Raw genomic sequence first — 55,433 nt, 5'->3', positions numbered from 1 at the left:
GGTCCGCTTCTGCTCCAGGATGTGCGCGGCCCAGCCCGCGGTACGGGCCGAGCTGAACATCGCGGGCATCATGTGCGGCGGCACCTTGGCGAAGTCCAGGATGACCGCGGCCCAGAACTCGACGTTGGTCTCGATCGGGTGATCCGGGCGCCGGTCGCGCAGCTCGGCGAGCGCGGCCTGCTCCAGCGCCGCGGCGACCTCGTACCGTTCGGCGCCCAGCTCCTGGCAGGTGCGCCGCAGCACGCGGGCACGCGGGTCCTCCGCGCGGTACACGCGGTGCCCGAAGCCCATCAGGCGCTCCTTGCGGTCGAGGATGCCCTTGACCAGGCCCGCCGGGTCACCGGACTTCTCGACCTCCGCGATCATCGGCAGCACCCGCGCCGGCGCGCCGCCGTGCAGCGGGCCCGACATCGCGCCGATCGCGCCGGACATCGACGCCGCCACGTCGGCGCCGGTGGAGGCGATGACGCGGGCGGTGAACGTCGAGGCGTTCAGGCCGTGCTCGGCGGCCGAGACCCAGTAGGCGTCCAGCGCCTTGACGTGCGCGGGGTCCGGCTCGCCGCGCCAGCGGATCAGGAACCGCTCGGTGATCGACTTCGCCTCGTCGACCCGGTCCTGCGGGACGGCGGGCTGCCCGATGCCGCGCGCGGACTGCGCGACGTAGGACAGCGCCATGACCGACGCGCGGGCGAGCTGGTCGCGGGCCTGCTCGTCGGTGATGTCCAGCAGCGGCTGGTAGCCCCAGATCGGGGCGAGCATGGCGAGCGCGGCCTGGACGTCGACGCGGACGTCACCGGTGTGCACCGGGAGGGGGAACGGCTCGGCGGGCGGGAGGCCGTGGCCGAACCGGCCGTCGACGAGCAGTCCCCATACGTCGCCGAAGGTCACCTTGCCCGCGAGGTCCTCGATGTCGACGCCGCGGTAGCGCAGCGCGCCGCCGTCCCGGTCGGGCTCGGCGATCTCGGTGTGGAAGGCGACGACGCCTTCCAGACCGGGACGGAAGCCGTCGTCGGGTTCTCCGGACGGCTGTGGCTTGCTGATCGTGGAGGTAGTCACTGCTAGCGAAACCCTTCGGTGCGCATTTCCCCGGCTTTGGTCTCACGCGCGGATCGGGATACACGCAACGAACGCGCGCCTCATCGCACGGATGGACAAACTTTCCTCCTCCTGCCGCCGCTGGGCAATCGAAAGAAGTGGTGGTTTCGGTCACGATTACGAGAACGATTCAGTCCTGGTAGGGCCGCTGCCCGAAAAACTTTCACTTCGGGGTGTGACATCGCCGTGCACGGGCGGTGGCCGACAGGCGGACCGACACGTAAATCCTGTGTTGCCGAAACCGGCGCGCGGGGGTGCCCGGTGATAGACCTGAGGGCATGCATCTGAGCCCGCAGGAGCGCGACAAGCTCCTGATCCACGTAGCGGCGGACGTAGCTCGCAAACGTTTGCAACGTGGTGTTTTGCTCAATTACCCCGAATCGGTCGCGTTGATCACCGAGCACGTGCTGGAGGGCGCCCGCGACGGCCGCACGGTCAGCGAGCTGGTCGCCAGCGGGCGGACCGTGCTCTCGCGGGCGCAGGTCCTCGACGGGGTGCCCGAAATGGTCGACTCCGTTCAGGTCGAGGCCACCTTCCCGGACGGGACGAAGCTCGTCACCGTGCACGATCCGATCATCTGAAACACCCGATCGTCTGAAAGGGACAGTGGTGCGTCCAGGCGAGATCATCCCCGGCGACGAGCCGGTCGAGCTGAATCCGGGCCGGGCCAGGGTCCGGCTGGTCGTGCGCAACGTCGGCGACCGGCCGATCCAGGTCGGTTCGCACTACCACTTCGCGGCGGTGAACCCCGGGCTCGAGTTCGACCGCGACGCCGCGCGCGGGCACCGGCTCGACGTCCCGGCCGGCACGTCCGTCCGCTTCGAGCCGGGGGTCGAGCGCGAGGTCGGCCTCGTCCCGCTCGCCGGGAACCGCCGCGTGCCGGGCCTGCGGTCCGAATTCGCCGGGGAGTTCTGATGACGTCGATCGATCGTGAGCGCTACGCCGAGCTGTTCGGCCCGACCGTCGGCGACCGGGTCCGGCTGGCCGACACCGACCTGCTGATCGAGGTCACCGAGGACCGCAGCCGCGGCGCGGGCAGCGGGGACGAGGTGCTCTTCGGCGGCGGCAAGGTGATCCGCGAGTCGATGGGCCAGGGCATGGCCACGCGCGCGGAGGGCGCGCCGGATCTCGTCATCACCGGCGCGGTGATCCTGGACCACTGGGGCGTGGTCAAGGCGGACGTCGGGGTGCGGGACGGCCGGATCGTCGGGATCGGCAAGGCGGGCAACCCGGACACCATGGACGGGGTGGACCCGGCGCTGGTGATCGGCCCGTCCACCGAGGTGCTCTCGGGCAACGGGAAGATCCTCACCGCGGGCGGGATCGACTGCCACGTCCACTTCATCTGCCCGCAGCTGGTGGACACCGCGCTCGCCGCCGGACTGACCACTTTGGTCGGTGGCGGTACCGGGCCCGCGGAGGGCAGCAAGGCCACCACGGTCACGCCCGGCGCGTGGAACCTGGGCCGGATGCTGTCCGCCATGGACGGTCATCCGGTCAACGTTCTCCTGCTGGGCAAGGGGAACACCGTGCGGCGCGAAGCGCTACGGGAACAGCTCGCCGCCGGGGCGGGCGGGTTCAAGCTGCACGAGGACTGGGGATCGACGCCCGCCGCGATCGACGCGTGCCTGAGTGTGGCGGACGAGTCCGGCGTCCAGGTCGCGATCCACACCGACACGCTCAACGAGGCCGGGTTCCTGGAGTCCACTGTGGACGCCATTGGCGGCCGCTCGATCAACGCCTACCACACCGAGGGGGCGGGCGGCGGGCACGCGCCGGACATCATCCGGGTGGTCGGCCTGCCGCACATCCTGCCGTCCTCGACCAATCCGACCCGCCCACACACCGCGAACACCCTCGACGAGCATCTCGACATGCTCATGGTGTGCCATCACCTCAACCCGTCGGTGCCCGAGGACCTGGCGTTCGCCGAAAGCCGCATCCGGCCGTCGACGATCGCGGCCGAGGACGTCCTCCACGACCTTGGCGCGATCTCGATGATGAGCTCGGACGCCCAGGCGATGGGCCGGATCGGCGAGGTGATCATCCGGACCTGGCAGACCGCGCACGTGATGAAGGGACGTCGAGGCGCGCTGCCCGGCGACGGTGCTGCGGACAATCTGCGGGCCCGTCGCTACGTCGCGAAGTACACCATCAACCCGGCGATCGCGCACGGCATGGACGCGGAGATCGGGTCGGTGGAGGTGGGCAAGCTCGCCGATCTGGTGCTGTGGGAACCGAAGTTCTTCGGCGTCCGCCCGCACGTGGTGCTCAAGGGCGGGTTTGTCGCGTGGGCCGCGATGGGCGACGCGAACGCGTCCATCCCGACGCCCCAGCCGGTGTTCGCGCGGCCCATGTTCGGCGCGGCGCACTCGGTGGCGGCGGCGAGCAGTCTCCACTTCGTCGCGCCTGAGGCGTTGGAAAGCGCTGTCGCGGAACGGTTCGGGATCGCCAGGCGGCTCGTGCCGGTGGCGAACACGCGGCGGCGGGGCAAGGCGGACATGGTGCTCAACGACGCGACGCCGGACGTCCGGGTCGATCCGGACAGCTTCGCGGTGCATGTGGACGGTGAGCTGATCGAACCACATCCGGCGACGGAGCTGCCGATGGCACAACGATACTTCTTGTTCTGATGGATCTCTCCGCACTCATTCTCGCCGACTCGCGCTTCCCCGGCGGCGGCCACGTCCACTCTGGAGGGTTGGAGGAGGTCATTGCGCGCAAGCTGGTCACGCACGAGCGGGATCTCCCCGGATTCCTGAGCGGACGGTTGCGCACGGCCGGTCTCCTCGCCGCGGTGTTCGCGGCCTCGTCGGCACACGCCGCTGCCCGCGGTGTCCACAAGGGACATTGGTCGCGCCTGGACGCCGAGCTGGACGCGCGGACGCCGTCGCTCGCGCAGCGGGAGGCGTCCCGGGCGCAGGGGCGGGGGACGGCGCGTGCCGGGCGGGTCGCGTGGCCCTCCCCGGTGTTGTCGGCGTTGCTCGCCGAGACACCGAGGCCGCATCATCCCGTGGTGCTCGGCGCGCTCGTCGGTGTCGCGGGTGGCGCGCCGCTCGACGCCGCGACGGCGGTGGCGTACCTGGCGATCAGCGGCCCGGCGAGCGCGGCGGTGCGGCTGCTGGGGCTGGATCCGTTCGCGGTCAACGCCGTCGTCGCGCGGCTGGCGCCTGAGCTGCGGGAGGTGTCCGCGCGGGCGGACGCCGTCGCGGGGGACGACCCCGCCGAGCTTCCCGCGCCGGGGTCCCCGGCGCTGGACCTGTTCGCCGAGGCACACGCCCGGCATCACGAGGAAGAGGTGCGTCTCTTTGCCAGCTGAGCACGAGCACGAGCACGAGCACGGTCATGGGCACGGGCATGTGCATCCGGTGAACTTCGATCCGACGGCCGCGGAACCGGATCGCTACGACGCCGCACCGACGGCCGGGCGGGCGTACCGGATCGGGATCGGCGGCCCGGTCGGCAGCGGCAAGACGGCGCTGACCGCCGCGTTGTGCCGCGCGCTCGGCGGGGAACTGAACCTCGCGGTGGTCACGAACGACATCTACACGACCGAGGACGCCGACTTCCTGCGCCGGGCCGGGGTGCTCGACCCGGCGCGGATCGAAGCGGTGCAGACCGGCGCGTGCCCGCACACCGCGATCCGGGACGACATCACCGCGAACCTCGACGCCGTGGAACGGCTGGAGGAGAAGTTCCCCGGGCTGGACCTGGTGATCATCGAAAGCGGCGGGGACAACCTGACGGCGGTGTTCAGCCGGGGGCTCGCGGACAGTCAGGTGTTCGTCGTCGACGTCGCGGGCGGGGACAAGGTGCCCCGCAAGGGCGGGCCCGGCGTCACGACCGCCGACCTGCTGGTGATCAACAAGATCGACATCGCGCATCTGGTCGGCGCGGACATGGCCGTGATGACCTCCGACGCGCACCGCATGCGTGGCGAGCTGCCGGTGATCACCCAGTCCCTTGTGGACACTCCGGACGCGCCGGCGGTCGCCGACTGGGTCCGCTCGCTCGTGCCGGTCCGCGCGGGGTGAAAGCGCATGCCCGGCTGGTCGCCCGCCGCGACGGGGAGCGCACGGTGCTGCGTGAGCTGCGGTCGATGTCGCCGCTCACGCTGGTTCCCCGGCGCGGGCGTGGTGCCGGCGCGGTCGTCCACCTGGTCAGTTCGGCGACGTTCCCGCTGGGCGGTGACGAGCTGACGCTCACCGTGCGCGTCGGTCCCGGCGCGGTCCTGCGGCTGTCCGGGGTCGCCGCGACGCTGGCGCTGCCCGGCCCGCACGGTGCGCGTAGCAGGTCCATTGTGGACGTCGAGGTGGCGGAGGGTGGTTCGCTGGAGTACCTGCCCGAGCCGACCGTCGTCACCGCGCGGGCCCGGCACATCGCGGTGCTGCGGGCGTCGGTCGCGCCCGGCGCGTACTTCCACACGCGCGAGGTGCTGGTGCTGGGTCGTGCGGGCGAGCGACCCGGCGAGCTGACGACGTCGCAGCACGTGACGCGGGGTTCGGTGCCGGTGTTGCGGCAGACGCTGACCGTCGGTGATTCCACTTTGGACGGCAGCATGGCGCATCTGGCGGGGAACCGGGTGCTCGCCTCGGATCTGGTCGTCGGCGGCCCCGAGCTCCCCGCCGCGTCGGGCGAGTGGTGGTCCCGCAGCCCCCTCGCCGCGGGTGGCACCCTCACCACGTCGCTGGCTCCCGACGCCGTCACCGCCCTCCGTCCGTTCTCGTGAAGGTCCGTGGGGGCCTCCTGGAGGGACTCTAGGTCCCTCCAGGAGGCCCCCACGGAACGTCAGAACTTGGTGCCGAGCCAGGTCATCGCGACGGGGCCGCCCACGGAAACGCCGCCGATGTGTTCCAGCAGCGGGAATTCCTGCCAGGTGACGTCCGCGCCGAGTGCCTGGTAGCGGTCCCGCAGGCCGGTGCCGATCGCAAGCGGGATCAGCTCGTCGGCCGAGGCGTGGTACAGGAACACCGGGGCCTTCGGCTTGACGCGGCCGAGGTAGTTCTGGTCGAGCCGGGCCTGCCAGCGCGGGTCGGCGGCGGGGTCGGGCACCGTGGTGTAGTCGGACAGGTGCCCGAACGGCGCGGCGAGGGCGAGCTGGACGGTGCACATCTGCTTGACCTTCGGCACGAGTGCCTTGCCGCGGGCGTTGAGGATGTCGTTGAACGGCAGTTCCGGGTAGGCCGCGGCGAAACCGGTCGCGGCGCCGAGTACGAGGCTGAAGCCGGCGTTGCCGTCGTTGAACTTCATGACCTGTTTGAGGTCCGCGGGCACGCCGCCCTCGGCGACGCCGACGAGGTTCAGTTCCGGCGCGTACGTCGGTTGCAGTTCCCCGGCGGAGGCGGCGGCCTGCCCGCCCTGCGAGTAGCCGAAGACGCCGACCGGTCCGGACGGGGACAGCCCGGCGTCCGGCACCCGCGCGGCGGCGCGGGCGGCGTCGAGCACGGCCCGGCCCTCGGACTGCCCGACGGCGTAGGTGTGATCGCCCGGGGTACCGAGGCCTTCGTAATCGGTCAGGACCACGGCCCAGCCCCGCGAAAGCGCCTGTCCGATGAGGGCGATCTCGTTCTCGGTGCCGTTGGCCAGCAGGTTCGACGGCGCGCACTGGTCGCCGAGCCCGTGGGTCCCGACGGCGTAGCTGACCAGCGGGCGCGGACCCTTCGTCCAGGGGATCGGCGGGACGAGCAGGGTGCCGGAGACGGCGTTGGCGGCGCCGGTGGCCGAGGTCGAACGGTAAAGCAGGTGCCAGGCCCGCACCGGCGCGGGGAAGACGGCGACCTTGACCGTGGTCGGCTGGGATTCGAGGAGGTCGCCGGGCGCGGCCGGGGTCGTGGCGTGCGCGGTGGGCGCGGCGACCAGCACGGCGGCGAGGGCGATACCGAGTACGGAAACCAGGGTCCGGCGAAGCATCGTTGCCTCCGGAAATTTGGTAATTAGGATTTTCACAAGGTAGGCCCGTGGCTACGATCTGGCAATACCGGCGTGGCGGGAGGGGGAGCGATGGCCAGGACCTACGGCGGCGTGGCACCGGAGCGGCGGCGCGCCGAGCGGCGGGAGCGGTTGCTGGCCGCGGCGCTGGAGTTGTTCACCTCGACCGGGTTCCGGCAGGCGAAGATCACCGATCTGTGTACGCGGGCGGGGGTGTCGACCCGCAACTTCTACGAGGAGTTCGGCGGTAAGGAGGAGGTGCTCCGCACGCTGCACGACCACATCAACACCCTCGCGATGGAGCACGTGACCGCGGCGCTCGGCCGGGTCGAGGGAGCGGACGCGGTCGAGCGGATCTCGACGCTGCTCGACGTCTTCGTGGCGACCGTGACGTCGGATCCGCGGATGCCGCGGCTGAACTACGTCGAGGCGGTCGGGGTGAGCGCCGAGCTGGAGGCGCAGCACCAGGTGTGGGTCAACCGGTGGGCGGCCTTCATCGAACAGGAGGCGTTACGCGCCGCCGAGGACGGCGCCGCACCGCGTCGCGACTACCGGCTGACCGCGATCGCGCTGGTCGGCGCCGCGACCGGGTTGCTCCGCGAGTGGCAGGCGCACGATCCGCCGCTGCCGGCGGCCGAGGTGTCGGCGGAACTGCGCGCGGTGATGCTCGCGGCCATCCTGCGCGGTACTTGATCACGGTCGGAACTCGCCGCGCGCGACTCGTGACCGGTACACGTTGTCGGGTTCGGGGCCGTACCTGTTCACCCCGTAGTCGCTGGGGAGGCACAGGAAGACCACCAGCACGATCGAACCGAAGGGGACCCAGGTGATGAACCACCAGCCGCCGCTCCTGCCGGTGTCGTGCAACCTGCGGATCATCGCCGCCAGCATCGGCTCGGTGCCTTCGCTGGGTGGTGTGGGTGAGCAGGTTAGGGCGACGGCGTCCGGACCCCTCCCGACTGCGGGCGGCCGGGTTCCTTGATCGATCAGGGAAGGTTCGGTGAACCCGGGGTTACGGTTTGCCGCCCTACGGTTACGGTGCGGTAATGCCCGCCGGGGTGGCAGGAGTCACCGTTCAGTGGGTTTCGCCGCAGCTCGCCAGGCAATAACGTCGGCGGATAGCCGAAGTGACAGGTGCCCCGATCGGGTGTGGAGGTTTGGCGATGACGCCGGAGATCGACGACGTTGAGGTGTCGGACGCCGTTGTGCGGCTGCCCGGGATGCGGGTCGCCTACGACGGGCGCCCGTTCGACGAGACCGCGCTGGCGGGCACCTGGACCGAACAGTTGCAGTCCTGGTTGAACGAGGCCGACTCGGCGGGGGTCCCCGAACCCAACGCGATGGTGCTGGCGACCGCGGACAGTGACGGCCGGCCGTCCTCCCGCACGGTCCTGTGCAAGGGGCTGGACGAACGCGGGGTGGTGTTCTACACGAACTACACCTCGAACAAGAGTCACGACCTGATCGCGACGCGCTACGCCTCGGTCACCTTCCCCTGGTACGGCCTGCACCGGCAGGTGTCGGTGCGCGGCGAGGTCGAGAAGGTCGGGCCGAAGGAGACCGCGGAGTACTGGGCGCAGCGGCCGCGTGGTTCGCAGCTGGGTGCCTGGGCCTCGCCGCAGTCCCGCGTCGTCGACGGCCGTCGCGCGCTCGACAACGCCCTGCACACCATCGAGCGCCGCTTCGCCGACGTCGAGAACATCCCGGCGCCGCCGCACTGGGGTGGCTGGCGGATCCGCCCCGACTTCGTCGAGTTCTGGCAGGGCCGGGCCGACCGGATGCACGACCGCCTGCGGTACGTCCGCACCGACGACGGCTGGCACGTCGAACGCGTCGCCCCGTAGCCCTCGTTCATTTCGTTGGTGGTCCGTGGGGGCCTCCTTGAGGGACCTGGAGTCCCTCAAGGAGGCCCCCACGGACTTTCGGCGTCGCGAGCTGGGCCGGTCATCGGGGCGTTCGGGCCCCGGAAACCGGAAGGCGAGGAAAATCACGGGCGCGTGGATAGTTAGCGCAGCTAACCTGGTCGGTTGTGAGTGGTGATACGGGGACGCTGCCGCCCCGCTCCGGGGTCCGCGGGTTGCTCGGCCGCATCGTCGTCGACACCCGTCCGCTGAAGATCCCGGCCTTCCGCCGGTTGTGGTCGTCCACTGTGGTCACCGCGATCGGTACGCAGCTGACCGCGGTCGCGGTGCCCAAGCAGGTGTTCGACCTGACCGGTTCGTCCGGGTATGTCGGGCTCACCGGTGCGGTCGCGCTGGTGCCGCTGCTGGTGTTCGGGCTGTGGGGCGGGGCCGTCGCGGACGCCGTCGACCGCCGCAAGCTCCTGCTCGTCACCAACTTCGGCGTCGCCGTGACCTCGGCGCTGCTGTGGCTGCAGGCGTTCGCGGGCTTCGGCTCGGTGTGGCTGGTGCTCGTGCTGCTCGCGGTGAACCAGGCGTTCTTCGCGATCAACATGCCCACCCGTGGCGCCGTCATCGCCCGCCTCGTCCCGCCCGAACTGCTGCCGTCGGCGAACGCGCTCAGCGCCACGATGTCCACCTTCGGCGCGGTGTTCGGGCCGCTGCTGGCCGGTGCGCTGATCCCGGTCATCGGACTGTCCACTTTGTACCTGATCGACGTCGTCGCGCTGACCGTGACGCTGCTCGCGGTCTGGCGGCTGCCCGCGCTCCCGCCGCTGGACGGCCAGACGCGGCGGGCCGGGCTCAGCGACGTCATCGACGGTTTCCGTTATCTGGCGACGCAGAAGGTGCTGCTCGCGTCGTTCGTGGTCGACATCATCGCGATGGTCGCCGGGATGCCCCGCGCGCTGATCCCCGAGATGGCCGAACGCACCTTCGGCGATCCGCCCGGCGGCGGTCCCGCGCTCGGCTGGCTCTACGCGGCGATCCCGGCGGGGGCGATGCTGATCGGCCTGTTCTCTGGCTGGCTGACGCGGGTGCGGCGGCAGGGCGTGGCGGTCGTCGTCTCGATCTGCGCGTGGGGCGCGGCGGTGGCCGCGTTCGGGATCGCGCAGTCGCTGTGGCTCGGTGTGCTGTTCATGGCGCTCGCGGGCGCGGCGGACATGGTCAGCGCGATCTACCGCATGGCGATCCTGCAGGTCGCGACCACCGACGAGATGCGCGGACGGCTCCAGGGCGTGTTCACGGTCGTGGTCGCGGGCGGGCCACGCATCGCCGACGTCACGCACGGGTGGGCGGCCGCCGGGTTCGGCACCGCGGTCGCGGCCTCGGGCGGTGGCCTGCTGGTGATCGTGCTGGTGCTGGCCTCGATGCTGCTGCTTCCGGCGTTCTGGCGGTATCGCGCGCCGACGGCTTGATCCGTTCGGCGTGGGTACAGTGTCTGGTATGCGAACTTTCCGCGTCTTCTCCGTCCTCGCCGTGACCGGCGGGCTCGCCGCCGTCACCGTCGCCTGTTCCTCCCCACAGCCCGCCCCGCGCCCGACCCCGTCCGCACCCAACGCGGCGAAGGTCGCGGAGATCAAGGACCCGTGCACGCTGCTGTCCGCCGACGAGGTCGGCAAGGCGATCTCCCGCCAGGGCGTGACCACCAAGGCGAGCCAGGTCGAGAACGAGGCCAACGGCGGCAAGTCGCGGAACTGTGGCTACCTGGTCGAGGGCAAGCCCGCCGGTGAGCTGAAGGTGACGCAGTACGCGAGCAAGGCCAAGCCGTCGGAGATGGTCGCGTCGATCAAGAAGGACAAGGTCGGTTCGCAGGACATCAGCGGCTTCTCCGACGGAGCGGTGTACTACACCGAAGGCCAGAAGACCGCGATCCTCGTCGCCGGGAAGGTGTCGAACGGCGTGCCCACGCTGATCAGCTACTCCGGGCCGACGAAGATGACCGCCGAGATGATGGCCCCGCTGGTGAAGACCGCGCTCGCCGCGAACTGAGCCGTGGTAACAGGCGCTGACGGCGTTCAGCTATCTCGAACCGGTCGGGAAGGACCCGAGGGCGGCGAACGCGGCGCTGGACACGAACCGCGCCTTCTCCGGTTCCGTTCGTGTTCGTCGCCGGGCTGGCGCTGATCAACACGCTGATGGCGGGCCGGTTGCTGTACGGCATGGCGAACGAGGGCATCATTGGTCGCCGGTTCGGCCGGGCGCGTCCCCGGCGGCGGACGCCGTGGGTGGCGATCGTTTTCACCACGCTGATCGCGGTCGGCCTGGTGTCCACTGTGGACATCAGTGCGCTCGGCGGCACGACGGCGTTGGTGCTGCCGGCCGTGTTCGCCGCCGTCAACGTGGCCGTGCTGCTGTGGGCGCTGAACCGGACGTTGATGCGGCGGAGCCGTGAGAAGGTTGCGTGACGGCGCGGATCTTGGCAGGGTCGGCGGCGTGGAGCTGACCGAGGAGTTCGTGTGGCGGGGGCGTCGGGTTCGCTGGGGGCGGGCGGGGTCCGGGCCGGATGTCGTGTTCTGCCACGGGACACCGTGGTCCGCGCGGCTGTGGCTGCCCTATGCCGAAGCGCTGGCCGAAGAGTTCACCGTGCACCTGTGGGACATGCCCGGCTACGGCGAGTCGTCGAAGGACGCCGAGCACCGGGTTTCCCTGGATGTCCAAAGTGAACTCTTTGCGGATCTGCTGGAGCACTGGGGTTTGCGGTCGCCGCACGTGGTGGCGCACGACTACGGCGGCGCGGTCTCGCTCCGCGCACACCTGCTGCACGACCGTGCCTACGCGTCGCTGGCACTGGTCGACGTCGTGGCGCTGGCGCCATGGGGATCGGAGTTCTTTCGCCTGGTCCGGGACAACGCGGACGTGTTCGCCGCGGTCCCGGCGGCGATGCACGAGGGGATGCTGCGGGCCTACATCGACGGCGCCAGCCACCGCGGCCTGACACCGGAACACCGGGAAACGCTGGTCGCACCGTGGCGCGGCGCCGAGGGGCAGGCCGCGTTCTACCGGCAGATCGCGCAGGCCGACCAGGCCTACACCGATGAGGTCGAGAGCCGGTACCCGGAGCTGGACCTGCCGGTTTTTGTGGTGTGGGGCCAAAACGACACCTGGATCCCGGTCGACCGCGCGCATCGGCTGGCCTCGTTGATCCCGGGCGCGCGGCTGCGCCTGATCGAGGACGCCGGGCACCTCATCCAGCTCGACCAGCCGGTCGCGCTGGCCGCGACCCTGCACCAGTGGCTGACCTCGCGCTGAGCCGGTGCCCCCAAGAGGGGCTCTCGCAGTACCTGTACCACGAGGCTCTCCCGGCCGCCGGTGCGACCTGCTTAGTCTGTGGGCGGTTTCCGGCTGGGCACAGGGAAAGCCGTGGCCTGGATGATGTTTGTCAAAGGAGCATCTGTGGTGCAGAAGCGCAAGCTTGGACAACTACTCGAAGTTTCGGCTCTGGGACTCGGCTGTATGGGTATGAGCTTCTTCTACGGTCCGCCCCCGGAGCGAGCCGAGATGACGAAGCTGTTGCGGGCGGCGGTCGACCGCGGCGTGACCTTCTTCGACACCGCCGAAGTCTATGGCCCTTTCACCAATGAAGAGCTGGTCGGTCAGGCGCTGGCACCGGTGCGCGATCAGGTGGTGATCGCCACCAAGTTCGGTATCCGGCACGGCGAACACGGGCCGGCCCCGACGTCGGGGCTCGACAGCCGCCCGGAGCAGATCCGTCGGGTGACCGAGGCATCGCTCACGCGCCTTCGAACCGAGAGCATCGACCTCCTCTACCAACACCGCGTCGATCCCGACGTGCCCATCGAAGACGTGGCCGGCACGGTGAAAGAGCTGATCTCCGAAGGCAAGGTCAAGCACTTCGGTTTGTCGGAGGCGGGCGCGACGACAATCAGCCGCGCCCACGCCGTGCAGCCCGTGACAGCGCTGCAAAGTGAATACTCGTTGTGGACGCGAGAGCTCGAAGCCGAGATCATTCCGACCCTGGAGAAGCTGGACATCGGCCTGGTGTCCTACAGTCCACTCGGCAAAGGCTATCTGACCGGGAAAATCGACGATCGCACGTCTCTGGCCGACAATGATCTTCGCCGCTCCCTGCCGCGCTTCACGCCGGAAGCGCGACATGCCAATCGGGCGCTGGTCGAGTTGCTCCAGCAGATCGCCGACGACAAGAAGGCCACACCGGCACAGATCGCTCTCGCCTGGGTGCTGGCGCAAAAGCCATGGTGCGTGCCGATCCCCGGCACCACCAAGCCGCACCGCCTCGAAGAAAACCTGGGCGCGCTCGACGTCGAGCTGACGTCCGATGACCTGCGGCGCATCGAGGAGGCCGCGGCACGAATTCCGATCCATGGCGAGCGCGTTCCCGAGCGGTTGAGGTCAGCGTTCGGCCGCTGAACCCGCGTGTCACGCCACCGCGTCGGATTTCATCCATGTTCTAGGGCAGGATCGCGGCCACGCCCGGTGATCCGCCGAATGTCTGCTTGACCGCGTCGATCGCGATCTCGTCCTTCAGCCGGGCCAGATACGCCCCGGCCAGCGAGTCCGCCGTGCGCGCCGGTTTTCCAGCGGTCAGGCGAAGGTACTGCTCGTACGCCTGCTCTCCGGCCGCGAACGTTATCTGTTTCACCCCCGGCATCGCGGCGAGCTTCTGGCGGATCATCGCGGCGGTTGCCGGGCTGCCGGTCCTGTTGTCGAGAAAGATCGTGACCTCGGGTTCCGGCAGCGACTCACCTGTCATCGTGCCGCCGCAGCCGGCGAGGGCGAGGACGGCCAGCAGGGCGAGAAGAAGTCGTCGGGCCACCCGGCCGACCGTAGGCGTCGCGCGTCCGCCCGTGGGCGGAGTGGCCGCATCCGGTCATCGGCCCGAAGCGTGAGAATGCCGTGGGAATCAAGGATTCCCACGGCATTCTCACGGTTTGCCCGGTCGTTATTCGCCGGCGCGGACGGGACCGACGTAGCTGCCGGGATGGGTGGCGCCGTCCTGCTTGACCAGGCCGATGGGGTTGACCCAGGGCAGGGTCTGGGTGTTGGTGCTGTTGGGCGGGGTGATCGACACGCTGTCGACGTGCCAGCCGGAGGGGTCGCCGCCGCCCGATCCCGTTTCCGGGTTGAGCGCGACAGCGGTGGCGTAGGTGACGTCGGCGGTGGCGCGCTCACCGGGGCCGAGCCGCACCGGGGCGACGGCGCCGTTGGTGCGGACCAGATCCCAGCCGGTGCCGTCTTCGCCGTTGAGGCGGACGCCGGGGAAGCCACGCACGACACAGGTCGTCTCGGTCTTGTTGGTCAGCACGATCGGGAGCTTCCACTGCGTGCTTTCGCCGTTGAGCGCGGTCGGGTTCAGCCACGCCACGTTCAGGCCCGTGCAGTTGGGGAGGGTGCCCGCGCCGCCCTGGCCGGTGCCGATTCCCTGGGAGCCGGTGGCGCCGCTCTGGGCCCCGGCGTCCCGGACCGCTCCGCCGTTCGGCGCCGCGCCGATCCCGCCCCCGGCGCCACCGGAGCCCTGCGGCGCCGGGGCCGCGTTACCGGACTGACCGGTCGAGCACGCGCCCAGCGCGCCGACCGCCGCCACCGCGGCGATCGCCATCGTGGCCCGCTGAATCGTCTTCTTGGTGATGTTCATAATCAGCCCCTCGAAATGGAGATCGTGTATTTGCGGTGTGTTTGTGTCTTCGCAAACAGAGATGTCCGAGGCTGCGAAAGGGTGCGCGACCGTGATCTGTATCACGGTCGCGCAACGTGGTTATCGGTTGCTGTCGCGGAATTATTTCCGCAGTTCAATGGTGTCGCGTGCTGGTTCGGTTGCCCCTTTTCGGGTGCGCGATTGCGTGAAAAGGCAACCCGCGGAATGGCTACTGGGAGACGCGACGGAGGGCCTGGAGTTCGACGGGACTGTGCGCGGAGAAGATGCTGACCTGGTCCTGGTGCTCGCGCGCCAGTTCCTGGAGTCGCGCGACGTTGTCCAGCCGGGCCCGCCGGTCCATCTGCATCGCGGCCTGGAAGACGGTCAGGCCGCGCGGGCAGTGCGGATGTGCCGGGTCCAGCTGGCCGTGGAAGAAGTAGGAGTCGCCCGCGTGCAGGAGCCAGCCGTCGCCGGAGCGCACCGCGACGCCGGAGTGACCGTGGGTGTGGCCGGCCAGCGGGACGAGCAGGATCTCCGGGGGCAGTCCCTTCAGCGGCCGTACGGCCTGGAAGCCGAACCACTCCTCGCCTGCCTCGTCGTAGGTGCTCCACAGTGGACGGTGCTGGAACTGGATGGCGCGGTAGCGGTTCTTCTCGGCGAGGTTGCCCGGTGAGGTCGCCATGTCGCGCTCCTTGGTGCGCAGGTGCACGACCGCGTTCGGGAAGTCGGCGAGCCCGCCCGCGTGGTCGACGTCCAGGTGGGTGGTGACGATGTGCCGGACGTCGGCGGGGTCGAGGCCGAGTGCCCTGATCTGGGCGACGGCGGTTTCCTCGGCCAGGGTCTGCGGGCTGATCCCCGCGAGGAACGCCCGGCCCAGCCACTCGGCGGGACGGGCGACGCCCTGGGTGCCGAAGCCGGTGTCGACCAGCACCAGGCCCTCGGTGGTCTCGATCAGCAGGCAGTGACACACCAGGGTGGCGCGGCGGAACAGGCCCGGCTGACCGTCCAGCAGCGAACCGCCGCGCGGCAGCATGGTTCCGCAGTTGAGGTGGTGCACCTTCATGTTGTCCTGCTCCTCGCGCTCAGCCGGTCGAACTCCACCGCGTTGTGCGCGGAGAACACCGTGACCTCGTCTCCGTGCTCCCTCACAAGCTGGCGCAACCGCCGCTGGTTGTCCAGTCTGGGCCCTTTCACCGTTTGCATGAATCCCTCGAACAGGGCAAGCCCCGGCGGGCAGTACGGCTCCGGTTCCAGCTCGCCGGGGAAGAAGTAGCTGTCGCCAGCGTTGAGCAGCCAGCCGTGGCCGGTGTCGACGGCGACGCCCGCGTGGCCACGGGTGTGCCCGGCCAGCGGGATCAGCAGGATCTCGGGTGGCAGTCCGTCCAGCTGACGGACGGCGTCGAAACCGAACCACGCCTCGCCGGAGTCCGCATAGGACTTCCACTGTGGACCGTGGGCGAACTGGACCCGGCGGTAGCGGTTGCGTTCCCGCCGGTCGCGGGGTGTGCGCAGGGCACGGAGTTCCTCGGCGTAGACGTGCACGCGAGCGTGCGGGAAGTCGACGAGCCCGCCCGCGTGGTCGAGGTCGAGGTGGGTCAGCACGACGTCGCGGACGTCGGCCGGATCGAAGCCGAGTTCGCGGATCTGGTGCACCGCGGTCAGTTTCGGATCGGGGACGGCGCCGACCAGCTTGACGAACTTCGCGCCGAGCCAGGCCGACGGGTTTTCCGCGGCCGGGGTGCCGGTGCCGGTTTCGACGAGGACGAGCCCGGTGTCCGTTTCGAGCAGCAGGCAGTGGCAGACCATGGTGGCCCGCCGGAACACCCCGGGCGCGCCGTCGATCAGCCTGCCGCCCGGCGGGCGCATGGTGCCGCAGTTCAGATGGTGAACGCGCATCAGGACAGCTCCCGCTCGACGGTGGTGCGCAGATGGCCCGCGATCGTGCGCAGCGGTGTCACGTCGCGCTGGGTTTTGGCGAGGAGCAGCCCGCCTTCGATGGAGGCGAGGACGACGGTGGCGAGATCCTGGGCGCGATGCGCCAGAAGTCCCTGTTCCACCAGGTAGTCGGCGAGCAGGGTGTGCCAGGATCCGTAGCCCTCGACGCAGGCCTCGCGGATGGGTTCGCTCTCCTGCGCCGCGTCCAGCGCGACTGTCGCGAGTGGACAGCCGCGCTGGAATTCCGACGCTTCCAGGATTTCGGCGATCGCGCCGACGACGCGATCGATCGCGGTGGCGGCGTCCGGCGCGTCCTGGACGATGGTTCGGAGCGCCTCCGCCAGGCGTGCGCTGGACAGGCGCAGCGCCTCGGCGGCGAGTTGTTCCTTGCCGCCGGGGAAGTGGAAGTAGAGCGAGCCCTTCGGCGCACCGCCCGAGGTGGTGAGCTGGGTGAGCCCGGTGGCGTGATAGCCCTGGGCGTGGAACAGCTCGGCGGCGCTGTCGAGCATCCGTTGACGCGTATCGGTGCGGCGAACCATACGGTCGACTGTAACCCAAACTATGACGACCGGTCTAGTTATCTGGGGATCTCATCCGTCCAGGAAGCGCGTCAGCTCCGCGGTGACGAACTGGGGGTTCTCCTCGACGAGCCAGTGCCCCGCGCGCGGCACGTCCACCGCGCGCACGATGTCGGTCAGGCGCGGGGCGACGGTGGCCTTGATCGCGTCGGCCTGTCCCTGGGCGCTCATGACCAGGGCGGGGACGCGGACCGGTGCCGCCGCCACGGTGTCGCGTACGTCCTTGTCGAGGGCGCGATAGAGCTCGAAGCCGCCGGACAGCGCTTCGGGCCGTTGGTAGGTCCGCGCGAACTCGTCGATCTCGGCGTCGGTGAACGGCGACCGGTCCGAGGTGCCGCCGAAAGCCGTGCCACCGAAGGAAACCTGGGGATAGAACAGCGCCAGGTACGCGCGGACGTCGTCGTGCACGACCGCCTCGGGGACCTTGCGCTGGGAGTGGAAGGCGATGTGCCAGCTCAGCGTGCGGTAGGTGGCCGCGTCGATCGCCGGTCCGGGCAGCGGGAGGTCGAGGTAGGCCAGGCGGGTGGTGTCGCCGGGGAACTGGCTCGCGTACTGGAATGCCACCGCGGCGCCGAAGTCGTGCCCGACGACGCGGGCGTCGCGGACCCCGAGCCGTTCGGCGATCAGCTTGTGGACGTACCGCGCCAGGGTCGCCTTGTCGTAGCCGGTGGGCGTGCCGGTGCTGTCGCCGAGACCGGGAAGATCGATGGCGTAGACGGTGTGGTTCTTGGCCAGTTCGGGCATGATCGGCCACCAGCCGTACCAGGTCTGCGGCCAGCCGTGGATCAGCACCACCGGGGCGCCGCGGCCACCGGTGACGTAGTGCATGCGGACGCCGTCGACGTCGGCGAACTCGTGCCGGAAGGTGTTCCCGAACCGGGGATCGTGCTGGGTGGCGGCGGCGTAGGGCGCGGCGCCGGCGTCCGTCGGCGTGGCGCAGGCCGTGGTGCCGATCATGAGCGTGAAGGCGAGCGCGGCGGCCGACATCGCGCGCGCGGTGCGGGAGAAGCGGCGTGCTGGCCGCCGTGGTGCGGTGGTCATGGGGTTCCTGTCCTGGACGGGTCAGCGGCCGGTCGCGCCGTCGACGAGTTCGCGGAGGATGTCGGCGTGGCCCGCGTGGCGGCCGGTCTCCTCGATCATGTGGGTGAGCGCCCAGCGGACGCTGGGCGCGGGCTTGCCCGGCCGTGGCCGGGGCACCGGTGCGCCGAGGTCGGCGCAGCCGTCGAGCATCGCGTTGGCGCGCTCTACCGCTTCGCGATAGCGCGTGACGACCTCGGCGACGCTGTCCGACGGCGCGGCCACGAACGTCGCCTGCCAGTCGGTGACCTCGTCGCCGAGGAAGAGTGCGCGTTCGACGTGGGTCAGGTGGTTGAGCAGGCCGAGCAGGTTCGTGCCCGAGGGCACCGCGGCGGTGCGCACCTGGGGTTCGGGCGCGTCCTCGACCTTTGCGGCTATCGAGGTCCGGAGGTAGTCGAGGAATCCGCGCAGGACAGCGGTTTCACTGCTCGCGGTGCGGGGCGGCGGGGTGTCGCGGCGTTTGCGGCGCGTCGTGCTGGGCACTGGTTTTCCTTTCTTCGCCGGGCGCCGGTTCGGCGGCGCGGCTGGTTGCGTGGTGCTCGGCGTGGCCGGAAATCGCTGTGGGACAACCGGTTTGTCGCTCGCGGTCCGGCGGGCTTCCGGTGCGGCCGGAATTCCGGTCAGGCGGCGCGGCGGATGAGCAGCACGTGGTCGATGACCTCGGCGGTACGTCCGTCCGGCCCGTTCGCGATCCGGCGAGGCATGCCGGTGTGCTCGACCGTCCAGGTCGTCGTGTCCAGGTCGAGGTCGGCGGCGACCTCGTGCGGGGCCGGGTACCGGGTGTCCGGGTCCTGGTTCCACGACCACGGCGCGGCCGAGCCGTGGTCGACGATCAGCAGCCGTCCGTCCGGGCGTAGCGCGTGCGCGGCCGTGCGCAGGACGGCCGCGCGGTCCAGGGCGGTCGGGGTGTGCAGGTAGTGGGCGCAGACGAGGTCGAACCGGCCCGCCGGGAACGACTCGTGCAGGTCGTGCCGGAGGGCGCGGACGCGGTCGCCGAAGCCGTGCGCGCGGGCGAGCGCGGCGAGCCGGTCGACCGCCACGGCCGAGACGTCGACGGCGGTGACGTGCCACCCGCGCCGGGCGAGCCACAGCGCGTCGCCGCCGTTGCCGCAGCCGAGGTCGAGCGCGTCGCCCGGCGGCAGGCTCGTGACCGTCTCGGTGAGACGGACGTTCGGCCGCGGGTCGCCGGGCGCGGGGCGGGACGCGTAGACGCCGTCCCAGAACTTGACCGCGTCGGTGGTGGTCATCTGGACTCCTTCGGTCGGTACGTGGCCAGTCTCACCGGGCGCGTACCGAACTGGCACGGAAACTTGCCGTTCCGGCAAGATGGCCGGATGGACCCCCGAACGGAAGACGTCCTCGACGCGGTGGGGCCGCGGCTGCGCTCGTTGCGCCGCGACCGCGGTATCACCCTCGCCGACCTCGCCGCCACGACCGGTATCTCGGAGAGCACGCTGTCCCGGCTGGAGAGCGGGCAGCGCCGGGCGACGCTCGAACTGCTGCTACCGCTGGCCACCACCTACGACGTCCCGCTGGACGACCTCGTCGGCGCTCCCCGCACCGGTGACCCCCGCATCCACCTCAAGCCGATTCACCGGTTCGGGATGACCTTCGTGCCGCTGTCGCGGCGGCCGGGCGGGATCCAGGCGTTCAAGATGATCATTCCCGCCACGCCCGAACCGCTCGAACCGACGCCGCAGACGCACGACGGTTTCGAATGGCTGTACGTGCTCAACGGGCGTCTGCGGCTCGTCGTCGGCGAACGCGACCTGACCCTGCCGGTCGGCGAGGCGGCCGAGTTCGACACCTCGGCGCCGCACTGGCTCGGCAGTGCCGACGGCCGCGCGGTCGAACTGCTCATCCTGTTCGGCCCACACGGGACACGCGCCCACGTCCGCGCCGAAAACCATTGATACACAAGGAAATCGCGCGGTTCGGCCCATGGAAGGTCCGTGAATGCCACATTGAGGGACTCAGAGTCCCTCAATGTGGCATTCACGGACCTTCGCGGTGCCGGGGAGGTGGCGGAAGTGGGCCGCGGCGTCTCGAACGGGGCGTTCGGGGCGTCGAGGTGGGCGGGGCGGGGTGCTGAAGGACGCTTTCAGTGCGTTGGGCGCGCTGAAGGACGCCTTCAGTGCACTGAGCGCACCGAAGGCGTCCTTCAGCACATCCCGGACGTCGGAATTCGCGAGCAGCAGCGGTGAACGTCTCTCGCGACCTCGTCGCCAGTGCGCACCCCTGGGATTCCCAGATTGTCGGTCCCAGGTGGCAGCATGCGGTGATCATTCATGTGCGGGAGGTAGTGGTGACCGCGTTGAACAGCCCTGTCGTGGCGAAGCAACGGCTGGGACGGCGGCTTCGGAGATTGCGCGAGCGAGCACGGATGAGCCTGGATGAGGCCGCGCCGCTGCTCGACACGACCAGGAGCACGCTTCACCGGATGGAGACCGGGGAGCGATATGTCGACGTGCACTTCGTGCGGTCGGCGATGGACGTGTACGACTGTCGTGACGACGAGATGATCGACCTCGCCCGGCAGGCGAAGACCAAGGGCTGGTGGCTCGCCTACGGTATTCCGAACAAGGGATACATTAGTGCTGAAGCTGGCGCCAGCTTGGTGCAATGCTGGCAGTTGGCCAATATTCCCGGATTGTTGCAGACGGAGGAGTATATGCGGGCGGCGCTTGGGAGTGCGGAACTTCGCAGTGCCAAGCGCTTGGAAAATGAGGTGCAGGCGAGGCTGTTCCGACAGCGGCGACTCGAAGACGAGGAAGCTCCTCTGCGGCTGGAGGCTATCGTCGATGAGGCTGTGTTAGTAAGGCCGGTCGGCGGGCGTCAGGTGCTGCGCTCTCAACTGCTGCGCATGATCGAGGCGTCCGCACTCCCCACGGTGTCATTGCAGGTGATGCTTCACGGCGAAAAGGCGAACCCGGGGATGGACGGTGCTTTCACCATCCTTCGATTCGACAGTAACGATCAGCCGGATCTGGTTCATCTGGGGGCGGCTTCTGGGCAAATGGAGTTCGAGGGTGCTACTCAAATGGAACGGGTGACGAGGTGCTTCGCTCGGCTGCGTTCGGAAGCTCTGTCTGTGGACGAATCGGTCGAGTTCATCGAGAAGATCGTCGCGAACCTCTAGCCGAACCAGAGGGACGAATCGCATGTCTACTCATGGACTTCTCGGCGTTGAACCCGCAGCTCATCGGGGTCCGCGACTCCAAAGCACCCGTCGAAAACCTGTCCGTTCCGGCCGCCGCGTGGGTCGCGTTCCTGGAGTCGGCACGCCGGTAGGGTCGTCGGCATGGGCAACCCGACCGGAGAGCAGTTCGAGATCACCCGCGGCAACGCGCGCGCCGTCGTCACCGAGATCGGCGCGGGACTGCGCGCGTTCGAGGTCAGTGGCGTCCCGTACGTCGAGACGTTCCCCGAGGACGAGAAGCCGCCCAAGGCCGCCGGTCAGGTCCTCCTCCCGTGGCCCAACCGCACCAAGGGCGGCAAGTGGACCTTCGAGGGCGAGGAGCAGCAGCTCGAGATCACCGAGGAGAAGCGCGGCAACGCCATCCACGGCCTGACCCGCCGCAAGGAGTGGGAGCTGCTCGAACACGCCGAGTCCTCGATCACCCTCGCGATCGACGTCGAGGTCCAGCCCGGCTGGCCGGTGCCGCTGCGCGCGACGATCACCTACGAGCTCGCGCCGCGCGAACTCACCGTCACCCACGAGATCCGCAACGAGGGTGAGCAGCCGATCGGCGTCGGTGCCGGGACGCACCCGTACTTCCGCATCGGCGACGCGCCGACCGACGAGCTCACGCTCACTCTGCCCGCGAACCGCGTCCGGCCCTACCTCGGTGACGAGCAGCTGCCGTACGCGCCGGAGCAGGACGTCGAGGGCACCGAGTACGACTTCCGCGGCGGGAAGCCGCTGCTCGGCGTCGATCTGGACACCGCGTTCGGCGGGTTGGACCTCGCCGAGGACGGGCGGTACCACCACGTGCTCAGCCACGAGGACAAGCATCTCGTCGTCTGGGCCGGTCGCGACTTCCGCTGGGCGCAGGTGTTCACGCCGGACGACCTGGTCGGGCGCGGCCGGGCGGTGGCGATCGAGCCGATGACCTGTCCGGCCGACGCGCTCAACACCGGCACCGATCTGATCCGGCTCGAACCCGCGTCCTCGTGGACCGGGAGCTGGGGCATCCGGGTCTCGTGACGCCGCTGCGGCTGACCGTCGCCGACGCGGGCGAGGTTCTGACGCTGCAACGCGCCGCCTACCTGGACGAGGTGCGGATTTATCGCGATGTCGACTTGCCGCCGGTGCTCGACACGCTCGCCGACGCCCGCGCGGCGCTGGCGGATCCGGCGTCGGTCACCTGGGGCGCGCGGGACGGCGGGCGGCTGGTCGCGTGCATCCGGGCGGTCGTCGACGGGGCGCAGTGCTGGTTCTACCGGCTCGTCGTCGCACCGGACCGGCAGGGGGAGGGCCTGGGCAGCGCGCTGCTGCTCGCGGCCGAGGCCGCGGCGCCGCCGGAGGTGACGACGTTCCGGTTGAACACCGGGTCGAAGAGCACCGGGCCGCTACGGCTCTACCCGAAACTGGGGTACCGCGAGACACATCGGACACCCGAACACGATCACGAACTGGTCCACTTCGAGAAGTTCCGTGCGTGAGGCCGCCTCGATCGTTAGCGTGTCAAAGTATGTCAGCTAAGGCGATTGTGGGGGGCTACGTCGTCCCCATCGACGGTGCTCCGATCGATGACGGCATCGTGCTCGTGGCGGACGGCCGGATCGTGGCGGTGGGGGCGGAGGCCGACGTCGACGTCCCGGACGAGGCCGAGATCATCGACGCGGCGGGGACCTGGGTGCTGCCCGGGTTCATCGACGCGCACGCGCATCTCGGGGTCCACGAGGACGGCGAGGGCTGGGCCGGTAACGACACCAACGAGATGACCGACCCGAACGGCGCGCGGTTCCGGGCGATCGACGGCATCGATCCCTACGAGCCCGGGTTCGACGACGCGCTGGCGGGCGGCGTCACCAGCGTCGTGATCAAGCCCGGCTCGGGTAACCCGATCGGCGGTCAGACGATCGGCGTCAAGACCTGGGGCCGCAGCATCCTGGACATGACCTTCGCCGAGCACGTCAGCGTCAAGAGCGCGCTCGGCGAGAACCCGAAGCGGGTGTACGGCGACAAGAACCAGACCCCCTCGACGCGGCTGGGTGTCGCGGCGGTCCTGCGCGAGGCGTTCACCAAGGCCCGCAACTACCAGGCACAACGCGACTACGCGCACGACGAGGGCAAGCCGTTCGACGTCGACCTGACCCTGGAAACGCTCGCCAAGGTGCTGGCCGGCGAGCTGTACTGGGACCAGCACGTGCACCGCGCCGACGACATGGTGACCGCGATCCGGCTCGCCGACGAGTTCGGCTACCGGCTGGTGATCAACCACGGCACCGAGGGACACCTCATCGCCGATCTGCTCGCCGAGCGCGAGGTGCCGATCATCCTCGGCCCGCTGTTCACCACGAAGTCCAAAGTGGAGCTTCGCAACCGGACGCTGCGCGGGCCGGGCATCCTCGCCCGCGCCGGGGTGAAGTTCGCGATCACCACGGATCACCCGGTCATCCCGATCAACTTCCTCGTCTACCAGGCGGCGCTGGCCGTCAAGGACGGGCTCGACCCGGTGACGGCGCTGCGGTCGCTGACCGCGCACCCGGCGGAGATCCTCGGCCTCGACGACCAGGTCGGCACGCTGAAGCCGGGGCTGGACGCCGACGTCGTGCTGTGGTCGGGCGACCCGCTCGACGTGATGAACCGCGCGCTGCGGGTGTTCGTGCGGGGCGACGAGGTCTACCACTTCGACGAGGCGCAGGGAGTGGGTGTCGCCAAGGAGCGGCGGTACCGCGAGTGAGCGGGGCGTGGGGACTGCGCGCGGCGCGGCTGTTCGACGGCGCCGCCGCGCACCACGGCTCGCCGCTGGTGGTGATCCGCGACGAAGAGGTCGTCGCGGTGGACGTGTCCGGTGCCCGGCCCGCGCACGACCTCCCGGTGACCGACCTTGGTGACGTGACGCTGCTGCCCGGCCTGGTCGACGCGCACACGCACCTGGGTTTCGAGCCCGGCGCGCTCGATCCCCGGCCGCTGGGCGGCGAGGACGACGAGGCCAGACGGCAGGCCCTACTGGACCGGATGCGCCGCCACGCCGGGCAGGCGCTGCGGGCCGGGGTCACCACCGTGCGGGACCTTGGCGACTGGGACTACCTGGCGCTGGAGGTCCGGGACGGGTTCGCACGCGGCACCGGGCCCGAGATCCTCGCGGCGGGGCCGCCGATCACCAGCACCGGCGGGCACTGCTGGTTCCTCGGCGGCGAGGCCGACCGGCCGGACGAGCTGCGCGCGGCGGTGGCCGAGCGCGTCGCCCGGGGTGTCGACGTGGTCAAGGTGATGGCCACCGGCGGCGGTATCACCCCGGGCAGCGCGCCGTACCAGTCGCAGTACGACGTCGAACGGCTCCGTGTCGTGGTCGAGGCCGCCCACGCCGCGAACCTGATGGTCACCGCGCACGCGCACGGCGCCGACGGGATCGCGGACGCGGTGCGCGCGGGCGTCGACGGGGTCGAGCACGGGACGTTCATGACGGCGGACGGGGTGGCCGCGGACTGGGCGGTCGTCCGCGAGATGGCCGAACGCGGCGTGTACGTCGGGGTGACCGCGGGGCGGGTTCTCGGCGGCGCGCCGTTGTCCCCGCGTGTGCTCGCGGCGCGGGAACTGCTGCCCCGGATGCGTGCCGAGGGCGTGCGCCTGGTGTGTTCCTCCGACGCCGGCGTGGTTGTCGAGAAGCCGCACGACTGCCTGCCGAGCGGGCTGGCCGAGTTTCAGTCCTTTGTGGACATGTCGGCGGTGGAGGTGCTCGCCGCGGTCACCGGCGTCGCGGCGGATTCCTGCGGGGTCGGGCATCGGAAGGGCCGGATCCGCGCCGGATTCGACGCGGACCTGGTGGCCGTGTCCGGTGACCCCGGCGAGGATCTGGGCGCGCTGCGCGAGGTCGTCGCGGTGTTCCGGGCCGGTGAGCGGGTGCCACGCTGACCGTCCGGGCTGCGCGGTGGTCATGCGCCCCAATGTGGCGTTCGGTGCGTCCAACGCACCGAACGCCACATTCGCTGCGTCCAACGCATCCAATGCCACATTGGGGCGCTTGGCCCCGGAGATAGCGGCCCGGTATCGGCGCTAAGCGGGCAGGGCGTTCACGAGTCTTGACACCGTCGGCGAACGCCACGCGGCGGCGATCCGGCGCAGCCAGCGGAGCTCGCTTTCGATGTCGACCCCGCCGTGGTAGACGAGATCGAGGGTTTCCGCCGCGCGGGGGTGGCCCGATTCCTTGGCGCGCAGGGCGACCTTCAGCCAGCACGCCGTGCGCACGGCCTCGGCCCGGTCCTCGGGCACACCCTCGACGGCCGGGCCGATGGCGGCCAGCTGCGCCGGGGTGACCCATTCGCGCATGACCAGCAGGCCGTCCCGGATCTCGATGATCATCCGGTTGAGCCGCAGCCGGGAGTCGGTGAACCGCAGCAGTTCGGCGATCCGGCCGCGCGGCGGTTGCAGCGCGACGTGGGGAATGGCTTCGCACAGGGTTTTCCACAGCGCGTAGAGCCGCTGGCCGTGCCAGATGTTCACGACGGCCCGCCACAGCGGCAGGAGCGCCGCGAGCGAGCAGCCGACGAGGATGCCGATCGTGTGCAGCGACGAGACGTACTTCCCCAGCGTCGGCAGCAGCGGTGTCGTGGTGAACAGGGACGCCACCCGGGTGCCGAGGAAGATCAGGAACGCGGCCGTCGCGACGGCGAGCAGCAGCACGGCGAGCCGCAGCGCGGGGTGGCTGGTCTTCCGCAGGTGCCGCAGCAGCGCCACGCCGGTCCAGGCCGTGACGACCAGCATGTACAGCAGGTAGGTGACCCAGTAGACGGTGTGCGCGGTGAAGGTGCCGGGAATCGGGAGAAACCTTGTCCTGGCCGGGATTTTCAGGGTGTCGACCGCGACGAAGGTGCCGATCATGATCGCGACGGTCGCCCCGCAGCACAGCAGCCGCGGCCTGCGCCATGGCGGGCGGCTCTCCTGCTTTCCCGCGACGTGCAGCGCCAGGCTCAGTAGCAGGGTGGCGACCCCGACCGCCATCAGGCTGGAGAGCAGGCTGTCGAGGTTGGGGACCGCGGTGTGCTCGATCAGCTTCCCCACAGGGTTCTGCAGCATCAGCATTCCGCCGCCGAGCAACAGCAGGATGAACCAGATCAGCCGCTGTTCGGCCGAGCGCAGCGCCGGGATCCGGACGAGGATGACCGTCCAGCAGGCGATCAGCAGGACCAGGCGGAGCGGGTCGAAGCTCACCGGCGGAATCCCAGTGCCGAGCCGAGCCGGAGGTCCTGCGCGGTACGCGGTTCGTTGCCCAGCCGCGCGGACTTTTCGAGCAGGAGAGTCGCCACGAGTTCGGCTTCCTGCTCCTGGGCGGTGCTGTAGTTCGTGCGCAGGAGGATTTGCTGGATCTCCTGCGGATCCGCGGAGTCGTCCAGGATCTGCGCGTCCAGTTCGGCGGGCAGGTCGGCGATGGTGTGCCCGCAGATCATGTGCGCCAGCTCGTGCATGATGATGTGCTCTTGGTGGAACGGCGAGGTGTGCTCCTCGAAGAAGATGTGGTCGGCGGTGTCGGTGGCCAGCCAGACCCCGCACGGGGTGCCCTCGTCGTTCATGTCCGGGGGAAGCGGGTGCACGTAGAGCTTGCGCCCGCGTTGGCGCGCGAGGATCCCGCACAGCGACCTCGCGGTGAACGGCATGGTGACGTCCACGGCGTCGACCAGTGCCCGGCAGCGGTTCCGGATCTGCTTTCCGACCACGTCATCCGCCTCTGTCGCCGTGACGTACTCGGTGCTGAGCGGGCATCGGGAAAACGCGACGACCCGGTGCCGGGGGTTCCGTCGCGCCGCGTTCATGGCCGCGCTCAGCCATCGCCGTCGTGGTCGAGCCGTTCGATTTCCCGCGCGTGTTCGATCATGTCCAGAATCGCCCGCTGGCTTCGTTCGGAGAGGCCGTCGGAACGCAGGGCGATGGTCCGGACGCCCCGCGACCTCAGCGCGGTGGCGAGATCCAGGTCCTCGGACGTGATGTCGTGGTCCAGGAAATAGCCGGGCGGCTTGCCGAAGAACGCGGCCAGTGCCTGGAGCCGGGGGCCGGTGGGGTTCTTCCGTTCCCCGGTACGGAGCATCCACAGGTAGCCGGTGGAGATCGACAGCCCGGTCTTCTCCCGGATGGCCCTGGCGATGGCCGCGTTGCCAGGAGGCTTTGGCAGGTACCGCCATTTTTCCTCGATGAGCGCGTTGATCTTGGCGGCGATCGGCCCGGACTCAGGAGTGCTCACGTGTAGTCGCTCCTTTCCGGAAGGGCGCGGGGAGAAGCGGTTCGGACGCCGCGCCATTATCCGGTGATATGAACAGTCATTTCAACCGCCGTCCGGTTGATCAGCGCGTATCGTGCCCGATTTCTCCGGTTGTTCCGGCGATAGCTGTGACATCGCGTTCCCCGTGGTCGCACGGTTGACACGTCTGATCGGAGCGAGGACGATCAACAGTATTCACCGGTATGAACAAGCCGACCCGGACTCCGTCGGATGTTGCTTTGCCGTGTGTTCCGTGAATGTGGCCGATTCGGTATTCCGCCTGTGCCGGCGGTGCCGGTATCGGGAGTCGCACCGTGTTTTCTGTGGGGTGAACATGGCGTGGTCCCGATGCCCGGTACCGGGCATCGGCGATGTCGGCCCGTGGTCACGCGCGCTTGACCGGCACGAAGACCTGGATGACGCCGTTCGTCTCGCGGACGTCGAAACGAGGTAGCGGCGGGAGTTCGATCGGAAGGTCGTAGCGGACGACGTCCCCGTCGAGCGCGAAGACGGCCGGATGGCACGGGCAGGTCAACTGGCGTTCTCGTGCATCGAGAAGCAGGCGGCAGCCCAGATGCGTGCACGTGGAGGACACCGCGTGCAGTCCTTCCGGGGTGCGGACGAGGTAACCGGTGAGGATGTCCAGGTCGAACTCGCGTACCCCGCCGTCCGGGACCTCGTGACTGGCCATGACGTTCTGCCAGGATCCTGCCGGCTTGGCGGTTTCCGGTGCCGGGCCGCCGCGGACGACGCGGTCGATGGCCACCCCCGCCGCGAGTGAAGCGGCGGCGATGCCCGCGGTCTGGACGACGCGGCGTCGGCTGGCGAGGGTACTCGTCTCGGCGGGCGCGTCGAGCTGCTCGGCGAGCCGGCTTTCGAGGCGTGCGGCGAATTCGGCGCGAGGCGCGGTGTCGGCGGTCAGTGCCGCCTGGAGTTCGACGGCCCCGCGCATCGCCTCGGTTTCTTCGTCGTCCGGGCGGAAGGGTTCGGGTGTGCGCCTGCCGATGAGGCTGTCGACGAAGCGGTTGACGTCGTTCATGCCCGCTCCTCGATCCGTGCCGCGGCCCGCGCGGCGAGCCTGAGCGCCCGATGCTGGATGACCTTGACGTTCGCGAGCGTCACGCCCAGTTCGTCCGCCGTGTCCTGCAAGGAGTATGACTCCAGGAACCGCAGCCGCAAGACTTCGCGGGCCCGTTCGGGGAGTTCGGCCAGGATGGCCTCCAGCCGGTGCCGGGTGGCGGCTCCGGCCGGTCCGTTGCCGTTTTCCCCGGCGCCGACGGGGATCTCGCCGGCTTCGTCGAGGCCGATGGTGGTGATCTCGCGGCCGAACAGGCGCCGCCAGTGCGCGGCGAGCACCGTCCGCGCCGTCGCGACGAGGTACGCGCGGATCTGCTCCGTGGTCGCGTCGACGCGCAGGGGCTTGAGCGCGGCGAGAAAGACCTCCGTGGTGAGGTCCTCCGCGTCCGCTCGGTTTCCCACCTTGGCCAGCAACAGCCGGTGAACCCACCCGACGTTTTCCCGGTACACCGTTTCCCAGCCAGGCTGGGACTTCCCCGCCATCGGGACTTCATCTCCCTCGCTCCGACGCGTACCGAGGATAGGACCGGTGGACAGGCCGCGGTACAGCCATAAGGGCGCGTAGGTGAGCTGTAACTCCGGCACATACCTCTGGTCGAGGGGCCCCTTGTTTTCTCCTCCGCGTCCGGTCGTCGAACGCGGGGATCGCCTGTTCAAGCGAGGAGTGATCATGCAGAGCAAGCGAAAAGCCGTGGCCGCGGTGGCCGCGGTACTGGCTTTCGGGGCGACCACGTCGTTCTCGGGGGCCGCGGGAGCTGTTGCGCCACAAGGACTCTTCACCGATCGTGGCGACGTCAAGTTCCTGCCGCAGCCGCTGAAGGACAGACTCGCGGTGCTGGCCGGGAGGCCGACCACCTTCGAACCGATGACAGCGTTTTCCGAGGCGCCGACACCCAGCCAGTTATTCCAGTACTACCTGCTCGACACGAAGAATTTCCAACCGAATGTGTTCACCACGACGATTCCGGGGATCAACGACGGGGTCGCGCCGACGGCGACCGGGCCCAATCACGACATTCCGACCACCGGCGGCATTCGCGTGGTCGTGGAACCGAAGCCGGGATTGCCGACCGACCCGAATGATCCCGGTTCGTTCGTCGACATGTTCACCGACATTTCGGGCCTGTTCGTCATCAACAACGAATCCGGCTGGTACGAGGGCTGGATGATTCACGACGTGACGGTGCCCGACGTCGCGGCCCCGAGGAAGGACGGCCATGCCGCCTTCGGCAAGATCACCGCCGCGGACGCGGCCGCGCTGGCGAAGATGGGCGACTACCACAACAAACCCGGCGCGGTGTTCACCACCGACGGCAAGGCACCACACGAGCCGTCCGCGAACGACCACTGGCCGGACAAGGTGTCGAACCTCGTGCCGCTGCAACTGTCGCTGGGCGCCTACAACGCCACGCAGCAGAGCGATCTGCACTCGTACTGGGAACTCAACCAGTACACCAACTGGACCCCGCCGACCTACGAACTTCCTTTCACCGGTGGGATTCCCGGCACGTTCGAGAAGGGCAAGATCGGTGCGCTCTCGTCGATCGTGCCCGGTTCGGGCCCGGCGGGCGTCAAGAACAAGCCGCAGGTCGAGGGCGACAACCCGAACATCCCGCGTGACCCGGACCGGCTGCTCAACACCAGTCCGGACGATCCGGACCGGCCCATGCCGAACAACGACGAGCACAAGGAGAAGCGGCTTCGCTTCGTCCCGAGCGGGCTCGGCAACGAGGTGCTGCTGGACGTCTATCTGCGGACCGCGTCGTTCGAACCGTACGTGTACGACCTGAGCCAGCGGATCTTCGACGCCTACGCGGCCGAGGTCGCACGGGTCGACGCCAACCACAACGGCGTCGTCGACGCGGTCGAGGCCGATCTGGAAGGCACGTCCGACGGCGGCCAGTCCAACGACCGCCTGTACCTGCCCGCGACCGCGTACAACCGGGTCGCGGTCACCCGCGAGATCAACGATGGCCTGCTTTCGCCGCGCTTCGCGCCCAGCCAGCGCGCCTGGGTGCTGAGCGGTGACATCAACCGGGTGAGCCCGCCGGTGCCGGCGTCCATCCCGCAGGACGGCGACAACCGATAGCAGCGGGGGAGAAGGCGTTCTTACCGGGCTGGGGCTCTGGTAAGGACGCCTTCCACCCGTCCCGTTCCGGCGAACTCGCGTGTCTGGACGCGCGGCTCGCGTGATTGAGGGCGTAACTCGCGTGATCGGCGGCGTATCTCGCGAGTTACGTGCCCGATCACGCGAGTTCCGTCCGTGGTCACGTGAGTTACGCGGAACGGAGTTCGCGGGCGATGACCATGCGCTGGATCTGGTTGGTGCCCTCGAAGATCTGCGGCACCTTCGCCTCGCGCATGAAACGTTCCACCGGGAAGTCGCGGGTGTATCCGGCGCCGCCGAGGACCTGGACCGCGTCCGTGGTCACCTTCATCGCGCCGTCGGTGGCGACGAGCTTCGCGATCGATGCCTGGCGCTGGAACGGCATCCCTCGGTCGCGGCGGCGCGCGGCGTCGAGGTAGGTCGCGCGGGCGGACTCGACCGTCGCGGCCATGTCGGCGAGCAGGAACTCGACGCCCTGGAAGTCGATGATCGCCTTCCCGAACTGCCGCCGCTCCTTCGCGTAGGAGACCGCCTCGTCGAGCGCGGCCTGGGCGAGGCCCACCGCGCACGCCGCGATCCCCAGCCTGCCCGAGCTGAGCGAGGACAGCGCGATCTTCAGCCCGTGCCCCTCGTCGCCGAGCAGCCGGTCGGTGTCGATCCGGGCGTCTTCGAAGATCAGCTGCGCGGTGGTGGAGCCGGTCAGGCCCATCTTCCGCTCCTTCGGCGCCGCCGAGACGCCGTCGGTCGCGCCGTCGACGAGCAGGCAGGAGACGCCGCGGCCGCCGTCGTCACTCGTACGCACCATCGTGGTGTAGAAGTCGGCTTCACCCGCGTGGGTGATCCAGGCCTTGGTGCCGTTGACGACGTACTGGTCGCCGTCGCGCCGCGCGCGGGTGGTCAGCGCCGCCGCGTCGGAGCCGGCCTGCGTCTCGGAAAGCGCGTAGGCGCCGAGCAGATCGCCTTCGAGCATGGCGGGCAGCCAGTGGTCACGCTGCGTGTCCGTGCCGTAGTGCGCCAGTGCGTAGCAGGACATCGTGTGCACGGAGAGCCCGACGCCGACCGACATCCACGCGGCCGCGATCTCCTCCAGGACCTGCAGGTACACCTCGTACGGCACCTCGCCGCCGCCCCAGCGCTCCGCGTACGGCAGGCCGAGCAGCCCGGACTTGCCGAGCAGCCGGAACTGCTCGCGGGGGAAGCGCTCGGCCTCCTCGTACTCCGCGGCGCGCGGCGCGAGTTCGGCACGGGCGATTTCGGTGGCCAGCGCGACGAGGTCTTCGGCCTCCGGGCTGGGCAGCAGGCGTTCCGCGGGCATGTCCCCTCCAGACAGCTGTACTGAAAACAGTACTCTAGGGCAATTTAGAGTACAGTAGCGGTGAGCTGGGGCACACCGGCCGATGAGGGATAGTGGTCCGATGTCCGAAAGCGACGCGCCGAGGGCGCAGGCCTCCGTCCGCGAGGCCCGGCGCCCGACCGCCCGGCAGCGCGCACTGCTCACCCAGCTCGAGACCCTGTTCCTCGCCGAGGGGTTCGCCCAGTTCACGCTCGACGACCTCGCCGCCCGCCTCCGCTGCTCGAAGTCGACGCTCTACACGCTCGCGCCGAGCAAGGAGCAGCTCGCGGTCAAGGTCGTCACGCACTTCTTCAAGGGCGCGGCGGAACGGATCGAGGAGCGCATCTCCGGGATCGACGACGCGCGCAAGCTGATCGGGGAGTACCTCAGCGGGGTCTCGGAGCACCTCGAACGCGCTTCGGCGGCGTTCATGACCGACATCGGCGGCTTCGGACCGGCCCGCGACACCTATCAGCTCAACAGCCGCGTGGCCGCGCGTCGCATCAGGACATTTATTGACAAGGGCGTGGCCGACGGCGTTTTCCGCGACGTCCACGCGCGGCTTGTCGCGGAAATGACCGGGCTGATCATCGAGGGTATCCAGACCGGGGTGCTCGGCGAGCGGACCGCGGTGTCCGACGCCAAGGCGTTCACCGCGCTGTCGGAACTTCTGCTCGGCGGACTGGCGACACAGCGCGATTGACGCGGTATCTTTCGGCGCGTGATTGTGGTTGGTGGAGAGGCGCTCGTCGACCTCGTACCCGGTGCACCGTTGGACTCCACAGTGGACGGTGGGCTGCGCGCGCTGCTGCCGCGGCTCGGCGGTGGTCCATACAACGTCGCGCTCGCGGCCGGGCGCCTCGGCGTTCCTGTCCGGTTTCTGTCCCGTGTTTCCACCGACCGGTTCGGTGCCGCGCTGATCGACCGGCTGCACGCCTCGTCCGTCGGCACCGGCCTCGTGCAGCGCGGTGACGAGCCGACCACCCTCGCGGTCGTCGCGCTCGACGAGCGGGGCTCGGCGCACTACACCTTCTACACCGAGGGCACCGCCGACCGGCTCGTCACCGACCCCGGCCCGCTGCCGGACGGGGTGACCACGCTCTCCCTCGGCACGCTCGGCATGGTCCTCGAACCCGGCGCGAGCGCGTACGAAGCGGTGCTGCGCCGCGAGGCCGCGCGCGGCGTGCTGACCGTGCTCGACCCGAACATCCGCGAGGCGCTGATCACCGACCCCGCCGCGTATCGGGCGCGCTTCGCTTCGTGGCTGCCGGACGTCCGGCTGCTGAAGATCTCCGACGACGACGCCGCGTGGCTCGCCGAGGGCGCGGACCCGATCGCCGCCGCGAAAACCTGGGTCGAGTCCGGAGTGGACGCCGTCGTGCTGACCCGGGGCGCCGACGGGCTCGTGGTGATCACCGACGCGGGTGAGCTGGCCCACGTGCCGTCCCGCCGGGTGGACGTCGTCGACACCATCGGAGCGGGCGACACCGTGCAGGGCGCGCTGATGGCGTGGCTGAGCACACGCGGGGTGACCCGGTTGCGCGAACTCGGTGCCGCTGAGTGGCACGAAGCACTGGAATTCGCGGCGAAAGCGGCGTCGATCACGGTATCGCGCAGTGGAGCCGAACCGCCGACGGCCGAAGAAATGGCATCCACCGTGTGAACCTTGTCCCAAAGGGGCTGTTACGGGCAACGCATCGGCTGCGCGTTCCCCCCTCCCTCGACTAGCGTAGAGGGGAATTCATACCCCAGCGGGGCGGTGTGCAGCGAGGCGTCAGGTTCTCGCGGTGAATGGCTACCTGTGGAACCTACAGGCGCCGCCGTCCCGTGCCAGATCTGAGAGGGACCTGCATGTCCGACGCGACGACTGCGGGGCAGCCCGGCGACACCGCGACGCTGCGCCTGCCGAGTGGCGAACACGAGTTCAAGGTGGTCCACCCGGTCGAGGGTGCGCCCGGGATCGAGCTGGGGAAGCTGCTGGCGACGACGGGGTACGTCACCTACGACCCCGGTTTCGTCAACACCGGGTCGACCTCCTCGGCCATCACCTACATCGACGGTGACGCGGGCATCCTGCGCTACCGCGGTTACCCGATCGAACAGCTGGCGGGGAAGTCGACGTTCATCGAGGTCTCCTACCTGCTGATCTACGGCGAGCTGCCGACCGAGGCCCAGCTGGCCGAGTTCACCGAGAAGATCCAGCGGCACACGCTGCTGCACGAGGACCTGAAGCTGTTCTTCAACGGCTTCCCGCGCGACGCGCACCCGATGCCGGTGCTCTCTAGCGCCGTGTCCGCGCTGTCGACCTTCTACCAGGACTCGCTCAACCCGTTCGACGAGTCGAACGTCGAGCTGTCCACCATCCGCCTGCTGGCCAAGGTGCCGACCCTGGCGGCCTACGCCTACAAGAAGTCGGTCGGGCAGCCGTTCCTCTACCCGGACAACTCGCTCGGCCTCGTCGAGAACTTCCTCCGGATGACCTTCGGCTTCCCCGCCGAGCCCTACGAGGTCGACCCGGAGGTCGCGAAGGCGCTCGACCTGCTGTTCATCCTGCACGCCGACCACGAGCAGAACTGCTCGACCTCGACCGTGCGGCTCGTCGGCTCCTCCGAGGCGAACCTGTTCGCCTCGATCTCCGCGGGGATCAACGCGCTGTTCGGCCCGCTGCACGGCGGCGCGAACTCCGCGGTGCTCGACATGCTCGAGGGCATCCGCGCGGACGGCGGCGACGTCGGCACGTTCGTGAACCGGGTGAAGAACAAGGAACAGGGCGTCCGGCTCATGGGCTTCGGGCACCGGGTCTACAAGAACTACGACCCGCGCGCGAAGATCATCAAGGCCACCGCGGACGACATCCTGTCCAAGCTCAAGGGCGGCGACCAGCTCCTCGACATCGCGAAGAAGCTCGAAGAGACCGCGCTTTCCGACGACTACTTCGTCTCGCGGAAGCTGTACCCGAACGTGGACTTCTACACCGGTCTCATCTACCGGGCGCTCGGGTTCCCGACGAAGTTCTTCACCGTGCTGTTCGCGCTCGGCCGGCTGCCCGGCTGGATCGCGCACTGGCGCGAGATGATCCAGGACCCGCAGACGAAGATCGGGCGTCCGCGGCAGATCTACACCGGCCACGCGTCGCGCGACTACACGCCGATCTCCGAGCGGTGATCCAGCGCTTCGTCGCGTAGTACTTCTCGAAGGCCATCCCGGGCTCCGCGCCGCCGGGGTGGCCTTCGTCGTGTTCCGAGCCCCGGTGGGCGCATTCGCGGCGCCGTGACCGGTCCGCGTGAGTCACACCAGCCACAGTGGACACATCCGCGCACCGTGGTCACCCAGGTCCGTGGGGGCCTCCTTGAGGGACCCTAGGTCCCTCAAGGAGGCCCCCACGGACCGCTGAAGGGCCGGTAAGGAGAGAACTCAGCCGCGCAGGGCTTCGGTGAGTTTGATGCGGCTGCCCAGCCGCAGGACGCTGTTGCCGTAGATCTTCCCGCCGAGCCAGGTGAGCAGCGCGACGAGCGCGCCGGTCAGTACCAGCGAGGCCACGATCTCCCAGCTCGCCGCCGCGCCGGTCGAGATCCGGGCTGGCATCAGGATCGGCGAGAACAGCGGCACCAGCGAAAGCACCTTCGTCGCTGTCCCGTCCGGCGACTGGATCAGCAGGTTGAACCCGACGATGAAGCCGATGATCAGCACCATGTTCACCGGCCCGACCACCGACTGCGTGTCCTCCTGCCGGGAGACCAGCGACCCCATCGCGCCGTAAATGGTGGCGTACAACAGGAATCCGAGCAGATACCAGACCAGGCCCCACACCAGCGCGCCGGTGGCGAACCCGGCCAGCGTGAACACCCCGGTCGCCGACGCCACCGCCGCGCCGACCACCGCCAGGATCGCCAGCTGGGTCAGTCCGACCAGGCCGAGCCCGAGCACCTTGCCCATCAGCAACTGCCACGGCCGCACGCTGGAGAGCAGGATCTCCACGACCCGGCTGGACTTCTCCTCCACGACCCCCTGGGCCACCAGCACCCCGTAGGTCACGATGCTCATGTAGAGCAGCCCCACCACGACCAGGCCGATGACGAGCCGCTTGTCGCTGTCGGGATCCTTCGGCTTGATCGCGTCGACACCGACCGAGACCGCCGACACCTCGCGCATCACCTGCGCCGGATCGAGGCCCTTCTCCGCCAGTGTCGCGTCCAGCACCTGCTGCCGGGCGACCTGGTCGAGCACCGCGCGCAACTTGGAGTCCAAAGTGGACTTCACGAGGACCTTGAGCTCCGAAGCGCTCCCGGACACCAGCGCGTCGAAGTCGCCCTTGTCGACCTTTTCCCTGCCCTCGGCCGCATTGGGCACCGCGACGGTTTTGATCGTCTGGCCCGTCTGCGCACCGGCGGCCTGGAGCTGCTGCGCGACCCCCATCGACTGACCGGTCAGCCCCACGGTGCTCGTGCTCTTCGAACCGGCCAAGAACGCCTGGAACGTGACGACACCGATGAGCACCAACAGCATCACCGCCGTGCCCACCACGAACGACCGTGTCCGCAGCCGGGTGTTCAGTTCCCGCTTCATGACGAGCCAGACCGCCCGTCGCGCGCTGAGCGTCTTCACGCCGTTTCCCCCTCGGCTCGCGGCTGCTCGGCGACCGCGTCGCGGAACAGTTCGGTCAGTGTCCGCCGTTGCCTGCTGAACTCGGTGACCGGGCCGGTGGCCAGCGCCGCGGCGAGCACGGCCTGGTCGTCGGCGCTCGGCGCCAGGTCGAGAACGCTTGTCGGGCCGTGGTTTTCCAGCACCCGCACGCCGGGCAGCGCGGCCGCCCACCCCGGCGGCGCCGACGGCGCGGTCACCACCAGCTTGCTGCCCGCGCGTCCGGTCAGCTCGGCCACCGGTCCCGTCGCGACCATCCGTCCACTTCGGATGATCCCGACCCGGTCGCACAGCCGCTCCACCAGATCGAGCTGGTGACTGGAGAACACCACCGGCACCCCGGTCGCCGCCTTCTCCCGCAGCACCGCGCTCATCACGTCGACCGCGATCGGGTCCAGCCCGGAGAACGGCTCGTCGAGCACGAGCACCCCCGGATCGTGCACCAGCGCGGCCGCGAGCTGAACCCGTTGCTGGTTACCGAGACTCAGCTTCTGGACCTCGTCCCTGCGCCGCTCGGAAAGCCCGAGCCGCGCGATCCAGTTCTCCGCGTTGCGATGCGCCTCGTTCGCGCTCAGCCCGTGCAGCTCGGCCAGATAGACGAGCTGGTCGAGCACCTTCATCTTCGGGTACAGGCCGCGTTCCTCCGGCATGTATCCGATGTGCGTACGGGCCTCGTGCGTGATCGGCTTCCCGTCGAAGCGGACCTCGCCCGCGTCCGCGGCCAGTACTCCCAGCGCGATCCGCATCGTCGTGGTCTTGCCGGCGCCGTTGCTGCCGACGAATCCGAACAGCTCGCCCGCGCGGACGTCGAAGCTCACGCCGTCCAGCGCGACCTTCGCGCCGTACCGCTTGGAAATCCCGTCGATCTCCAGTGACTTGTCACCCATCCCCGTTCCCCTCCTCCAGAAAATCCTCGGGGTCGTCGTCCGGCAGTGACCAGCCGAGCACCACCGTCGACACCGTGCTCCCGGTGACGAGCAGCGCCGCGAGCATCATCGCGCCCCGTATCCCGCTGTCGTGCTGCGGCGAGATCGCCAACCCGTAGAACATCGCCACGGTCATCAGGAATGACAGCGTCAGGAAGGCGATGAACGTGATCCGGTGCCGCCAGTCGCGTTCGCGCTCGTCGAGCAGCCGGGAGAAACCACTGCTGATCCGGCCGGTGAGGATCCGCAGCAGGACGAACCCGACGGCGCCGATGGCGAATCCGCCGAACCAGGTGCCCAGCGAAAACCACGGGGCGGCGAGCTTGAAACTCGCCGCGCTCGTGATGAGCACCAGGTCGCCGAGCAGCACCACCGCCACCAGTTGCCTGCGCCGCCGCCGCGTCCGCCAGGTCGGCAGCTTCCGTGCCCGGCGCGTCTCCTGCTCGTCCAGTTTGTCCAGTTGCCTTTCCCAATAGGCGGCGAGGCGGCCTGGTTTTCCGGTCATGCTCCCCCCTCGCGATAGACCTGAGTGGACAGTGGCGCGAACGGCTCGCGGCTGAACACCGCCTCCACCGGGAGGCCGAACACCGCGCAGATCCGGAACGCCAGGTCCAGGCTCGGGTAGTGATCGCCGCGTTCGAGCGCACCGATGGTCTGTGGGTTGACCTCGACCGCCGCCGCGAGCGCGGCCCTGCTCAGCCCGCGCTCCGCCCGAAGCACGGGAAGCCGGTTGTAGATCGGCAGCTCTTTGCCGCGTCGCACCGGACTCATAGAACGTACTGTTGCAAAAACCCAACGAGTCGTCAAGTTGTTCGCGCTGGGTGTTGCATCGATCGCAGCCGAAGATGCACGGGAAAGTGCCTGTGCAGGCGAGGGAGGATATGCGGGAACCCCCGAACGGGGGCCCCGGAGATCAGGGGCGCAGCGACGCGTCGAGCACGTGCGCGAATTCCGCCATGAGGGCGGTTTCTTCGATGTCGGTCGTGGCGGGCCGCAGCGAGAACGCGAAGGACTGGACCAGCAGCAGCACCGACCGTGCCTGGGCGGCGACGTTGGCCCTGCGGATCGAGCCGTCGCGATGACCGGCGGCGAGCAGCTGGTGGACCACCTTCTCGGCGAACCGCTGGGTCCGGCCCAGCCGTTCGACGATGTAGGGCAGCAACAGCTCGGGATCGACGTCGAGCAGGGTGCGGAACAGCGGATCACCAGCCAGGGAACGGATTCCGCTGGCGGCGATGAGCACCAGCCGTTCCCTGCTGTGCCGCGCACCGGCGCCCTGATCGCTGGCGTGCCGCAGCAACCCGCCGAACTCGCGGGTCATCAACGCGCTGAGCACACTGCGAACGTCGGGGAAGCGCCGGTAGACGGTCATCCGGCTGACACCGGCGGTCCTGGCGATCTCGGCGAGCGTGGTGCGGCGCACCCCGACGGCGAGCACGCACTGGCGCGCCGCGTCCATGAGTACGTCGTCGGGAACTCTCGTCGCCGCCTGCCGGTTGCGGGTGTCCGCCAGAGCGGAGGGGGCACTCGGCATGATGTGACGATTCACCTCCAGAAACAACACATAGTCGTGCACAACTGGTAAGCCACCGGAATCGCCGGGCGCGGGGTCGGGGAGAAAGGGCCACCGCGGCGAGGCGGGGGAAGATGGCTCGGCCAGGGTATCGGTTCAGCCGCTCCGTGGAACGTGAACCTTGTTTTGTTGGAAAGAATTGCTGAGCGTCGTAGTGCTGTGACTCAGCGCTCTGTGGTGTCAGTACCCCGTGACTTCAGGGCAAAACAACGCAGGGCACACCGTGTCCCGTCGCCGCGACGCCGTCCAGTGCGGCCGCCCGCGCCTGTGTCACCTCGGCGATCCGGACCGGCGAGCCGTTGACCAGCAACGGAAAGCGGATTCCGGCAGCGCCGACGTAGGCGAGTACCTCGGCGGGGCGTGCGCCGTCTTCCAAGGTGATGTCCGGGTTTGTCAGCCGTGCCAGGTGATAGCGCTCGCCGCGGCCTTCGCATATATCGAGAATCGCGAGTTGTTCCGGTGTCACGAACCAGACCGCGTGCTCTTCGACGACACCGCGCATCGCGGTGAGGGTGGCCGGGCGCTGGCCGTCCCGTTTCCGCAGTCCGGACGCCCACACCGCGGCCAGTCCGGCACACCGGGCCCGCACCACCACGACCGGCCCGCGCAGGCCCAGTTCCTCGCGCAGCCAGGTGATTTTCGACGGGCAGGCGTTGGAGCCGTAGGCCAGCACCGCCTGCCGGTCCCGCCAGCCGGCCGGCGCCGTGTCGAGTGGACGACCCGCGGCGTCCGAATGGACGAACGAACATCCCGGCCGCGCCCCAGGATAGGGGTGGGCCGGGTACTCGTCGTCGGTGAAGAGGATCAGAACGTCACCACGCTGCGCAGCACTTCGCCGCGGTGCATCCGGCCGAACGCCGCCTCGACGTCGTTCACCCCGATACGTTCGGTGACGAACTTGTCCAGTGGCAGCCTGCCCTGCAGGTAGAGGTCCACCAGCATCGGGAAGTCCCGCGACGGCAGGCAGTCGCCGTACCAGGAGGACTTGAGCGAGCCGCCACGGGAGAAGAAGTCGATGAGCGGCAGATCGTCGAGACGCATTTCCGGCGTCGGGACCCCGACCAGCACGACCGTCCCGGCCAGATCGCGGCCGTAGAAGGCCTGGCGCCAGGTCTCCGGCCTGCCCACCGCGTCGATCACCACGTCCGCGCCGAACGAGCCGGTGGCCTCCCGGATGGTCTCGACCACTTCGGCCTCGGCCAGGCCCTTGCTGTTGAGCAGGTGGGTCGCGCCGAACTCCTGTGCCCAGGTGAGCTTGCGGTCGTCCGTGTCGATCGCGACGATCGTCGTCGCGCCCGCGAGCTTCGCCCCGGCGATCGCGGCGTTCCCGACCCCGCCACAGCCGATCACGGCCACCGAGTCGCCCCGGCCCACCGCGCCGGTGTTGAGCGCGGCGCCGAGCCCGGCCATCACACCGCAGCCCAGCAGGCCGGCGACCGCGGGCTCCGCGGCGGGAGCGACCTTCGTGCACTGTCCACTGTGGACCAGCGTCTTCTCCAGGAACGCGCCGATCCCGAGCGCCGGGCTGAGCTTCGTGCCGTCGGACAGCGTCATCGGCCGGCTGGCGTTGAAGGTCGAGAAGCAGTACCAGGGCTTTCCGCGGCGACAGGCCCGGCAGCTCCCGCAGACGGCCCGCCAGTTCAGGACGACGTAGTCGCCGGGTTCGAGGTCGGTGACCCCGGCGCCGACCCGCTCGACGACACCGGCGGCCTCGTGTCCGAGCAGGAACGGGAACTCGTCGTTGATCCCGCCCTCGCGGTAGTGCAGGTCGGTGTGGCACACCCCGCACGCCTGCACCGAGACGACCGCTTCGCCGGGGCCCGGATCGGGGACGAGCACGGTCTCCACCGTGACCGGCTCACCCTTCGCGCGCGCGACGACGCCCTGGACCTCGTACGGCATGCCTCGACCACCTTCCGGCTGCGGTGCTGGTACCCGCAGCTTGCCACGGAAGCCGGGGCCATGGCGACTCGCGCATGGGTGCGCGGGCGGCGCCGCTGGTCAGGCCGGGGTGAGGAGGTAGACGACACCGCCGGGGCCGCTCGCGACCCCGCCGTCGGCGGTGTGCCGCTTGGTGCGCTGCCAGATCTTTTCGAACTGGTCGCGCTTGTAGACGGTCCGGACGTTGTCGTTGCTGTTGGACGCCGGGTCGTTGACGATGACGTCCCCGTGCTCGGTGAACCCGATGACGACCATGATGTGCCCGGCGGTGCCGTACCCGGCGCCGTCGAGCTCGTCGGCCTCGAACGACTGCGACGTGATCACCGGGATGCCGCGGGCGATGTAGTTCTCCAGCTCGGTGAGCGAGTGCAGCCGGGTGATGTGCCCGCGCAGCCCGAACGTCGCGGCGTAGGCGCTGTTGAACGGCCAGTTCCCGGTGCCCTCGTAGGCGTAGTCGTAGGTGTAGCGCGCCGCGTAGGCCACGGACGGGTCGACGTAGCCCGCCGGGATCCAGGCCATGTCGGCGGCTTTGGGACGCCTGCCCCAGTACTCGGCGACCATCTCGGTCGAGGTCGGGCTGCACCAGTTCTCCCCGCCGCCACCGTACTGCGGGAACTGTCCTTTGTGGAGGTTCTGTGCGTACGGCGGCACGTCCAGCTCGATCCCGGTCGCCCGGCCCGGTTTCGTGGTGCGGACGTCGAAGCGGTCGGGCACCGCGGAGGTCATCGCGCCCAGCGACGTCACCACCGGGGTGACACGCGAACCGGCCTCGCGGTACAGCGTGACCCGCAGCCGGAACGACCGCAGCGTGACACCGCTCTTCGTGCCGAGGGTGTCGACGTCCACGCTCGCGTTCGCGTCGTCCTGGCCGTTGACGCTGGTCCGCTGGATGTCGCCGTCCCCGCTCGCCCAGCGCCCCAGCACGTACCAGGCGGTCTCGGCGCCGGTCGCGGTCCGGCCGCTGGCCTCGATCTGCAGCCACGTCTTCTCGGGCGTCCTCGCGTTCCACGAGGCGATCAGCTGGGTCGCGTCGAAGCCCTGGCTGTACCTCGGCGAGGTCCAGGTGCCGTACTCGTAGGTCCGGGTGGTGCCCAGCGCGGGCTCGGTGTGCTGGATCGTGCCCGCCGGACGGGTGATGCGCAGCCCGTCGTGCCCGGCGCCGACCCCGGCCGTCTCACCGTGGGAGAAGCCGTGCCTTGCCGACCATTCGTGGTAGTCGATCGCCTCGTCGTCCCCGGGCCGTCCGGGCTGGGCCCCGGCGACCTGCGTGGTTACCGCGGTCAGCATGACGATGGACAGTAGCGTGAACAACCCGCGCACCCGCATTCCGGCTCCAACCTTCCGCACCCACCCAGTAGCGAGAGATTTTCGCCGGTCGGGACCGGACTGTAAACAGTTGGCTACAAGACGGCCTGCGTCTGTGTCGTTTTCGCGACCAGCTTGCCCGCGTCGTCGTGGATCTCCGTCTCCACCACCACGAACCTCCGGCCCGCGTGCAGCGGCCTCGACGACGCGACCGCGTACCCCGAACGGACGGCACGCAGGAAGTTCGTCTTCGACTCGACGGTCGTCGTGCCCTGCGCGCCCTCGGGCAGGTTGAGGAACGCGCACACCGCGCCCGTCGCGTCGGCCAGCGCCATCAGCGCGCCCCCGTGCAACACGCCGCCGAGCGTGCACAGGTCGTCGGCGTGCTCGAGCCTGCTGCGGACCAGTTCGGGGCCGTGCTCCAGCACCTCGACGCCGAGCCGCTCGGAGAACGGCATGGTCCGGTGGAACAGCTGCGTGCCTTCGAGGTCGATCATGCCGTGAAGCCTGCCTCATCCGGACGCGCGACGTCGATTACCCCGGAGGTAACTGCCAGCGTTTCTGGAGTCGCAGCGCCCGCGCCAGATCGGACTCCGCGCCGGGCAGCGCGCGGTACAACTCCATGACCTCGGCGATCGTCGCGAGGGCTCGTTCGCGCTGCCCGAGATCGTGGTGACTGAGCGCGAGGTTGTGGAGGCTGCTCGCCAGGCCGGGCCGGTACCGGGCAGGGTGCTTCGCGGCGAGTGCGCGCCGGATCTCGACGGCTTCGCTGACCGAAGCGAGCGCCTCGTCGTAAAGCCGGAGCGCGGCTTGGTGGTTGGAGAGGCTGTGCAGATTCGTGGCGAGATCAGGCAGGAGGAGGTCCGCTCGGTTCGCGGCGAGGTCTCGCTGGATCCGGACGGCTTCGGCAGCGGCGGAGACCGCTTCGTCGTGATCGCCGAGCGCGGCATGGCGGTTCGCGAGCCGGGCGAGACTGCCCGCCAGGTCGGGCAGGTAGGGGACTGGGCGTTGCGCGACGAGCTCCTGTCGAATCTGGACGGCTTCACTGATCGAGCCGAGCGCGTCCTCCCAGCGGCCGACGTCGGCTTGGCAGCCGGACAGGTTGTGCAGGTACGCGGCGAGGCCGGGGAGGTGGGTGTCGGGTCGTTGTCCGGCGAGTTCGCGCTGGATCCGGACGACTTCGGTAATGGTGGCCAGTGCTTCTTCGTGGTGGCCGAGGTTTGCTTGACGGTTGGCGAGGCCGCCGAGGCTGAGAGCGAGGTTGGGCAGGTGAGCGTCGGGTCGTTGTCCGGCGAGCTTTCGCCAAATGTGGACGGCCTCGGTGGCACTGGCGAGCGCGTCGTCGTGGTGGCCGAGTTTCGCTTGGCGGTTGGCGAGATTGTGCAGACTGAGACTCAGGTCGGGAAGGTGTGTGTCGGGGCGTTGTCCGGCGAGTCGTCGTCGGATGTGGACGGCTTCGGTGGCGGTGACGAGTGCTTCTTCGCGCTGTCCCAGGTCGGCCTGGCGGTTGGCGAGGTTGTTGAGGCTGAGGCTCAGACCGGGCAGGTGGACATCCGGACGTTCTCGGGCGAGCTTTCGCCGGATGCGGACGGCTTCGGCGACGGCTTCGAGTGCTTCTTCCCGCCGGCCGAGGTCGGACTGGCTGGTGGACAGGGTGGTCAGGTACCTGGCCAGGTCGGGCAGCGAGACGTCCGGCTTGGCGTTGGCGAGTTCCCGCTGGATGTGGACGGCTTCGGTGGCGCTGGCAAGCGCTTCTTCCCATTGCCCGAGCGCGGCTTGGCGGTTGGCCAGGTTGTTGAGGCTGCGGCCGAGGTCGGGCAGGTAGGCGACAGGTCGTTCGGCGGCGAGCTTGCGCCGGGTTCGGACGGCTTCGGCCACGGAGGCCAACGCGTCTTCCGAGTGGCCGAGGTCGGCTTGGTGGTTGGACAGCATGGTCAGGCTCGCGGCGAGCCCAGGGAGGTGTGCATCGGGTCCGGTGGTCGCGAGTTCTCGCTGGATATCGATGGCTTCGGTGCTGGTGGTGAGCGCTTCTTCCAACTGCCCGAGCGCGGCTTGACGGTTGGCGAGGTTGTGCAGGCTGACGCTGAGGCTGGGCAGGTGGGTACCGGGTTGTTGTTCGGCGAGTTTTCGCCGGATTCGGACGGCTTCGGCGACGCTCTCCAGTGCCTGCTCAGGCTGTCCGATATCGGCCTGGCGGTTGGACAGCGTGGTCAGGCCCGCGGCGAGGTCCGAGAGGAGCGCCCCCGGCCGCTGGCTCAGTCGACGCCGAATCTCCACTGATTCGGTGATGCTGGCGAAACCCGCCTCCGGGTTCCCGGCTTCGGCCTGCCGGTTGGAGAGAGCGAGCAGGCTACGCGCGAGCCCGGGGAGGTGATCGCCAGGGCGCTCTTCGGCGAGTTTTCGCTGGATCCGCACAGCCTCGGTGATCGCGGTCAGGCCCTCCTCCCCACGGCCGACGACGCTCAGCCGGTTGGCGAGGTCGGTGAGGGCGGCCGCGAGCCGTGCCCGATCTCCGTCCGATTCCTGCGACTCCCGGCGCCGTGTCACAATCCTCTGTCCTAAGTAGACTTTGAGATCGGCGAGCACGTGGCTCTGGCCGGGAAGCGCCGCGTCGAGGCGGGAAAGCCAGGAGAGCTTGGCTCCGGGATCGCCTGCCAGCCGATCGAGCGCGGTCACCAGCGGCGCCGGTGCCTCCACCCGGGTGGCGACCCCGATGGCGGGTACCGCGAGCGTTTCGGCGTGCCGCAGGCAGAACGCGGTCAGCCAGGTCGCGACCGCGTCGGCGAACACCCGGTGCGCGGCCGCCCGCACGCAGACGGTCAGCAGATCCGCCGCCTCCGCTGCCCGGAGCCCTGGGGCGAGGGAATCGAGCAAGCGGGAACGGTCGAGGATCAGCCGTCCGACCAGTCTCTCGGCGAGCCGATCCGGCTGCAGGTAGGCGAAAGCCGTTTCGCCGTCGGACGGGTAGAGGTCGGCCAGCCAGGCACGGACGGTGTCGCGGCGATCCAGTGGCTGATCGGCGAGGCCCGGGATCAGCGACAGGAACTTGTCGGCGTCCTCGTGCCTTGGCGGGCCGATCAGGGCGGCCGCGGTGATCGCGTCGGTCAACGTCGCCAGGCTCAGGCCGGGCAGCAGGCCGTGGGCGCGGGCGGTGTTCTCCCAGTACCGGCGTTCGTGATCGAGTAGCCGGTCTTCCGGGCCGCGCGGCGAGGTGGTCGCGTCCGGGCTCGCGGCGTCGAGCAGGTCCGACAGCGCGGTCATCTGGACTGACAGGACCGTCTCGTCGGCGGACGTCGCAGGCGGGGAACATTCGGCGGCGGCCGAGGTCCAGTCCACGCCGCCGAAGTTCGGCGCGGGAGTGAGCGCGGCGGCGAACGCGTCCACCGCCGCGCGGTACATGTCCTCCTGACCGGACGCGGTGGCGTCGAGCACCGGCAGTTCCCGCACCGGCGCGACGTCGACCAGATCCCCGGCGAGGTCGTTCCCGCTCGCCAGCCGCTGCCACCACGACCCCGCCGTCCTGGCCAGCGCGATGATCTTCACCGGGGTCGGCGACCGGCGGCGAGTCACGACGTCGAGCAGCGCGTTTACCTGCTCGACGCGGGTTTCGGCGTAGTCGACGACCACCAGGAGCGGGACGACGGTGTCCGCGAGGACGCCGAGATCCGAAGCGGCGGAGTCCAGCCACAGCGTGGTCCGGCCAAGGCGGGCGGCGAACTCGTGCACCAGGCGGGTCTTCCCCTGCCCGCCGGGGCCGTGCAGCAGCCACAGACCGGGGCCCGGCGATTCCGCCCAGTCCCGGAGATCGCCGAGCAGTTCTTCCCTGCCCCGAAAGGGAACCACGGCGCGACGTGCGGGAAGCAGCCCGGCCGGTGACGTGATCGCCCCGCCCGTCCTGGCCCGTGCCTGCGGATCGGCCAGCTCCCGCAGCTCGATCGCCTCGGAAGAAACGCTTCCGAGGAGCGCGGCGAACGCGGGATCCCGGAGCAGCACGTACATCGGGACGGCTTCGAGCGCGGAATGCCCCCGCCCGGCCGGATCCGTCGCGATGACCCCGGTGACCAGCTCACCGCAGCACATCGCCGCGCCCGAGAGACCACCCCACGGCGACGTGCCGGGACCCGTCGCCTCGGGCGGGTGCGGGTCGAGGTTCAGCACGTACCGGTCGCCGACCATCCGGTCACCGGCGTTGAACGTCCCGGACACCTGCGCCACCTCGGCCGGCCGCCCCGCGCGCTGCACCAGCTCGGGCGAACCCCAAGTGACACAAGGGATTCCGGTCCGGTGCGTGACCGTGTGGCCGAACGCGACGACGCCGGGCGGCGGTGTCCAGGCCGCGTCGTCCACCTCGACCAGCGCCGCGTCGTCCCGGCCACCCGGCGTGCCGCACCACCGCACCCGCCCGGCGAACTGACCGGCACGGCCCGGCCGGAACACCGTCACCGGCTCGCCCGGCGCGCGCACGACATGGGCCGAGGTCAGCACCAGCCGCGGCGCGACGACGTAGCCCGAGCCGGGGCCACCGGGACCGGTGACCGCGACGACGCGTGCCCATTCCACAGGGGAATCCTCAGCGGCCCACGTGGTCCGACACGTCACCCGGCCCGGCCGGGCGGTCCGCCGATCCGGCGACGACCACGTCGCCCCCGCCCGGCAGGCGAGGGGTCACCGTCAGCTTCACCTTGTGCGTCCGCCCGCGCACCACGCCGGCCTCGACGTCGGCGGAGACCACCCACGCCTTGAACCCCGCCTTCGCCTTGGCGTCCTTGCGCAGCTCGACGGCGAATTCCAGTTCGATCGGCCCGACCACGAACTCGACGTCCGCGCCCGCCCCGCGCGTCGCCGCGGTCAGCAGTTCTTCCCGCACACCCGCGACGGCCTCAGCCAGCTCGATGTCCATGCCTCACTTTGGCACAGCGGAGGCTCAGGCGAGCGGATTGGGCAGCAGCAGCTCGGTGTTGTGGTCCGCGTCGGTGCCGACCCGGCCCGGCACGGTCTGGATGTCGTTGTAGGACAGTTCCCGGTACAGCGAGGCCAGCGCGTCCGCGCCGTGGTCGCCGTAGTCCGCCGCGTACGGGGACTCGGCCTCGATCAGGGTGGTGAACAGCGACAGCGTCCCGTCGGCGTTGTCGGCGACCTCGATGACGCGGGCGTGCTGCGGGAAGTCGATGTGCGACGCGGTGTTGATCTCCCAGAAGCTCTGCGCGGGTGTCCTGCCGCGGTGCGGGGTGATCTTGTTCTCGTGCGTGTGCCCGTTGACCCAGGCCAGCACGTTCGGGAAGCGGTTGAGGAGGCCGACGAAGGTGTCGCCGTTCAGCCGCAGTTCCAGCGGGTGCCGCCGGTCCGGCAGCAGGTTGCCCATGGACGTGCTGGTGTGGTGGCTGAACAGGATGAACAGCTCGTCGGTGACGTGCTGGGCGACCCGGTTGCCGAAGAAGTCGTAGTAGGTCGAGCTGCCGCGCTTGAGGGTCGACTCCACCCAGCTGAACTGGCCCAGCCCGATCGACCCGTCCGCGAAACCGCCCAGCGTCGTGGTGTCGAGGCTGATTCCGGTGATGCCCGGCGCGATGCGGAACGTGTAGTAGACGTTCCGGCCGTCGGCGTTGTGCTCGCCGAACCCGTGGCCGACCGGACCCGGGCCGGTGTGCGCGGGATCGAGGTGCGCGCGGACGAACTCCGCGGTGGTGAAGGGTCGGCGCCGTTCGTCCGGGGTGATCTCGCGGATCGTGCCCGAGCCGCCGGACAACTCGCTGACCGGGACCGCCGAGCCGGGCTTCGCGAGCGCCGCCGCGAGCTTCCTGGCGGTGCTCTCGTCCTTCCCGATCACCTTGTATTTGCCGGTGTACCAGGCTTCCATCCCGGGGAACTCCGGCAGTGTGCCCACGATGCTGTCGTCGTGGTTGCCGAAGGTGCAGTACCACGGGACGTCGAGCCCGGCCGCGCCGAACGTGCTCCCCGCCGCTTCGAGCAGGCCGGGGAGCTGGGGGAAGCCCTTCTTCGAATAGGCGTCGTCGAGCGGGATCCCAGGGTTCCAGTACTGCTTGTTGCCGGAGCTCTGGACGCCTTCGTAGCGGTGCGGATCGCCGGAACTCTGGGTCACCGAGCCGCCGTTGAGGAGCGTGAGGAACCAGTCGAGTTCGAGCTGTTCGTGGTTGTCGGTGTTGTCGCCGGTGGTCACCACGAGGTCGAACGCGCGCCCGGTGAACGGCCCGGCCGCCAGGCTGTTCACGCGCCGCACCAGCGCGTTGGTGCCGACGGCGCCGAGTGTCTCCTGTGGACGGTGCGCGCCGCCGGCCAGCGCGTGCAGGTACTCGAACCGGGCCGGGCTTTCGGTGTCGGTGATGTGCAGGTCGGTGAACTGCACGAACGAGCTCAGCGCGCGGCGCCGGTCGTCGCGGCCCGGTTTCGCCGCGGCCAGTTCGTCGCGGACCTTGAGCGGCCAGCCGGGACCCGCGGTGAGCCGGGTGTAGCCGGGGCCGGTGCGGACCGGGGCGGCGGCGGATTCGAGGGTGGTGCCCGCGGTGGACACCGAGCGGGTGCCGGTCAGCCGGAGCGCGCGGTCGAGCGCGTTCGAGGTGGGCGTGCACAACAGCAGCCCGAGGCCGGTGACGCCCGCCGTGGTGAACGCGCGCCTGGTCAGTTCGGCCATTTCGTGCTCCCTGCTGCTGCCTGTGGTCCGGGCCGATGTGCACGGTGCCGCATGAGGTTAGCGGGCCGGTGAACAGCGGGGAAGAGAAACACGAAGAATTCTCGCGTTCGGCGTAACGGGTGGTCGAGCGCCACATTGAGGTTTTCTCAGTAGCGGTTGGGGGTGTGCTGGTGTCACGAATGTCGCATTGGCGACGTTCAGCGTCGCGAATGTCGCATTCGTGACATCGTCTCAGCCGAAGCCCGCGTCCCGAGCGGAGCGTCGGGGACAGCGAGTGATGCTGGTGGCCTTGCGTGGGGCACGCGGGGTGCTGAAGGACGCTTTCAGTGCGTTGGGCGCGCTGAAGGACGCCTTCAGTGCACTGAGCGCACCGAAGGCGTCCTTCAGCACACCCCGGGTGCCAGAACCCACCACTCCCAGTGAGAAAACCTCAATGTGGCATTGGGTGCGTTGGACGCAGCGAATGTGGCGTTCGGTGCGTTGGACGCACCGAACGCCACATTGGGGCGCATGACCAAGCTTGCGAGCGTTCCGGGTTAGAACTCAGGCTCGCAGCTGGAACCGATCGGAACGTTCACGAGTGCTTCCGGCGACGGTGTTCGAGGCCGTCGAGGACGACGTCGATGCCCAGCTCGAACAGGTCCTCTGTGGACAGCCGGGCGAACGCGGGGCCGAGGCCGTACAGGTTCGGGTGGACCTCGGGGTCGATCGCGGCCGCGATGGTTTCCGTTGCGGCCACGGGATTTTCGGAGACCGGCGGGAGCTGCTCGACCGAGGCGAGCACGTGCGCGGCGAGCAGCCGGGCGATCCCGGCGGTTTCGTCGGCGGAGAAACCGGCGCCGCGCAGGATGCGCGCGGTCGTTTCGATGTGGCCCAGCCGGTGCGGCCCGATCGGCGGGCGCTCGCGGAGCAGGGCCGCGGCGTCGCGATGCCGCAGCAGCAGCGCGCGGAACTGCCGGAGCCCGCTCGCCAGCTGCGCACGCCACGGCAGCGTTTCGTCGATCTCGAACGCGTCCGCGCAGACGGCCTCCGCGAGCAGGTCGAGCAACTGCCCCTTGTCCCGGACGTGCCAGTACAGCGTCGGCGAGCTGATCCCGAGCCGGGCTGCCAGCTTGCGCGTGCTGAGCCCGGCCAGCCCGACCTCGTCGAGCAGGCTCAGCGCGGCCTCGGTGATCTGCTCGCGGTCGAGCGTGCCCTTGCGTGCCACCCCTGGGACTCTACCAGTGATAGAGTCGTCTCTATCACTGGTAGAGATCCAGGGGGGGATCATGGCCATCATCAGGGAAAAGCAGGGGGTCTGGACGCCGGGGCTGCGCCGAACGGTCGCGGTGTGCTCACTGGTGTTCGCGATCGGTACGGCGCTGCAGAACTTCGTGATCATCGACCCGCGCATGATCGAGCTGGCCATGCGGCTGGCGGGCCGGACACCGGCCGAGGCTGCGGCCGAAGCGCCGGGGTTCCTCACCACGCTGCGGCTGGTGGGGAACCTCTACCTGGCCGGAAATCTGCTCGGTCTCCTGGCGCTGTGGCCCCGTGCCCGGATTTTCTGGGTGACGCTGGTCGTCAACGTCACCCAGGCCGCGGGCGTGTTCGCGATCCCGCCCGCGGTCTTCGGCGCGTCGCTGGAGTTGTACGGCCCGGCCGGGCTCCTGCCGTCGTTGCTCACCGACGGCGGCGCGCTGGTGCTGTCGATCGTGTTGCTCGTCCGCTGGGTCAGCGGAAGGAAAGCGACGCGATCCGTTCCGGGTGATCAGGGGAGTACGTGTAGATGATGGAACCCTGCGTCGCTCCGGGGGCGACGTCGATCTTCCACGGCCGGAGCCGATCGATGTGGAAGTCGACCTCGTTGCTCCACTTGTAGTCGAACTTGTCGCCCTCGGGAAGCGATTCGCCCGCCTGCCAGATGCCGTGCACGATGATGTAGTCGACCGGGCAGTTGACCCGGATCTGGCTGGCCCCGGCGGGGATGTCGAACGACATGCTGCGCTGCGTTCCGGCCGGTAGTTGCATGTTCCACTCCTCGTCGTTCATGAACGCGGACGAACCTCCACCGGGGGTGAAGGGGATCGGGCGCAGGATCAGGACCCGGTCGGTCTGGATCCCCCCGACGTAGGGCTGATAGTTGTTGTCCTGCCAGCCGTTGATGAAGTTGCGGGCCACTTCCCACGCGCCGCACTGGATGAAGTAGTCGACGTGGCCGCGCGCGGCGTCCATCGCGTCCGCGAATCCGTAGGCGCCGACGCGGCCACGGCCCAGCACGCTCACCGCGCCGTCCAGATAGGCCCGCCACAACGCGGCCGTGATGAGCGGGTGGCCGGGCGCGTTGAACCACCGGTCGGCGCAGAAGAAGATGACACCGGGAAAACCGAGGTAGTTGCATCCCGCGAGCGCGCGCCGGGCGTTCTCCGCGCCCTGCGCGTACCCGCCCATGGCGTCGTCCTTGTCGACCTCGAAGTACATCGCGATGCCGAGTCCGGAGTTGAGGTGGTCGCGGTATTCGGCCGCGTTGGTGTGCTTGATGTCGAGCAGGTTGGGCGCGTCGATGTAGCGGATGACACCGGTCGCGGTCTCGCCGTTCGAGCCGACCCGTGCCGATTTTATCGTGCCGGCGGCGAGTTTCGCGGAGCTGTAGTCGATCCACCAGATGGCCATGGCGTTCCCCCTCGAACGGGCCCCGCTTCTCGATCGACAGTCGCGGAGCGGTCATGGACCTGTCGTGCCCTTGTCGCTCGCCCGTATTCCATGATGAGCGAACAGGGTCACACTTGTTAATGCCCGATCGTGCCGCCATTCGGGCTAATCACGGTGGTCGCTAGGAGTTACTACCCTTTCAGGCCGGATTCGGTGACCCCGCGCACCAGGTAGCGTTGAAGGAAGGCGAACAGCAGAACAATAGGCAGGATCGAGACGGCCGCGGCGAGGAAAAGCAGGTTCAGCTGGGGATTCTGTGAGGTGAGCAGACCGGACAGCGCCACCTGCACCGTCCACGAGTCCGGCGACTGCGCGATCACCAGCGGCCACAGGAACGCGTTCCAGCTGCCGATCACGGTGATCACCGCGATCGCGGCGAAGAACCCGCGGGAGTTCGGCACCACGATCCGCCAGAACACTCCCCAGCGGCTCAGTCCGTCCATCCGGCCCGCCTCCTCCAGCTCGCGCGGGAAGTCCAGGAAGTACTGCCGGAAGAGGAAGACGCTGAAGGCGCTGAAAATCCCGGGGATCACCAGGCCTCGCAGGTCCGAAACCCAGCCAAGGGTGGAGACGACGACGAAGCTGGGGACGAAGGTCACCGAGGTCGGGATCATCAACGTCGCGATCACCGCGTACAGCACTTTTTTCGAGTGCCGGTAAGGAATCCTGGCCAGTCCGTACCCGGCGAGCGAGCACACGAGCAGCACTCCGGCGGTCTGGGCCACCGCGACGACGGCCGACATCAGCAGGCTGTGCGCGAACGGGACGTCCTGCAGGGAGAACAGCTCGCCGATGTTCTCCCAGTGCACCGTCGACGGGAAGAACGTCCAGCCGGGCGCGGTGATCTCGGCGCGGGTGGACAGGCCGTTGCGCAGCAACAGATAGAACGGGAGCAGGAACAACACGGTCGCGACGAGCAGCGCGGTCCACCGCGCGAGCGCTTTCACGCCACCTGCCGATCGAAGCGGAAGAACTTTCCCTGGAGCAGCGTCACCAGCGCGATGAGCAGCGCCAGGATCACCGCGCCCGCGCTGCCGCGTCCGAGGTCCTGACCGCCGGAGCCGAGCGACGTGTAGTACAGGTACACCAGCGGTGGCCGCGCGAACGGCGGATAGCCCCGTGAATCGCCCATGATGTTGTAGAACTCGTCGAACGCCTGGTAGGCGTTGATCAGGTTGAGCAGCAGTACCGCGACGGACGTGGCGCGCAGTTGCGGCAGCGTGATGTGCCGGAACACCTGCCAGCCCGGTTTCGCGCCGTCGAGCCACGCCGCCTCGTACAGGTGCCGTGGAATCCGTTGCAGCGCGGCGAGGAACAGGATCATGTAGAAACCCAGCTGCAACCACAGCCGCGCGGTCACCAGCACGACCCAGTACAGCGGCGGATGCACGGTCCCGGTCCAGGCCACCGGATCGACGCCGAACAGGCCGAGCACCGAGTTCGCCAGTCCATATCGGACACCCGAGAACAGCGACGTCTTCCAGATCAGCGCGGCCACCACGTACGAACAGGCGAACGGCAGGAAGAACACCGAACGGAAGAACGCGCGGGCGAACTTCAGCTGGTTGACCCCGACGGCCAGCGCCAGCGAAAGCACGAACGTCAGCGGCACGATGAACACCGCGAACACGCTGAACGTCCCGAGGCTGGACAGGAACGGTTCATCGGACAGCATGTGCACGTAGTTGTCCAGCCCGACGAACGTGCTCGGGGTGACCGTGTTGCGCGCGTCGAAGAAGGACAGATACGCGCTCCAGCCGATCGGCAGGTACGCGAACACGATCAGCCCGATCAGGAGCGGCCCCACGAACAGCCAGAACACGGCGGTGTCGCGGGCCTGGCGTGAGCGCGTCAACCGAACAGGCGCTTCAGCTCGGCCTTGGCGACGTCGACCGCCTTCTTCGTCTCGGCCGCCGGGTCGGCACCCTCTTTCGCGATCTTCGCGACCGCGTCGCTCAGCGCCGTGTTCGACGGCTGTGTCCACACCGGACCGCCGATGAGGTGACTGTTCTCCTTGACGAACCGGGCGGCGTCGGCGGCCGGGCCGGACTTGAGGCTCTCCGCCCTGTCCGCGAGGCTCTGGCGTGCCGGGACGTGGAAGCCGAACTTCGTGGCGAACTCCAGCTGATCGGCGGTCTGGTCGATCCACAGCCACTTCACGAAGTCCTTGGCGGCGGCCACGTTCGGGCTCTTCGCGTTGACCATCGCGCCGTACGCGCCGACCGGCACCGACGGCGCGCCACTGCCGTCGAGCTTCGGGAACGCCAGCACGCCGAAGTCGTCCTTCAGCGCGGCCTGGATCTTCGGCACGTTCCACAGCCCGGTCCACTGCATCGCGGCGAGGCCGTCGATGAACGCGGCGGGGTCCGACCAGTCCGTCGGCGCGCCGAGCAGCAGCGAGTTGTTCGTGTTGAGCGCGCGCAGCTTGCCGAAAGCCGTCGCCGCGCGCGGATCGTCGAAGCCGACCTCACGGTTGTCATTCTTCAGGTAGTCGAGCCCGGCCGACCAGAGCAGCGGGCCGGTCAGCGTCGCCACCCCGCCGTCGTTGCCGGCGAACAGGCCCTTCACCCCGCCCTTGGTCAGCTTCGCGGCCGCGTCGATCAGCTCGTCGACGGTCTGCGGCGGCTGCACGCCCGCGGCGGACAGCAGGCTCTTGCGGTAGAAGAGGACCTGGGTGTCGATGGCCTGCGGAATGCCGTAGACCTTGCCCTCGACGGTGTTCGCCGCGAGCAGCGCCGGGGTGAAGTCGCTCTTCACGCCCGCGATGAGGTCGTCCAGCGCGACGACCTGCTTCTGACGCACCCAGTCGATCTTGACCTGTGCCTCGAAGACGTCGGGCACGGGGCTGTTCTGCAACGCCGTCACGATCTTCGAGTCGTAGTCGCCCGGGTTCCACTGCACGGAGACCTTGGCCTTCTGGTACGCGGCGGCGTAGCGCTTGACCGCGTCCTGGACCCCGTCCTCGCCGTAGGCGTGGTACCACTGCTGCAGCGTCGCCTTCGCCGATTCCGGCGGCGCCGCCGAGTACGCCGTCGACGGCGGCGGGTTGCCCTGCCTGCCCGTGTTCGAGCCGCACGCGGCCGCGGTCACGCCCGCCGCCGCCATGCCCGCCAGTGCGAAGAAGTTCCGCCTGCTGCGCTGCCGCATCCCCAGTCCCATCTGCCACAAGCCCGTGGGGGCCTCCCTGAGGGTCCATCCATGCCCCCGCCGCCACCCTCAACGGAGGCGCGGAGCGCCCAATTCTGCTTCACATTCCCTCAGGGAGGCCCCCACGGACCATCTGACTCGCCGGATGTTTACCCGTTAGAGCTGTGAGATGTCGAGCCTTCCCTCGGAGTGGAACGCCCGCAACCGCTTCTTGTCGAACTTGCCGACGCTGGTCTTCGGCACTTCGTCCACGAAAGTCCAGTTTTCCGGCAGCTGCCACTTCGCGACCTTCTCCGCCAGGAACTCGCGCAACTCCTCCGCGGTGACGCTCTGACCCTCCTTGAGCACGACGGCGACCAGTGGCCGCTCGTCCCACTTCTCGTCCGGGATGCCGATCACCGCGGCCTCCGCGACCGCGGGATGCGCCATGACCTGGTTCTCCAGATCGACCGAGGAAATCCACTCGCCGCCGGACTTGATGACGTCCTTCGCC

At 69.3% G+C, this 55,433-nt stretch carries 60 protein-coding genes (2 of these 60 running past the window's edge); 25 read left to right on the top strand and 35 right to left on the bottom strand.

All coding sequences use genetic code 11. From position 1 onward, the window contains the following. On the bottom strand, positions 1-1,056 hold the 5' portion of the coding sequence (locus tag ABD987_RS17995; protein WP_345394237.1) for a citrate synthase 2. It extends 90 nt beyond the left edge of the window; 1,056 of the gene's 1,146 nt are visible here — the first part of the coding sequence; it begins with the start codon at positions 1,054-1,056; the stop codon falls past the left edge of the window. Positions 1,057-1,373: 317 nt separating this feature from the next. Here ABD987_RS17995 and ABD987_RS17990 point away from each other — a divergent pair, with 317 nt between their 5' ends. Genes ABD987_RS17990 through ABD987_RS17965 form a run of 6 tightly spaced genes read left to right on the top strand, consistent with a single transcriptional unit; the run spans position 1,374 to position 5,824 of the window. After that, positions 1,374-1,676 (top strand): urease subunit gamma, encoded by a 303-nt coding sequence (locus ABD987_RS17990; protein ID WP_345394235.1) that lies wholly within the window; start codon positions 1,374-1,376, stop codon positions 1,674-1,676. Between the two features lie 28 nt (positions 1,677-1,704). Next, a complete protein-coding gene (locus tag ABD987_RS17985; protein ID WP_345394232.1) occupies positions 1,705-2,010 on the top strand; it encodes an urease subunit beta in 306 nt (101 codons plus the stop codon). Beyond that, positions 2,010-3,728 (top strand): urease subunit alpha, encoded by a 1,719-nt coding sequence (locus ABD987_RS17980; RefSeq protein ID WP_345394229.1) that lies wholly within the window; start codon positions 2,010-2,012, stop codon positions 3,726-3,728. The genes ABD987_RS17985 and ABD987_RS17980 overlap by 1 nt, the downstream gene beginning before the upstream one ends. Continuing rightward, positions 3,728-4,414, top strand: coding sequence for an urease accessory protein UreF (locus ABD987_RS17975; RefSeq protein WP_345394226.1), 687 nt, complete (start codon positions 3,728-3,730; stop codon positions 4,412-4,414). The genes ABD987_RS17980 and ABD987_RS17975 overlap by 1 nt, the downstream gene beginning before the upstream one ends. Before the next feature lie 40 nt (positions 4,415-4,454). Continuing rightward, positions 4,455-5,129, top strand: coding sequence for an urease accessory protein UreG (ureG, locus tag ABD987_RS17970; protein WP_345394786.1), 675 nt, complete (start codon positions 4,455-4,457; stop codon positions 5,127-5,129). Then, positions 5,126-5,824: an urease accessory protein UreD gene (locus tag ABD987_RS17965; RefSeq protein ID WP_345394223.1), complete on the top strand. Its 699-nt coding sequence runs from the start codon at positions 5,126-5,128 to the stop codon at positions 5,822-5,824. Before ureG ends, ABD987_RS17965 begins: the two co-directional genes overlap by 4 nt. Positions 5,825-5,883: 59 nt before the next feature. Here ABD987_RS17965 and ABD987_RS17960 read toward each other — a convergent pair whose 3' ends face one another. Beyond that, entirely contained in the window at positions 5,884-7,005 is a 1,122-nt protein-coding gene (locus tag ABD987_RS17960) for a lipase family protein (protein ID WP_345394220.1), read from the bottom strand. Between the two features lie 90 nt (positions 7,006-7,095). Between ABD987_RS17960 and ABD987_RS17955 the strand changes: the two genes are divergently transcribed. Beyond that, the gene (locus ABD987_RS17955; RefSeq protein ID WP_345394217.1) at positions 7,096-7,716 is read left to right on the top strand and encodes a TetR/AcrR family transcriptional regulator; all 621 of its coding nucleotides are present in this window, start codon (positions 7,096-7,098) and stop codon (positions 7,714-7,716) included. Here ABD987_RS17955 and ABD987_RS17950 read toward each other — a convergent pair whose 3' ends face one another. Continuing rightward, positions 7,717-7,914, bottom strand: a complete 198-nt coding sequence (locus tag ABD987_RS17950; RefSeq protein WP_425551085.1) for a DUF805 domain-containing protein — start codon at positions 7,912-7,914, stop codon at positions 7,717-7,719. Between the two features lie 272 nt (positions 7,915-8,186). On the opposite strand from ABD987_RS17950, the gene pdxH reads away from it, so the two are divergent. The 6 genes from pdxH (at position 8,187) to ABD987_RS17920 (ending at position 13,313) form a co-directional block, all read left to right on the top strand. Continuing rightward, positions 8,187-8,867, top strand: coding sequence for a pyridoxamine 5'-phosphate oxidase (gene pdxH / locus ABD987_RS17945; RefSeq protein WP_345394213.1), 681 nt, complete (start codon positions 8,187-8,189; stop codon positions 8,865-8,867). A 206-nt stretch (positions 8,868-9,073) separates the two neighbouring features. After that, positions 9,074-10,339, top strand: coding sequence for an MFS transporter (locus tag ABD987_RS17940; RefSeq protein ID WP_378214100.1), 1,266 nt, complete (start codon positions 9,074-9,076; stop codon positions 10,337-10,339). A 28-nt stretch (positions 10,340-10,367) separates the two neighbouring features. Continuing rightward, the gene (locus ABD987_RS17935) at positions 10,368-10,913 is read left to right on the top strand and encodes a DUF3558 domain-containing protein (RefSeq protein ID WP_345394208.1); all 546 of its coding nucleotides are present in this window, start codon (positions 10,368-10,370) and stop codon (positions 10,911-10,913) included. A gap of 110 nt (positions 10,914-11,023) precedes the next feature. Continuing rightward, positions 11,024-11,329 (top strand): hypothetical protein, encoded by a 306-nt coding sequence (locus ABD987_RS17930; RefSeq protein WP_378214081.1) that lies wholly within the window; start codon positions 11,024-11,026, stop codon positions 11,327-11,329. Further along, the gene (locus ABD987_RS17925; protein ID WP_345394205.1) at positions 11,313-12,173 is read left to right on the top strand and encodes an alpha/beta fold hydrolase; all 861 of its coding nucleotides are present in this window, start codon (positions 11,313-11,315) and stop codon (positions 12,171-12,173) included. Before ABD987_RS17930 ends, ABD987_RS17925 begins: the two co-directional genes overlap by 17 nt. 120 nt (positions 12,174-12,293) lie before the next feature. Then, a complete protein-coding gene (locus ABD987_RS17920) occupies positions 12,294-13,313 on the top strand; it encodes an aldo/keto reductase (protein WP_345394783.1) in 1,020 nt (339 codons plus the stop codon). Between the two features lie 40 nt (positions 13,314-13,353). Here the strand turns inward: ABD987_RS17920 and ABD987_RS17915 are convergent, their stop codons facing one another. The 8 genes from ABD987_RS17915 to ABD987_RS17880 all read right to left on the bottom strand — a co-directional run bounded on the left by ABD987_RS17915 (position 13,354) and on the right by ABD987_RS17880 (position 19,375). After that, the gene (locus ABD987_RS17915) at positions 13,354-13,719 is read right to left on the bottom strand and encodes a permease-like cell division protein FtsX (protein ID WP_345394202.1); all 366 of its coding nucleotides are present in this window, start codon (positions 13,717-13,719) and stop codon (positions 13,354-13,356) included. 126 nt (positions 13,720-13,845) lie between these two features. Beyond that, entirely contained in the window at positions 13,846-14,538 is a 693-nt protein-coding gene (locus ABD987_RS17910) for a DUF4232 domain-containing protein (RefSeq protein ID WP_345394199.1), read from the bottom strand. 229 nt (positions 14,539-14,767) lie between these two features. Next, on the bottom strand, positions 14,768-15,601 hold the full coding sequence (locus ABD987_RS17905) for an MBL fold metallo-hydrolase (protein WP_345394196.1): 834 nt from the start codon (positions 15,599-15,601) through the stop codon (positions 14,768-14,770). Further along, positions 15,598-16,434: an MBL fold metallo-hydrolase gene (locus tag ABD987_RS17900; RefSeq protein ID WP_345394193.1), complete on the bottom strand. Its 837-nt coding sequence runs from the start codon at positions 16,432-16,434 to the stop codon at positions 15,598-15,600. Before ABD987_RS17900 ends, ABD987_RS17905 begins: the two co-directional genes overlap by 4 nt. After that, on the bottom strand, positions 16,434-17,012 hold the full coding sequence (locus tag ABD987_RS17895) for a TetR/AcrR family transcriptional regulator (protein ID WP_345394190.1): 579 nt from the start codon (positions 17,010-17,012) through the stop codon (positions 16,434-16,436). The genes ABD987_RS17900 and ABD987_RS17895 overlap by 1 nt, the downstream gene beginning before the upstream one ends. A 51-nt stretch (positions 17,013-17,063) precedes the next feature. Further along, positions 17,064-18,092: an alpha/beta fold hydrolase gene (locus ABD987_RS17890; protein WP_378214083.1), complete on the bottom strand. Its 1,029-nt coding sequence runs from the start codon at positions 18,090-18,092 to the stop codon at positions 17,064-17,066. A gap of 21 nt (positions 18,093-18,113) precedes the next feature. Beyond that, on the bottom strand, positions 18,114-18,611 hold the full coding sequence (locus tag ABD987_RS17885; RefSeq protein ID WP_345394187.1) for a DinB family protein: 498 nt from the start codon (positions 18,609-18,611) through the stop codon (positions 18,114-18,116). Positions 18,612-18,748: 137 nt separating this feature from the next. Next, on the bottom strand, positions 18,749-19,375 hold the full coding sequence (locus ABD987_RS17880; protein ID WP_345394184.1) for a class I SAM-dependent methyltransferase: 627 nt from the start codon (positions 19,373-19,375) through the stop codon (positions 18,749-18,751). A gap of 87 nt (positions 19,376-19,462) precedes the next feature. On the opposite strand from ABD987_RS17880, the gene ABD987_RS17875 reads away from it, so the two are divergent. From ABD987_RS17875 to ABD987_RS17845, 7 genes are all read left to right on the top strand, one after another. Further along, entirely contained in the window at positions 19,463-20,041 is a 579-nt protein-coding gene (locus ABD987_RS17875) for a helix-turn-helix domain-containing protein (RefSeq protein ID WP_345394181.1), read from the top strand. 287 nt (positions 20,042-20,328) lie between these two features. Continuing rightward, entirely contained in the window at positions 20,329-21,267 is a 939-nt protein-coding gene (locus ABD987_RS17870) for a DUF5753 domain-containing protein (RefSeq protein WP_345394178.1), read from the top strand. Positions 21,268-21,299: 32 nt separating this feature from the next. Next, a complete protein-coding gene (locus ABD987_RS17865) occupies positions 21,300-21,419 on the top strand; it encodes a DUF397 domain-containing protein (RefSeq protein ID WP_345394175.1) in 120 nt (39 codons plus the stop codon). Positions 21,420-21,429: 10 nt separating this feature from the next. Beyond that, the gene (locus ABD987_RS17860; protein ID WP_345394172.1) at positions 21,430-22,335 is read left to right on the top strand and encodes an aldose 1-epimerase family protein; all 906 of its coding nucleotides are present in this window, start codon (positions 21,430-21,432) and stop codon (positions 22,333-22,335) included. Then, the gene (locus tag ABD987_RS17855; RefSeq protein ID WP_345394169.1) at positions 22,302-22,793 is read left to right on the top strand and encodes a GNAT family N-acetyltransferase; all 492 of its coding nucleotides are present in this window, start codon (positions 22,302-22,304) and stop codon (positions 22,791-22,793) included. The genes ABD987_RS17860 and ABD987_RS17855 overlap by 34 nt, the downstream gene beginning before the upstream one ends. A gap of 29 nt (positions 22,794-22,822) precedes the next feature. Further along, positions 22,823-24,037 (top strand): amidohydrolase, encoded by a 1,215-nt coding sequence (locus ABD987_RS17850; protein ID WP_345394166.1) that lies wholly within the window; start codon positions 22,823-22,825, stop codon positions 24,035-24,037. Further along, positions 24,034-25,212, top strand: a complete 1,179-nt coding sequence (locus tag ABD987_RS17845; RefSeq protein WP_345394163.1) for a metal-dependent hydrolase family protein — start codon at positions 24,034-24,036, stop codon at positions 25,210-25,212. Before ABD987_RS17850 ends, ABD987_RS17845 begins: the two co-directional genes overlap by 4 nt. 141 nt (positions 25,213-25,353) lie before the next feature. On the opposite strand, the gene ABD987_RS17840 is transcribed toward ABD987_RS17845, so the two are convergent. From ABD987_RS17840 to ABD987_RS17820, 5 genes are all read right to left on the bottom strand, one after another. After that, positions 25,354-26,508 (bottom strand): MAB_1171c family putative transporter, encoded by a 1,155-nt coding sequence (locus ABD987_RS17840; RefSeq protein WP_345394160.1) that lies wholly within the window; start codon positions 26,506-26,508, stop codon positions 25,354-25,356. Continuing rightward, complete coding sequence (locus ABD987_RS17835) at positions 26,505-27,011, bottom strand: M78 family metallopeptidase domain-containing protein (RefSeq protein WP_345394157.1); 507 nt, start codon at positions 27,009-27,011, stop codon at positions 26,505-26,507. Before ABD987_RS17835 ends, ABD987_RS17840 begins: the two co-directional genes overlap by 4 nt. A 104-nt stretch (positions 27,012-27,115) precedes the next feature. Then, positions 27,116-27,532, bottom strand: coding sequence for a hypothetical protein (locus ABD987_RS17830; protein WP_345394154.1), 417 nt, complete (start codon positions 27,530-27,532; stop codon positions 27,116-27,118). A gap of 403 nt (positions 27,533-27,935) precedes the next feature. Then, a complete protein-coding gene (locus tag ABD987_RS17825; protein ID WP_345394151.1) occupies positions 27,936-28,589 on the bottom strand; it encodes a QcrA and Rieske domain-containing protein in 654 nt (217 codons plus the stop codon). Then, positions 28,586-29,110: an RNA polymerase sigma factor gene (locus tag ABD987_RS17820; RefSeq protein ID WP_345394148.1), complete on the bottom strand. Its 525-nt coding sequence runs from the start codon at positions 29,108-29,110 to the stop codon at positions 28,586-28,588. The genes ABD987_RS17825 and ABD987_RS17820 overlap by 4 nt, the downstream gene beginning before the upstream one ends. Positions 29,111-29,297: 187 nt before the next feature. Between ABD987_RS17820 and ABD987_RS17815 the strand changes: the two genes are divergently transcribed. Further along, complete coding sequence (locus ABD987_RS17815; RefSeq protein ID WP_345394146.1) at positions 29,298-30,716, top strand: hypothetical protein; 1,419 nt, start codon at positions 29,298-29,300, stop codon at positions 30,714-30,716. Positions 30,717-30,903: 187 nt separating this feature from the next. On the opposite strand, the gene ABD987_RS17810 is transcribed toward ABD987_RS17815, so the two are convergent. Then, positions 30,904-32,049, bottom strand: a complete 1,146-nt coding sequence (locus ABD987_RS17810; protein ID WP_345394143.1) for an acyl-CoA dehydrogenase family protein — start codon at positions 32,047-32,049, stop codon at positions 30,904-30,906. A gap of 100 nt (positions 32,050-32,149) precedes the next feature. Here ABD987_RS17810 and ABD987_RS17805 point away from each other — a divergent pair, with 100 nt between their 5' ends. The 3 genes from ABD987_RS17805 to ABD987_RS17795 all read left to right on the top strand — a co-directional run bounded on the left by ABD987_RS17805 (position 32,150) and on the right by ABD987_RS17795 (position 35,232). Further along, positions 32,150-32,770, top strand: a complete 621-nt coding sequence (locus tag ABD987_RS17805) for a TetR/AcrR family transcriptional regulator (protein ID WP_345394139.1) — start codon at positions 32,150-32,152, stop codon at positions 32,768-32,770. Between the two features lie 18 nt (positions 32,771-32,788). After that, positions 32,789-33,730: a carbohydrate kinase family protein gene (locus ABD987_RS17800; protein ID WP_345394136.1), complete on the top strand. Its 942-nt coding sequence runs from the start codon at positions 32,789-32,791 to the stop codon at positions 33,728-33,730. Between the two features lie 188 nt (positions 33,731-33,918). Then, positions 33,919-35,232, top strand: coding sequence for a citrate synthase (locus ABD987_RS17795; RefSeq protein WP_345394133.1), 1,314 nt, complete (start codon positions 33,919-33,921; stop codon positions 35,230-35,232). 249 nt (positions 35,233-35,481) lie between these two features. Here the strand turns inward: ABD987_RS17795 and ABD987_RS17790 are convergent, their stop codons facing one another. The 13 genes from ABD987_RS17790 to ABD987_RS17730 form a co-directional block, all read right to left on the bottom strand. Then, entirely contained in the window at positions 35,482-36,672 is a 1,191-nt protein-coding gene (locus ABD987_RS17790) for an ABC transporter permease (protein ID WP_345394130.1), read from the bottom strand. Continuing rightward, complete coding sequence (locus ABD987_RS17785) at positions 36,669-37,595, bottom strand: ABC transporter ATP-binding protein (RefSeq protein ID WP_345394127.1); 927 nt, start codon at positions 37,593-37,595, stop codon at positions 36,669-36,671. The genes ABD987_RS17790 and ABD987_RS17785 overlap by 4 nt, the downstream gene beginning before the upstream one ends. Then, positions 37,588-38,139 carry a hypothetical protein gene (locus tag ABD987_RS17780; protein ID WP_345394124.1) on the bottom strand — a complete coding sequence of 184 codons (552 nt, stop codon included), beginning with the start codon at positions 38,137-38,139 and terminating at the stop codon, positions 37,588-37,590. The genes ABD987_RS17785 and ABD987_RS17780 overlap by 8 nt, the downstream gene beginning before the upstream one ends. Further along, positions 38,136-38,405 carry a helix-turn-helix transcriptional regulator gene (locus ABD987_RS17775; RefSeq protein WP_345394121.1) on the bottom strand — a complete coding sequence of 90 codons (270 nt, stop codon included), beginning with the start codon at positions 38,403-38,405 and terminating at the stop codon, positions 38,136-38,138. Before ABD987_RS17775 ends, ABD987_RS17780 begins: the two co-directional genes overlap by 4 nt. Before the next feature lie 142 nt (positions 38,406-38,547). Continuing rightward, entirely contained in the window at positions 38,548-39,093 is a 546-nt protein-coding gene (locus tag ABD987_RS17770) for a TetR/AcrR family transcriptional regulator (RefSeq protein WP_378214102.1), read from the bottom strand. Positions 39,094-39,403: 310 nt separating this feature from the next. Further along, positions 39,404-40,015 carry a gamma-glutamylcyclotransferase gene (locus ABD987_RS17765; protein WP_345394777.1) on the bottom strand — a complete coding sequence of 204 codons (612 nt, stop codon included), beginning with the start codon at positions 40,013-40,015 and terminating at the stop codon, positions 39,404-39,406. After that, the gene (locus tag ABD987_RS17760) at positions 40,012-41,109 is read right to left on the bottom strand and encodes an S-(hydroxymethyl)mycothiol dehydrogenase (RefSeq protein WP_345394114.1); all 1,098 of its coding nucleotides are present in this window, start codon (positions 41,107-41,109) and stop codon (positions 40,012-40,014) included. Before ABD987_RS17760 ends, ABD987_RS17765 begins: the two co-directional genes overlap by 4 nt. A gap of 99 nt (positions 41,110-41,208) precedes the next feature. Next, on the bottom strand, positions 41,209-42,474 hold the full coding sequence (locus ABD987_RS17755; RefSeq protein ID WP_345394111.1) for a C39 family peptidase: 1,266 nt from the start codon (positions 42,472-42,474) through the stop codon (positions 41,209-41,211). Between the two features lie 74 nt (positions 42,475-42,548). After that, the gene (locus ABD987_RS17750; protein ID WP_345394108.1) at positions 42,549-42,950 is read right to left on the bottom strand and encodes a PaaI family thioesterase; all 402 of its coding nucleotides are present in this window, start codon (positions 42,948-42,950) and stop codon (positions 42,549-42,551) included. 37 nt (positions 42,951-42,987) lie between these two features. After that, positions 42,988-47,013, bottom strand: a complete 4,026-nt coding sequence (locus tag ABD987_RS17745) for a tetratricopeptide repeat protein (protein ID WP_345394105.1) — start codon at positions 47,011-47,013, stop codon at positions 42,988-42,990. Between the two features lie 10 nt (positions 47,014-47,023). Then, positions 47,024-47,353 carry a trypco2 family protein gene (locus ABD987_RS17740; protein WP_345394102.1) on the bottom strand — a complete coding sequence of 110 codons (330 nt, stop codon included), beginning with the start codon at positions 47,351-47,353 and terminating at the stop codon, positions 47,024-47,026. Between the two features lie 24 nt (positions 47,354-47,377). Further along, positions 47,378-49,102, bottom strand: coding sequence for a TIGR03767 family metallophosphoesterase (locus ABD987_RS17735; protein ID WP_345394099.1), 1,725 nt, complete (start codon positions 49,100-49,102; stop codon positions 47,378-47,380). Positions 49,103-49,676: 574 nt separating this feature from the next. After that, on the bottom strand, positions 49,677-50,309 hold the full coding sequence (locus ABD987_RS17730) for a TetR/AcrR family transcriptional regulator C-terminal domain-containing protein (protein ID WP_345394096.1): 633 nt from the start codon (positions 50,307-50,309) through the stop codon (positions 49,677-49,679). A gap of 61 nt (positions 50,310-50,370) precedes the next feature. Here ABD987_RS17730 and ABD987_RS17725 point away from each other — a divergent pair, with 61 nt between their 5' ends. Next, positions 50,371-50,874: a hypothetical protein gene (locus tag ABD987_RS17725; protein WP_345394093.1), complete on the top strand. Its 504-nt coding sequence runs from the start codon at positions 50,371-50,373 to the stop codon at positions 50,872-50,874. Here the strand turns inward: ABD987_RS17725 and ABD987_RS17720 are convergent. From ABD987_RS17720 to ABD987_RS17700, 5 genes are all read right to left on the bottom strand, one after another. Further along, positions 50,816-51,754 (bottom strand): glycoside hydrolase domain-containing protein, encoded by a 939-nt coding sequence (locus ABD987_RS17720; protein ID WP_345394090.1) that lies wholly within the window; start codon positions 51,752-51,754, stop codon positions 50,816-50,818. The genes ABD987_RS17725 and ABD987_RS17720 overlap by 59 nt on opposite strands. Positions 51,755-51,924: 170 nt before the next feature. After that, positions 51,925-52,740 (bottom strand): carbohydrate ABC transporter permease, encoded by an 816-nt coding sequence (locus ABD987_RS17715; protein WP_345394087.1) that lies wholly within the window; start codon positions 52,738-52,740, stop codon positions 51,925-51,927. After that, positions 52,737-53,648, bottom strand: coding sequence for a carbohydrate ABC transporter permease (locus ABD987_RS17710; RefSeq protein WP_345394084.1), 912 nt, complete (start codon positions 53,646-53,648; stop codon positions 52,737-52,739). The genes ABD987_RS17715 and ABD987_RS17710 overlap by 4 nt, the downstream gene beginning before the upstream one ends. Then, entirely contained in the window at positions 53,645-54,940 is a 1,296-nt protein-coding gene (locus ABD987_RS17705) for a sugar ABC transporter substrate-binding protein (protein ID WP_345394774.1), read from the bottom strand. The genes ABD987_RS17710 and ABD987_RS17705 overlap by 4 nt, the downstream gene beginning before the upstream one ends. Positions 54,941-55,096: 156 nt before the next feature. Further along, on the bottom strand, positions 55,097-55,433 hold the 3' portion of the coding sequence (locus ABD987_RS17700; RefSeq protein ID WP_345394081.1) for a long-chain fatty acid--CoA ligase. 1,292 nt of this gene lie beyond the right edge of the window; 337 of the gene's 1,629 nt are visible here — the last part of the coding sequence; its start codon lies beyond the right edge, outside the window; its stop codon occupies positions 55,097-55,099.

The organism is Amycolatopsis samaneae (assembly GCF_039541975.1).
In the GTDB taxonomy this organism is placed as follows: Bacteria; Actinomycetota; Actinomycetes; order Mycobacteriales; family Pseudonocardiaceae; genus Amycolatopsis; species Amycolatopsis samaneae.
This window is presented reverse-complemented; position numbering and strand designations above follow the sequence as displayed.

Coding starts and splice junctions, on each gene's coding strand:
- ABD987_RS17895 (WP_345394190.1), bottom strand. CDS start 17,012: ATGGTTCGCCGCACCGATACGCGTCAACGGATGCTCGACAGCGCCGCC.
- ABD987_RS17725 (WP_345394093.1), top strand. CDS start 50,371: ATGGCCATCATCAGGGAAAAGCAGGGGGTCTGGACGCCGGGGCTGCGC.
- ABD987_RS17950 (WP_425551085.1), bottom strand. CDS start 7,914: ATGCTGGCGGCGATGATCCGCAGGTTGCACGACACCGGCAGGAGCGGC.
- ABD987_RS17910 (WP_345394199.1), bottom strand. CDS start 14,538: ATGAACATCACCAAGAAGACGATTCAGCGGGCCACGATGGCGATCGCC.
- ABD987_RS17875 (WP_345394181.1), top strand. CDS start 19,463: ATGGACCCCCGAACGGAAGACGTCCTCGACGCGGTGGGGCCGCGGCTG.
- ABD987_RS17890 (WP_378214083.1), bottom strand. CDS start 18,092: ATGACCACCGCACCACGGCGGCCAGCACGCCGCTTCTCCCGCACCGCG.
- ABD987_RS17900 (WP_345394193.1), bottom strand. CDS start 16,434: ATGCGCGTTCACCATCTGAACTGCGGCACCATGCGCCCGCCGGGCGGC.
- ABD987_RS17775 (WP_345394121.1), bottom strand. CDS start 38,405: ATGAGTCCGGTGCGACGCGGCAAAGAGCTGCCGATCTACAACCGGCTT.
- ABD987_RS17865 (WP_345394175.1), top strand. CDS start 21,300: ATGGACTTCTCGGCGTTGAACCCGCAGCTCATCGGGGTCCGCGACTCC.
- ABD987_RS17720 (WP_345394090.1), bottom strand. CDS start 51,754: ATGGCCATCTGGTGGATCGACTACAGCTCCGCGAAACTCGCCGCCGGC.
- ABD987_RS17780 (WP_345394124.1), bottom strand. CDS start 38,139: ATGACCGGAAAACCAGGCCGCCTCGCCGCCTATTGGGAAAGGCAACTG.
- ABD987_RS17990 (WP_345394235.1), top strand. CDS start 1,374: ATGCATCTGAGCCCGCAGGAGCGCGACAAGCTCCTGATCCACGTAGCG.
- ABD987_RS17960 (WP_345394220.1), bottom strand. CDS start 7,005: ATGCTTCGCCGGACCCTGGTTTCCGTACTCGGTATCGCCCTCGCCGCC.
- ABD987_RS17880 (WP_345394184.1), bottom strand. CDS start 19,375: ATGACCACCACCGACGCGGTCAAGTTCTGGGACGGCGTCTACGCGTCC.
- ABD987_RS17755 (WP_345394111.1), bottom strand. CDS start 42,474: ATGCGGGTGCGCGGGTTGTTCACGCTACTGTCCATCGTCATGCTGACC.
- ABD987_RS17760 (WP_345394114.1), bottom strand. CDS start 41,109: ATGCCGTACGAGGTCCAGGGCGTCGTCGCGCGCGCGAAGGGTGAGCCG.
- ABD987_RS17750 (WP_345394108.1), bottom strand. CDS start 42,950: ATGATCGACCTCGAAGGCACGCAGCTGTTCCACCGGACCATGCCGTTC.
- ABD987_RS17805 (WP_345394139.1), top strand. CDS start 32,150: ATGTCCGAAAGCGACGCGCCGAGGGCGCAGGCCTCCGTCCGCGAGGCC.
- ABD987_RS17935 (WP_345394208.1), top strand. CDS start 10,368: ATGCGAACTTTCCGCGTCTTCTCCGTCCTCGCCGTGACCGGCGGGCTC.
- ABD987_RS17975 (WP_345394226.1), top strand. CDS start 3,728: ATGGATCTCTCCGCACTCATTCTCGCCGACTCGCGCTTCCCCGGCGGC.
- ABD987_RS17955 (WP_345394217.1), top strand. CDS start 7,096: ATGGCCAGGACCTACGGCGGCGTGGCACCGGAGCGGCGGCGCGCCGAG.
- ABD987_RS17740 (WP_345394102.1), bottom strand. CDS start 47,353: ATGGACATCGAGCTGGCTGAGGCCGTCGCGGGTGTGCGGGAAGAACTG.
- ABD987_RS17820 (WP_345394148.1), bottom strand. CDS start 29,110: ATGGCGGGGAAGTCCCAGCCTGGCTGGGAAACGGTGTACCGGGAAAAC.
- ABD987_RS17825 (WP_345394151.1), bottom strand. CDS start 28,589: ATGAACGACGTCAACCGCTTCGTCGACAGCCTCATCGGCAGGCGCACA.
- ABD987_RS17860 (WP_345394172.1), top strand. CDS start 21,430: ATGGGCAACCCGACCGGAGAGCAGTTCGAGATCACCCGCGGCAACGCG.
- ABD987_RS17770 (WP_378214102.1), bottom strand. CDS start 39,093: ATGGACGCGGCGCGCCAGTGCGTGCTCGCCGTCGGGGTGCGCCGCACC.
- pdxH (WP_345394213.1), top strand. CDS start 8,187: ATGACGCCGGAGATCGACGACGTTGAGGTGTCGGACGCCGTTGTGCGG.
- ABD987_RS17810 (WP_345394143.1), bottom strand. CDS start 32,049: ATGCCCGCGGAACGCCTGCTGCCCAGCCCGGAGGCCGAAGACCTCGTC.
- ABD987_RS17850 (WP_345394166.1), top strand. CDS start 22,823: ATGTCAGCTAAGGCGATTGTGGGGGGCTACGTCGTCCCCATCGACGGT.
- ABD987_RS17905 (WP_345394196.1), bottom strand. CDS start 15,601: ATGAAGGTGCACCACCTCAACTGCGGAACCATGCTGCCGCGCGGCGGT.
- ABD987_RS17705 (WP_345394774.1), bottom strand. CDS start 54,940: ATGCGGCAGCGCAGCAGGCGGAACTTCTTCGCACTGGCGGGCATGGCG.
- ABD987_RS17795 (WP_345394133.1), top strand. CDS start 33,919: ATGTCCGACGCGACGACTGCGGGGCAGCCCGGCGACACCGCGACGCTG.
- ABD987_RS17980 (WP_345394229.1), top strand. CDS start 2,010: ATGACGTCGATCGATCGTGAGCGCTACGCCGAGCTGTTCGGCCCGACC.
- ABD987_RS17735 (WP_345394099.1), bottom strand. CDS start 49,102: ATGGCCGAACTGACCAGGCGCGCGTTCACCACGGCGGGCGTCACCGGC.
- ABD987_RS17815 (WP_345394146.1), top strand. CDS start 29,298: ATGCAGAGCAAGCGAAAAGCCGTGGCCGCGGTGGCCGCGGTACTGGCT.
- ABD987_RS17785 (WP_345394127.1), bottom strand. CDS start 37,595: ATGGGTGACAAGTCACTGGAGATCGACGGGATTTCCAAGCGGTACGGC.
- ABD987_RS17920 (WP_345394783.1), top strand. CDS start 12,294: ATGATGTTTGTCAAAGGAGCATCTGTGGTGCAGAAGCGCAAGCTTGGA.